The organism is Streptomyces sp. PsTaAH-137 (genome assembly GCF_003259365.1).
Lineage (GTDB): Bacteria > Actinomycetota > Actinomycetes > Streptomycetales > Streptomycetaceae > Streptomyces.
In genome coordinates this window covers 56,717-113,372 of the sequence record NZ_QLLY01000024.1, presented here as the reverse complement: position 1 = coordinate 113,372, position 56,656 = coordinate 56,717, and the positions used below count along the sequence as shown (strand labels likewise).

The 56,656-nt window shown below is 68.0% G+C and carries 56 protein-coding genes and 4 pseudogenes (2 of these 60 cut by a window edge); 23 read left to right on the top strand and 37 right to left on the bottom strand.

The window, feature by feature from the left end; genetic code table 11:
• On the top strand, positions 1-636 hold the 3' portion of the coding sequence (locus K377_RS36600; RefSeq protein ID WP_111667951.1) for an HAD family hydrolase. 30 nt of this gene lie to the left of the window's left edge; the window shows 636 of its 666 coding nt (coding positions 31-666); its start codon lies beyond the left edge, outside the window; its stop codon occupies positions 634-636.
• Between the two features lie 166 nt (positions 637-802).
• On the opposite strand, the gene K377_RS36595 is transcribed toward K377_RS36600, so the two are convergent.
• From K377_RS36595 to K377_RS36575, 5 genes and pseudogenes are all read right to left on the bottom strand, one after another.
• Positions 803-1,792, bottom strand: coding sequence for an SDR family oxidoreductase (locus tag K377_RS36595; RefSeq protein ID WP_111667950.1), 990 nt, complete (start codon positions 1,790-1,792; stop codon positions 803-805).
• 50 nt (positions 1,793-1,842) lie between these two features.
• The gene (locus K377_RS36590; RefSeq protein WP_111667949.1) at positions 1,843-2,646 is read right to left on the bottom strand and encodes a glycosyltransferase family 2 protein; all 804 of its coding nucleotides are present in this window, start codon (positions 2,644-2,646) and stop codon (positions 1,843-1,845) included.
• Entirely contained in the window at positions 2,646-3,260 is a 615-nt protein-coding gene (locus tag K377_RS36585; protein WP_111667948.1) for an SAM-dependent methyltransferase, read from the bottom strand. The genes K377_RS36590 and K377_RS36585 overlap by 1 nt, the downstream gene beginning before the upstream one ends.
• A gap of 309 nt (positions 3,261-3,569) precedes the next feature.
• Positions 3,570-3,839 (bottom strand): annotated as a pseudogene (locus K377_RS42555) (PIG-L family deacetylase); the annotation flags it as partial.
• A gap of 194 nt (positions 3,840-4,033) precedes the next feature.
• Positions 4,034-5,038: an acyl-CoA dehydrogenase gene (locus K377_RS36575; protein WP_111667947.1), complete on the bottom strand. Its 1,005-nt coding sequence runs from the start codon at positions 5,036-5,038 to the stop codon at positions 4,034-4,036.
• A gap of 462 nt (positions 5,039-5,500) precedes the next feature.
• On the opposite strand from K377_RS36575, the gene K377_RS36570 reads away from it, so the two are divergent.
• The 10 genes from K377_RS36570 to K377_RS36525 all read left to right on the top strand — a co-directional run bounded on the left by K377_RS36570 (position 5,501) and on the right by K377_RS36525 (position 11,956).
• Positions 5,501-5,809, top strand: coding sequence for a gas vesicle protein (locus K377_RS36570; RefSeq protein WP_111667946.1), 309 nt, complete (start codon positions 5,501-5,503; stop codon positions 5,807-5,809).
• 154 nt (positions 5,810-5,963) lie between these two features.
• Positions 5,964-6,413 (top strand): gas vesicle structural protein GvpA, encoded by a 450-nt coding sequence (locus tag K377_RS36565; RefSeq protein ID WP_111667945.1) that lies wholly within the window; start codon positions 5,964-5,966, stop codon positions 6,411-6,413.
• Between the two features lie 6 nt (positions 6,414-6,419).
• On the top strand, positions 6,420-7,133 hold the full coding sequence (locus tag K377_RS36560) for a GvpL/GvpF family gas vesicle protein (protein WP_111667944.1): 714 nt from the start codon (positions 6,420-6,422) through the stop codon (positions 7,131-7,133).
• A gap of 15 nt (positions 7,134-7,148) precedes the next feature.
• Positions 7,149-7,415 carry a gas vesicle protein GvpG gene (locus tag K377_RS36555; RefSeq protein WP_111667943.1) on the top strand — a complete coding sequence of 89 codons (267 nt, stop codon included), beginning with the start codon at positions 7,149-7,151 and terminating at the stop codon, positions 7,413-7,415.
• A 98-nt stretch (positions 7,416-7,513) separates the two neighbouring features.
• The gene (locus K377_RS36550) at positions 7,514-8,359 is read left to right on the top strand and encodes a hypothetical protein (protein WP_111667942.1); all 846 of its coding nucleotides are present in this window, start codon (positions 7,514-7,516) and stop codon (positions 8,357-8,359) included.
• Complete coding sequence (locus tag K377_RS36545) at positions 8,352-9,539, top strand: SRPBCC family protein (protein ID WP_111667941.1); 1,188 nt, start codon at positions 8,352-8,354, stop codon at positions 9,537-9,539. Before K377_RS36550 ends, K377_RS36545 begins: the two co-directional genes overlap by 8 nt.
• A gap of 23 nt (positions 9,540-9,562) precedes the next feature.
• Positions 9,563-10,306 (top strand): gas vesicle protein, encoded by a 744-nt coding sequence (gvpJ, locus tag K377_RS42925; protein WP_375605989.1) that lies wholly within the window; start codon positions 9,563-9,565, stop codon positions 10,304-10,306.
• Entirely contained in the window at positions 10,303-11,247 is a 945-nt protein-coding gene (locus K377_RS36535) for a GvpL/GvpF family gas vesicle protein (RefSeq protein ID WP_111667940.1), read from the top strand. Before gvpJ ends, K377_RS36535 begins: the two co-directional genes overlap by 4 nt.
• A complete protein-coding gene (locus K377_RS36530; protein WP_111667939.1) occupies positions 11,244-11,453 on the top strand; it encodes a gas vesicle protein in 210 nt (69 codons plus the stop codon). The genes K377_RS36535 and K377_RS36530 overlap by 4 nt, the downstream gene beginning before the upstream one ends.
• Before the next feature lie 35 nt (positions 11,454-11,488).
• Positions 11,489-11,956 (top strand): gas vesicle protein K, encoded by a 468-nt coding sequence (locus K377_RS36525; RefSeq protein ID WP_111667938.1) that lies wholly within the window; start codon positions 11,489-11,491, stop codon positions 11,954-11,956.
• A gap of 165 nt (positions 11,957-12,121) precedes the next feature.
• Here the strand turns inward: K377_RS36525 and K377_RS36520 are convergent, their stop codons facing one another.
• Complete coding sequence (locus K377_RS36520; RefSeq protein WP_111667937.1) at positions 12,122-12,985, bottom strand: alpha/beta fold hydrolase; 864 nt, start codon at positions 12,983-12,985, stop codon at positions 12,122-12,124.
• Between the two features lie 243 nt (positions 12,986-13,228).
• Between K377_RS36520 and K377_RS36515 the strand changes: the two genes are divergently transcribed.
• Positions 13,229-15,058 (top strand): SpoIIE family protein phosphatase, encoded by a 1,830-nt coding sequence (locus K377_RS36515; protein ID WP_343238084.1) that lies wholly within the window; start codon positions 13,229-13,231, stop codon positions 15,056-15,058.
• 28 nt (positions 15,059-15,086) lie between these two features.
• On the opposite strand, the gene K377_RS36510 is transcribed toward K377_RS36515, so the two are convergent.
• Genes K377_RS36510 through K377_RS36500 form a run of 3 tightly spaced genes read right to left on the bottom strand, consistent with a single transcriptional unit; the run spans position 15,087 to position 18,199 of the window.
• Entirely contained in the window at positions 15,087-15,452 is a 366-nt protein-coding gene (locus tag K377_RS36510; RefSeq protein WP_111667935.1) for an STAS domain-containing protein, read from the bottom strand.
• A gap of 21 nt (positions 15,453-15,473) precedes the next feature.
• The gene (locus K377_RS36505) at positions 15,474-16,583 is read right to left on the bottom strand and encodes a B12-binding domain-containing protein (RefSeq protein WP_111667934.1); all 1,110 of its coding nucleotides are present in this window, start codon (positions 16,581-16,583) and stop codon (positions 15,474-15,476) included.
• Positions 16,580-18,199, bottom strand: a complete 1,620-nt coding sequence (locus K377_RS36500) for a PP2C family protein-serine/threonine phosphatase (RefSeq protein ID WP_111667933.1) — start codon at positions 18,197-18,199, stop codon at positions 16,580-16,582. The genes K377_RS36505 and K377_RS36500 overlap by 4 nt, the downstream gene beginning before the upstream one ends.
• A gap of 344 nt (positions 18,200-18,543) precedes the next feature.
• Here K377_RS36500 and K377_RS36495 point away from each other — a divergent pair, with 344 nt between their 5' ends.
• Entirely contained in the window at positions 18,544-18,747 is a 204-nt protein-coding gene (locus tag K377_RS36495) for a cold-shock protein (protein WP_111667932.1), read from the top strand.
• A gap of 456 nt (positions 18,748-19,203) precedes the next feature.
• On the opposite strand, the gene K377_RS36490 is transcribed toward K377_RS36495, so the two are convergent.
• The 6 genes from K377_RS36490 to K377_RS42920 all read right to left on the bottom strand — a co-directional run bounded on the left by K377_RS36490 (position 19,204) and on the right by K377_RS42920 (position 24,065).
• Complete coding sequence (locus tag K377_RS36490; RefSeq protein ID WP_111667931.1) at positions 19,204-21,432, bottom strand: GAF domain-containing SpoIIE family protein phosphatase; 2,229 nt, start codon at positions 21,430-21,432, stop codon at positions 19,204-19,206.
• The gene (locus K377_RS36485; RefSeq protein ID WP_161194967.1) at positions 21,429-21,839 is read right to left on the bottom strand and encodes an STAS domain-containing protein; all 411 of its coding nucleotides are present in this window, start codon (positions 21,837-21,839) and stop codon (positions 21,429-21,431) included. Before K377_RS36485 ends, K377_RS36490 begins: the two co-directional genes overlap by 4 nt.
• A 171-nt stretch (positions 21,840-22,010) precedes the next feature.
• Positions 22,011-22,253: a DUF6411 family protein gene (locus tag K377_RS36480; protein WP_111667929.1), complete on the bottom strand. Its 243-nt coding sequence runs from the start codon at positions 22,251-22,253 to the stop codon at positions 22,011-22,013.
• Positions 22,254-22,584: 331 nt separating this feature from the next.
• A complete protein-coding gene (locus K377_RS36475; protein WP_111667928.1) occupies positions 22,585-22,950 on the bottom strand; it encodes an ATP-binding protein in 366 nt (121 codons plus the stop codon).
• Positions 22,951-23,003: 53 nt separating this feature from the next.
• Positions 23,004-23,390, bottom strand: a complete 387-nt coding sequence (locus K377_RS36470) for an STAS domain-containing protein (RefSeq protein ID WP_161194966.1) — start codon at positions 23,388-23,390, stop codon at positions 23,004-23,006.
• 348 nt (positions 23,391-23,738) lie between these two features.
• The gene (locus tag K377_RS42920; RefSeq protein WP_111667926.1) at positions 23,739-24,065 is read right to left on the bottom strand and encodes an HU family DNA-binding protein; all 327 of its coding nucleotides are present in this window, start codon (positions 24,063-24,065) and stop codon (positions 23,739-23,741) included.
• Between the two features lie 1,018 nt (positions 24,066-25,083).
• Between K377_RS42920 and K377_RS36460 the strand changes: the two genes are divergently transcribed.
• A complete protein-coding gene (locus tag K377_RS36460) occupies positions 25,084-25,665 on the top strand; it encodes a TetR/AcrR family transcriptional regulator (protein ID WP_181512738.1) in 582 nt (193 codons plus the stop codon).
• A 118-nt stretch (positions 25,666-25,783) separates the two neighbouring features.
• Here K377_RS36460 and K377_RS36455 read toward each other — a convergent pair whose 3' ends face one another.
• The 3 genes and pseudogenes from K377_RS36455 to K377_RS36445 all read right to left on the bottom strand — a co-directional run bounded on the left by K377_RS36455 (position 25,784) and on the right by K377_RS36445 (position 27,744).
• On the bottom strand, positions 25,784-26,584 hold the full coding sequence (locus K377_RS36455; protein ID WP_111667924.1) for an SDR family NAD(P)-dependent oxidoreductase: 801 nt from the start codon (positions 26,582-26,584) through the stop codon (positions 25,784-25,786).
• Between the two features lie 137 nt (positions 26,585-26,721).
• Positions 26,722-26,940, bottom strand: a pseudogene (locus tag K377_RS36450) (integrase core domain-containing protein); the annotation flags it as partial.
• Between the two features lie 135 nt (positions 26,941-27,075).
• Positions 27,076-27,744 carry a hypothetical protein gene (locus K377_RS36445; protein WP_237551279.1) on the bottom strand — a complete coding sequence of 223 codons (669 nt, stop codon included), beginning with the start codon at positions 27,742-27,744 and terminating at the stop codon, positions 27,076-27,078.
• Between the two features lie 373 nt (positions 27,745-28,117).
• Here K377_RS36445 and K377_RS36440 point away from each other — a divergent pair, with 373 nt between their 5' ends.
• Entirely contained in the window at positions 28,118-28,573 is a 456-nt protein-coding gene (locus K377_RS36440) for a GNAT family N-acetyltransferase (RefSeq protein ID WP_237551278.1), read from the top strand.
• A 535-nt stretch (positions 28,574-29,108) separates the two neighbouring features.
• Here the strand turns inward: K377_RS36440 and K377_RS36435 are convergent.
• The 3 genes from K377_RS36435 to K377_RS36425 form a co-directional block, all read right to left on the bottom strand.
• The gene (locus tag K377_RS36435) at positions 29,109-29,363 is read right to left on the bottom strand and encodes a hypothetical protein (protein ID WP_111667922.1); all 255 of its coding nucleotides are present in this window, start codon (positions 29,361-29,363) and stop codon (positions 29,109-29,111) included.
• 355 nt (positions 29,364-29,718) lie between these two features.
• On the bottom strand, positions 29,719-30,402 hold the full coding sequence (locus K377_RS36430; RefSeq protein WP_111667921.1) for a non-ribosomal peptide synthetase: 684 nt from the start codon (positions 30,400-30,402) through the stop codon (positions 29,719-29,721).
• Between the two features lie 362 nt (positions 30,403-30,764).
• A complete protein-coding gene (locus tag K377_RS36425) occupies positions 30,765-31,079 on the bottom strand; it encodes a hypothetical protein (RefSeq protein WP_111667920.1) in 315 nt (104 codons plus the stop codon).
• Between the two features lie 114 nt (positions 31,080-31,193).
• Here K377_RS36425 and K377_RS42545 point away from each other — a divergent pair.
• From K377_RS42545 to K377_RS36405, 3 genes and pseudogenes are all read left to right on the top strand, one after another.
• A pseudogene (locus tag K377_RS42545) lies at positions 31,194-31,627 on the top strand (glutamate synthase-related protein); the annotation flags it as partial.
• A 746-nt stretch (positions 31,628-32,373) separates the two neighbouring features.
• A complete protein-coding gene (locus K377_RS36415; protein ID WP_111667918.1) occupies positions 32,374-33,228 on the top strand; it encodes an aminoglycoside phosphotransferase in 855 nt (284 codons plus the stop codon).
• Between the two features lie 940 nt (positions 33,229-34,168).
• A complete protein-coding gene (locus tag K377_RS36405; RefSeq protein WP_237551277.1) occupies positions 34,169-34,660 on the top strand; it encodes a hypothetical protein in 492 nt (163 codons plus the stop codon).
• A 105-nt stretch (positions 34,661-34,765) separates the two neighbouring features.
• On the opposite strand, the gene K377_RS36400 is transcribed toward K377_RS36405, so the two are convergent.
• The 10 genes from K377_RS36400 to K377_RS36345 all read right to left on the bottom strand — a co-directional run bounded on the left by K377_RS36400 (position 34,766) and on the right by K377_RS36345 (position 44,825).
• Positions 34,766-35,467: a VCBS repeat-containing protein gene (locus tag K377_RS36400; protein WP_237551276.1), complete on the bottom strand. Its 702-nt coding sequence runs from the start codon at positions 35,465-35,467 to the stop codon at positions 34,766-34,768.
• Between the two features lie 225 nt (positions 35,468-35,692).
• Entirely contained in the window at positions 35,693-36,103 is a 411-nt protein-coding gene (locus K377_RS36395; RefSeq protein ID WP_111667915.1) for a hypothetical protein, read from the bottom strand.
• Between the two features lie 2 nt (positions 36,104-36,105).
• Positions 36,106-36,417 carry an antibiotic biosynthesis monooxygenase gene (locus tag K377_RS36390; RefSeq protein WP_111667914.1) on the bottom strand — a complete coding sequence of 104 codons (312 nt, stop codon included), beginning with the start codon at positions 36,415-36,417 and terminating at the stop codon, positions 36,106-36,108.
• A 33-nt stretch (positions 36,418-36,450) separates the two neighbouring features.
• Positions 36,451-37,812, bottom strand: a complete 1,362-nt coding sequence (locus K377_RS36385; RefSeq protein WP_111667913.1) for an FAD-binding oxidoreductase — start codon at positions 37,810-37,812, stop codon at positions 36,451-36,453.
• A 131-nt stretch (positions 37,813-37,943) separates the two neighbouring features.
• The gene (locus K377_RS36380) at positions 37,944-39,125 is read right to left on the bottom strand and encodes a cytochrome P450 (RefSeq protein WP_111667912.1); all 1,182 of its coding nucleotides are present in this window, start codon (positions 39,123-39,125) and stop codon (positions 37,944-37,946) included.
• 183 nt (positions 39,126-39,308) lie between these two features.
• A complete protein-coding gene (locus K377_RS36375) occupies positions 39,309-40,061 on the bottom strand; it encodes a hypothetical protein (RefSeq protein ID WP_111667911.1) in 753 nt (250 codons plus the stop codon).
• A 647-nt stretch (positions 40,062-40,708) separates the two neighbouring features.
• Entirely contained in the window at positions 40,709-41,878 is a 1,170-nt protein-coding gene (locus K377_RS36370; RefSeq protein ID WP_111667910.1) for a hypothetical protein, read from the bottom strand.
• Between the two features lie 85 nt (positions 41,879-41,963).
• Entirely contained in the window at positions 41,964-42,563 is a 600-nt protein-coding gene (locus tag K377_RS36365) for a hypothetical protein (protein ID WP_111667909.1), read from the bottom strand.
• 742 nt (positions 42,564-43,305) lie between these two features.
• Positions 43,306-43,875, bottom strand: a complete 570-nt coding sequence (locus K377_RS36355) for an SMI1/KNR4 family protein (protein ID WP_111667907.1) — start codon at positions 43,873-43,875, stop codon at positions 43,306-43,308.
• 476 nt (positions 43,876-44,351) lie between these two features.
• Positions 44,352-44,825, bottom strand: coding sequence for a carboxymuconolactone decarboxylase family protein (locus K377_RS36345; RefSeq protein ID WP_111667906.1), 474 nt, complete (start codon positions 44,823-44,825; stop codon positions 44,352-44,354).
• Positions 44,826-45,254: 429 nt separating this feature from the next.
• Here K377_RS36345 and K377_RS36340 point away from each other — a divergent pair, with 429 nt between their 5' ends.
• Positions 45,255-45,473: a hypothetical protein gene (locus K377_RS36340; protein WP_111667905.1), complete on the top strand. Its 219-nt coding sequence runs from the start codon at positions 45,255-45,257 to the stop codon at positions 45,471-45,473.
• 614 nt (positions 45,474-46,087) lie between these two features.
• On the top strand, positions 46,088-47,521 hold the full coding sequence (locus K377_RS36335; protein ID WP_111667904.1) for a lamin tail domain-containing protein: 1,434 nt from the start codon (positions 46,088-46,090) through the stop codon (positions 47,519-47,521).
• A gap of 398 nt (positions 47,522-47,919) precedes the next feature.
• Here the strand turns inward: K377_RS36335 and K377_RS42915 are convergent, their stop codons facing one another.
• The 3 genes from K377_RS42915 to K377_RS36320 all read right to left on the bottom strand — a co-directional run bounded on the left by K377_RS42915 (position 47,920) and on the right by K377_RS36320 (position 50,265).
• Entirely contained in the window at positions 47,920-48,087 is a 168-nt protein-coding gene (locus tag K377_RS42915) for an ANTAR domain-containing protein (RefSeq protein ID WP_375605990.1), read from the bottom strand.
• 434 nt (positions 48,088-48,521) lie between these two features.
• A complete protein-coding gene (locus tag K377_RS36325) occupies positions 48,522-49,178 on the bottom strand; it encodes an epimerase (protein ID WP_146614822.1) in 657 nt (218 codons plus the stop codon).
• A gap of 79 nt (positions 49,179-49,257) precedes the next feature.
• Positions 49,258-50,265: an NAD-dependent epimerase/dehydratase family protein gene (locus tag K377_RS36320; protein WP_111667901.1), complete on the bottom strand. Its 1,008-nt coding sequence runs from the start codon at positions 50,263-50,265 to the stop codon at positions 49,258-49,260.
• 108 nt (positions 50,266-50,373) lie between these two features.
• Here K377_RS36320 and K377_RS36315 point away from each other — a divergent pair, with 108 nt between their 5' ends.
• The gene (locus tag K377_RS36315; RefSeq protein WP_111667900.1) at positions 50,374-50,946 is read left to right on the top strand and encodes a TetR/AcrR family transcriptional regulator; all 573 of its coding nucleotides are present in this window, start codon (positions 50,374-50,376) and stop codon (positions 50,944-50,946) included.
• 311 nt (positions 50,947-51,257) lie between these two features.
• On the opposite strand, the pseudogene K377_RS42090 reads toward K377_RS36315, so the two are convergent.
• The 3 genes and pseudogenes from K377_RS42090 to K377_RS36305 all read right to left on the bottom strand — a co-directional run.
• Positions 51,258-51,415, bottom strand: a pseudogene (locus K377_RS42090) (DUF6411 family protein); the annotation flags it as partial.
• Positions 51,416-51,474: 59 nt separating this feature from the next.
• Positions 51,475-52,425: a polyphosphate kinase 2 gene (gene ppk2, locus K377_RS36310; RefSeq protein ID WP_111667899.1), complete on the bottom strand. Its 951-nt coding sequence runs from the start codon at positions 52,423-52,425 to the stop codon at positions 51,475-51,477.
• Positions 52,426-52,866: 441 nt separating this feature from the next.
• Positions 52,867-53,148: an HU family DNA-binding protein gene (locus tag K377_RS36305; RefSeq protein WP_111667898.1), complete on the bottom strand. Its 282-nt coding sequence runs from the start codon at positions 53,146-53,148 to the stop codon at positions 52,867-52,869.
• 665 nt (positions 53,149-53,813) lie between these two features.
• Between K377_RS36305 and K377_RS36300 the strand changes: the two genes are divergently transcribed.
• Both K377_RS36300 and K377_RS36295 read left to right on the top strand, forming a co-directional pair.
• Positions 53,814-54,767, top strand: coding sequence for a M28 family metallopeptidase (locus K377_RS36300; RefSeq protein ID WP_111667897.1), 954 nt, complete (start codon positions 53,814-53,816; stop codon positions 54,765-54,767).
• 717 nt (positions 54,768-55,484) lie between these two features.
• A protein-coding gene (locus K377_RS36295) for a discoidin domain-containing protein (protein WP_111667896.1) crosses the window boundary here: on the top strand, positions 55,485-56,656 show its 5' portion. Its footprint extends 802 nt past the window's final position; 1,172 of the gene's 1,974 nt are visible here — the first part of the coding sequence; its start codon is at positions 55,485-55,487; the stop codon falls past the right edge of the window.

Sequence of the window (56,656 nt, the reverse complement as noted above, 5' to 3'; positions counted from 1 at the left end):
GACGGCACCCTTGTCGATACCAACTATCTCCACACCACCTGCTGGTGGGAGTCCCTCCGTCAGGCCGGTCACTTCGTGCAGATGCCGGACGTCCACGCCGCGATCGGTCTCGGCTCCGCCGACTTGCTGGAGCACTTGCTCGGTGAGGGCCGGGACCGAGGCGAGGATGATGGCATCAGTGCTGGTCACAAGCTCCTCTACGCGTCCTGGCACGAGCGGCTTGCTCCGTTCGACTCGGCGGCCGCGCTGCTCAAGCGGCTGCACGCCGACGGCTGGCGGGTGGTCCTGGCAACGTCCGCCGGCGGGCCCGAACTGGCGGCGCTGCGCAAAGCCATCGATGCCGACGACGCCATCACGGCGACTGCGAGCGCGGACGACGTGGACGCGGGCAAACCGCATCCCGAGCCCGTCCTGCACGCCCTCGACCTCGTGGGAGCGCGGCCCGAGGACAGCGTGTTCGTCGGGGATTCGGTCTGGGACATGCGGGCGGGCCGGAGCGCCGGTGTCACCCCGGTGGCGGTGCTGAGCGGGGGAATCTCGCGCGCGGAGTTGGAGGCAGCGGGCGCCGCGGAGGTCTACGCGAACACGGCAGCGTTGCTGGATGACCTCGAGAGCAGCGCCTTCGGGCAGCGCTGATCCGGCGCTGCGAGGGCGGCGGCGCGCGTCCACCCGTCCGGCTGGCCTGCACTGTTGCCGCCTGCTGAGCGGTAGCACCCGCTGACGCGGGGCCGGTCCCGCGGAGACAGTGCGGCACTGTCTCCGCGGGTGATGATCCAGGTCGTGAGACCGCAGGGCCCGCCGGTCAGGATGCGGTGCGGGGTCCCGGCCGCTCCTGGTTCGCCTTCCGCACGGCGCGGTCGTTGAGGGCGCTGCCCCAGGCCCGGATCCGTCGCGCGAGCGGGTTGCCTGGCGGCTTCGCCTCGTGTCCCTGAACGAGCGGGGTCTTGCCGTGCCCCGTCGGCAGGAGTCTCGCGGTGGCGCCGGTCAGCCGCGTCGTGAGGGCGGGAGCGATGCCATGGGCGAGTTGCGCGGCCTTGGCCGGAGCGGTGAGCACGAGGCGGGTACGGCGCTGGATAACGGCGTCGACGATGCGGCGCGCGGCACGTTCGGCGTCCATGGACAGTACGGGTGTTCCCGCGGCGGCGCTGAACCAGCCGAATTCGGCCTCGGTGTCGCCGCCGAATTCCGCCTGGAGGTGCGAGCCGGTGCGCATCAGGCCGGGGTGCACGGCCGTGACGCTGACGCCGGCCGGTGCCGCTTCCGCGTGGAGACCCTCGGCCAGCGCGCCTACGGCCGCTTTGGCGCAGGAGTAGGGCAGGAGGTGAGGTACGCCGAGCAGACCGCCGACGGAGCCGATGAGCCCGAGGCGCCCCCGGGTCTCACGCAGGTGGGGCAGCGCCTCCAGCGCGGTGTGCAGGGTCCCGTTGAACATGGTGTCCATCGCCGCGGTGAACTCTTCCGCGCCGAGCGCTTCCACCGGAGCGACCTGGATGACACCGGCGTTGGCGATGACTACGTCGAGCCCGTCGCGCTCGTGGACGCTGCGCATGAGTTCACGCACGGTCGCGCGGTCGCGGACGTCACAGACGGCCACGTGGATCGTCGCGCCCGTCTCCTCGCGCAACTGGGCGGCGGCGCGTTCGAGTTCTTTCTCGTCGCGGGCGGCGATCGTGACGACGCAGCCCCTTTCGGCGAGGTAGCGGGCGATGAACAGGCCCAGGCCGCGGGAGCCGCCCGTGACGACGGCTCCTGGCCCGGTGGAGCGCAGTGTGAGGCGAGATCGGCGAGTCATGGGAGTCCCTTCTCTTCGTGACTGGGGTGGGGTGCCGTGGGTGCTGCGGCTCACCTGGTGGTCGGCTCGGCGCGCGTGTCAGGGGCGGCCGTCCGGTTCGTGTCGGGGCTGGGGCGCACGGTCCGACGGCCGATCGGTCTTTCGGCCTTGTGGTGGGCGGGCGCGTCGTGCAAGCCCGACAGGAGATCGGCCAGGCCACCGGGCGCCCGTCCACGCAGCCGCGCGGCGGTATGGACGGGGTGGCCGTCGGAGCGCGCGATGCGACGGCCCTGCGCGGTGAGTCGGGCCACCAGTTCATGGTCTTCACCCGTGGACAGCGGGGCGAACCCGCCCGCCCGCAGATAGGCCGTCGCCGAGATCCCCAGATTCGCCCCGTGGACGTGCGGATGCTCCCAGCGCGTGGGTCCGCCGAGCGGGCGCGTGAGGAAGTAGGCGTCGTCGTGCAGGGATGCCAGCCAGGAGGGAGCCCGCGCCAGCCGGATGGTGCCCAGCACCACGTCGTAGCCGTTCCGCGCCCAGGCCAGCTGATCCGTCAGCCAGGTGGCAGGCACCGTGGAGTCGGCGTCGGTCATCGCAAGCCAGACGTCCGGGGTGTGGGCGTGCAGCAGGTGCAGGGCGTACGCGGTTCCGACGGCACGGGCCGCCCCGACGCTTCGCCGGTCCAGTCGCACGACGTGCGCGCCCGCCCGGGCGGCGATTCCCGCCGTGTCGTCGGCGCACGCGTCCGCGGCCACCACCGTCACCACGGGGAGCGGTGCCGCCCGTGCCGCCGCCTCGCGCACGCTGCGCAGGCAGGCACCGATCCGGTGTGCCTCGTCGTGCGCGGGCACGACGACCGCCACCGCGGAGGGCATCACGCCAGGTCCTCCGCCTGCGCCGGGGAGAGGACCGGTCCGCCGTCTGGGCGGCGCTCGTGGACGGTGAGGGTGAAGTCCGGGTCGTCGTACCGGGCCAGCCGACCGAGACCGGGCAGTGCGTCGATCTCCGCGGCGATCTCGCGCCCCGAGACGGTGTGCTCGGCGACGGGGTGGTTCCAGTGCACGGTGACCAGGTGTCCGCCCGCGTCCAGGGAGTCGACGGCGCGCCCCAGGAGGCGCGCCCGGGTGCGCGCGTCGAAGTAGTACAGCAACTCGGAGAGGACGACGAGGTCGAGTGCTTCGTCGGGCCACTCGTCGGGAACGGCCATCTGCCGCACCTGTACGTGCTCCAGGGTGTCAGTGCGGCGCGCTGTGGTCGACACGGCGGAGTCGACGCGGTCCGCCGCGAGAAGTCGGTCGCAGCGAGTGGCCAGCAGGCTGGTGAGCACGCCGACCGAGCAGCCGGGTTCGAAGGCCCGGCGGTAGCGCTGACGGGGCAGCGCGGCGAGGGTCAGCTCGTATTTGCGGCGGTCGTACCAGCGCTCGGCCAACTTCCACGGATCGTCGGCGTGCGCGTACTGGTTCTCGAAGTACGTGTCGGGGGTGTTCAACGGATCACCGTCTCGAACGGGCGGATGTGATGGGCCGTTTCCTCGGGCGGGAGCACGGGGGTGCCGCCCGGTGTGCGGGCCTCCAGCTGGCTGACGAAGCGGGTGATGGCCTGCTTTTTTTCGATCCAGTGCCGTCTGCGGCACCGGCACGACGGCGGCGCGATTCCAGGGGACCCTTGGGTCGTCGGGGCGGGCCCAGTGCCACATCCACACGGGGAACGACCACAGGGCGGTGTTCGTGGCCTGGCACGCACGCTGAGCGGCCCGTCCGGCTGCCTCGTGGTCACTGTGCAGGTCGCCGGTCCACGGCGCTACGCACAGTTTCGCCCCGACTGCTGTCAGCGCGTCGCTGATGGTGGCTGCGGCGGTGTCCTCGTGGCGGTCGAGGGCCGTGTCCGGCAGGCCGGCGTGTACGGGCTTGTCGAGCGGCCCGAGTTCACTCAGGGCGGCCGCGAGCTCGTTCCGGCGGCGCGCGGCCAGCGCGCGGCGTGCGGCCGGGTCCGTGAGGGCGTGGGAGGACTCGCCGTCGGTGAGGCAGACGGTGTGGACAGCGGTACCTGCGGCGGTGAGGGCGGCCATGGTGCCCCCGAAGCCGAGGACCTCGTCGTCCGGGTGGGCCGCCACGACCACCACGGGCCCGGTCGGCAGGTCGAGCTGGGGGAGCCGGTGGTCCAGCCCAGCGGTGTGCCACTCGGATTCGTCGGTTCCCCGCGCGTCGATCGCCGCAGCCGCGGCGGCTCGGTCGGTACCGGCAAGGACTCGCCCGGGCCGCGTCATCGCGCCGCCTCCTGGCCGGCTTCGGCGATGGTGTGTCCCAGTTCGGCGAGATTGGCCTCCGCGTGGTGCTGGCGGATGTAGACCGTAAGGTCCGCCACAGCGCGGGCGTGCTGCTCGTCGTGGCACAGAGGCCCGGCTCCCGTTGCCCGCCCCACGTGCCCCAGGACCTCGGTGCAGGTCTTCTCGACCAGCGCTCTCGTGCGCAGTCCGCGCACACGCGCCCGCCGTTGCGAGTCGCCGGGGTCCGCGTCGATGTCCTCGGCCGCTCGACGCATGACCGTGTCGGCGGCGTCGAGCAGGACGTCGGCCGCTCCCAGGTGGGCGGCCGCGTGATCGTTCAGGTGTCCTGCCGCCGCGCGTTCGTACAGCGGTGCGGCCACCGCGTGTGCCCCGCCGAGCCAGCACGCGGCCACTCCGACTCCGCCGTGCAGGAATCCGGGCCGGTCCAGATAGGCCCCCGGCTCCCCCACCGCTCGGGCCGGCACGTCGGTGAAGGAGACGTCCAGACTGTCACTGTCGGCCATGCCGACGGCCGGCCACGTCCCGAGCACCGGTACGACACCCGGGCTGTCCAGCGCCACGGAGAACAGCCGGTAGCCGTCATCGGACTCCGCGCTCACCAGGGCATGTGTGCAGGCGCGGGCGCCGGAGCAGTACGGCTTGACGCCGTTCAGCTTCCAGTCGTCCCCTGCACGGGCGGCGTGCACGACCGGCTGGGGCGGACGGGCGGCCCACACTCCCCAGCGCTCCCCCGCCCGGGGCCGCAGGCCGGCGATCTCGTGGAGAACGGCCGCTGCGTCCAGGTGGCCCTCGGCCAGACGAGCCAGCGACAGGTCGCGGCGTCCCAGCGACGTCAGGACGGCGAACCTTCGTGCGGTCGACCGCCCGGGAAACGGCACATCGGCCGCCTCACCGTCGACGAACGCAGCGAACAGTCCGGCGACGCTCGACTCAGCTGCGAAGGACGTATCCGAACCGAGGACATGAGCGGGTGTTGTCACCTCTGGCTCCTTCGGTGGCGACAGATCCAAATATGCGCCTGGGTGTCCCGAAGTCGGGCTGATCAAACCCTCTCGGTTGTCACCGGTCTTCGCATCCTGACCTGCTGAGCGCCATGGTTCAGCATCGATTCGGCGACCTGTCGCGGGTTCGTGCGGCTCGCCCGGCCGGCGGGGAGGTTCAGCCGGCGCGTGTCCGACTGTGCTCGCCTGTTGTGCCATAGGTCACCGATGCTGCCGAACGCGGCTGCCGCCGGAGAACCACTGCTTGCCGCCCGGGCGCCGCACGGGTCGTTGACCAGAAGAACACTCTGTGTCATTGCATCGTCGCCTCCACACCCAGCCTGAATCTCAGAAACTTTGCGAGTGCACTGCATAGGGGTTTCGACTCAGGGCAACCAGGCTGGAGCGTCACCACAACGGTCGGCGCCCCAAGCAGAAGTACAACGGATTGCAGTCTTATCTATGGCGTCATCACGCTCCGGGGAATTCGATGAACGAGCCCCCGATTCCACGAAAATCGATCCACGGTCCGCCCTGCGGGCCGCAGCGATTCAACTGTCCGAACTGACCGGCCGCGAGCCTCACTCCGTGTCCTCACTCCAGCCCGCGGGAGATGGATGGACGGCGCACGTGGAGGTGACGGAGATCGAACGGATCCCCGACACGGCAAGCGTCATGACGACCTACCGGGTCGACCTCGACGGCGACGGTCAACTGCTGGGCTACGAACAGACTCAGCGCTACTCCAAGGGACAGATCGACCGTCGCTGAGGTGCTCGACGACGTCTGGCGCGACGCACGAGAAGACGTCGCTGAACAGTTGCTTTACCTACCGACAACTGCGGAGCAGACCAAGCCTGGGTGGCACACGCCGGTGCCGCCGGTCCGCATGCATGTCTCCCTGCGATCGAGGAGCTGACCAGTTTTGAGCGTTGTACAGCAGAGCAGTGCGCCGGCTACGGCCCAAGGGGGCGGAGGAGGTGGAACCCTCTATGACGTTCTCGAACTCATCCTGGACAAGGGCCTCGTCATCGACGCGTTCGTCCGCGTGTCCCTGGTGGGAATCGAGATCCTCAAGGTCGATGTCCGGATCGTGGTGGCGAGTGTGGACACGTATCTGCGATTCGCCGAGGCGTGCAATCGCCTGGACCTCGAATCCGGCCGGAAAGCCCCGAGCCAACTGACCGATCTGGTGGGCGACATGACAGAAAAGGGCGCCAAAGGAAAGTCGAAAGGAGCACTGACGGGCGCGGTCGAGGCGTTCGCCGATTCGTTTGCTAAGGGCAACGAACCCGACGCGGAGGAGGAGCCCGCCCCACGCCCCCGCAAGACTTCCGCCAGCCGTCGTCCCGCTCCGCGCCGACAGGAGGACTGACCAGCCATGCCGACATACGTCTACGCCATCACCCCTGACGACCATCCACTCCCGCTCGACGACTTGCACGGTGTCGGGTCCGAAGGCAGCGCCCTGCGCGTGATCCGCGCCGCAGGTCTCGCAGCCGTGGTCAGCACCGCCCCCGAGGAACTGCGGGCCAAACGCCGCGACCTGGCCGCGCACGACGTCGTCCTGCAACGGCTCATGCCCGACGGGGCGGTGTTGCCCCTGCAGTTCGGTCTGGTGGGACCCGACGACGACGCCGTCGCGGCGGCCCTGGCCGAGAACCAGGACAGCTACCGATCGCGTCTCGCCGCCCTCGACGGCCGCCTCGAGTACAACCTCAAGGTCGCACGCGATGAGGACGACCTGCTGCGCGAGATCCTCACGGGCAACGCCGAGGCGCACCGCCTGAACGAGGATTCCCGCAGCAGCGCCGATGCCCAGGGCGCGAAGGTCCGGCTCGGCGAGTTGGTCGCGCAGGAGATCCAGGAAAGCCAGCGCCGCACCGCCGCCCAGATCGTGGGCGCGCTCGCGCCGACGGCGGTGGACAGCGCATCGGCTCAGGCACCCGAACCGCACTTCCTCAATGTGTCGTTCCTGGTGGAACGAGACGACGCCGCCTCCTTCTCGCAGGCCGTCCACGAGGACGCCGAGAGCCGCGGCGACGCCTACACCTACCACCTGCACGGACCACTGCCCGCATACAGCTTCGTCTGAGAAGGGGTGCCCGCCATGGGCCTGTTCGGACAACTGGTGACGCTGCCGCTGGCGCCGGTGCGCGGTGCGCTCTGGGTCACCCAGCAACTGGCTGACACCGCCGAGCGACAGTTCTTCGACCCGGCACCGGTCAAGCGCGAGCTGATCGCCCTGGAACAGGAGCTGGTCGAGGGACGCATCGACGACGAGGAATTCGACCGCCGCGAGGACGAACTCCTCGATCGCCTCGAAGAACTCGAGGCGCAGCAACAGCGCACGACCGCGAACGGCAGCACCCGCTGACCGGCTCGCCGTCCTTCCGCCCCCTTCAGGTTCCGGCACACCCCTACATCCGCGCATCGATACATCGTTTTGAACATGACCAGCGAGGTGCTCACCACATGATGTCCAACGCCAAGATCGGCACGGCCCTGGTCGGCGGCTATCTTCTCGGCCGCACCAAGAAGGCCAAACTCGCCATCGGGCTCGGCATGTTCCTGGCCGGCAAGAAGCTGAGCCTCGACCCACAACAGCTCCTGAAGATGGCCAACTCCAGCCCGCTGCTCTCGGGCCTCAACGAGCAGGTGCGATCCGAACTGGTAGGAGCGACCAAATCAGCCGCCACGTCGGCCCTCACCAAGCGCGTGTCGCGGCTGTCCGACTCGCTTCACGAGCGCACCCGCAGCCTGTCCGACCCCGACGCGGTCGCGGAGGAGACCGTGGATTCGGGCAAGCGTGCAGAGAAGGCCACGAAGGCGAAGGGGGCAGAGGCGCTGCGGAGCGTCACCGGTACCAAGGCCGGCCGCGATCGTGACGAGGCGTGGGACGAGGACGACGCCGACATCGAGTTCGACGAGGCATCGCCGTACGAGGACGAGGACGCCTACGGCGAGGACGAGAGCGACGACCTTGACGAGGCCGAAGTTGAGGACGGCCAGGTCGAACCGGAAGAGCAGGACGATCAGGAGGGTGTCGAGGAAGAGCGCCCGGCGCCCACATCCCGTGGACGCTCCCGATCCGCCGGAACGGCGAAGGCGGCGCCCGCGAAGTCCACGGCATCCCGCCGCCCGGCCACCGGCTCATCCTCCCGGCCCACGTCCCCCGGCTCGCGCAACCAGACGTCGGGCTCCACCTCCTCGGCCACCGCGGGCACGCGGAAGAAGACCCCGACCCAGCGCAGCACGAAGTCCGCCGGCACCCCCCGTACGGGCACCGGCCGACAGCAGAAGGGGGACGACCGTGGCTGACTCGACCTTCACGCAGATCAAGAAGAGCGTGGCGGACAATCCCGCCACCGACCAGCTCAAGAAGGAGCTCGTCGACTACGTCGAGGCCCAGGCCCAGCACACCGTCAGCTCTCTCGGCCACAAACTCGGCGAGACAGCCGCACGACTGGGAGAAGGCAGCGGCTCCGGCGGCCTCATGAAATCCCTCGCCAAGGGCGGACAGGCGCTGAGCAAGGGAAAGTCGCCCGCGCAGGCCGCGCTTGCCGCAGGGACCTCGCACGCCAAGGACGCGGTCACGGACAAGGTCAAGAGCCTGTTCGGCAAGGGACGCAAGTCCGGCGGCGGCAAGTCGAAGTCGGTCCTCATCAGCGAGGACATCGACGTCGGTGTCCCGGTCCGCGAAGCGTACGACCAGTGGACCCAGTTCCAGGAGTTCAGCACGTTCGCCAAGGGCGTCGTGAACGTGGAGAAGGCCGACGACACCACCAGCAACTGGACGGTCAAGGTCGCCAAGTCCACCCGGAGCTGGAAGGCGAACGTCACCGAGCAGATCCCCGACGAACGCATTTCCTGGACCACCGAGGGAGCCAAGGGCACCGTCAAGGGCGTCGTCACCTTCCATCGCATCAACGACAGGCTGACGCGGGTGCTGCTCGTCCTCGAGTACTTCCCCAAGGGGCTCTTCGAGAAGACGGGCAACATCTGGCGGGCCCAGGGCCGTCGCGCCCGCCTGGACCTCAAGCTCTACCGCAAGTTCATCATGATGCGCGGTGAGGCCACCGATGGCTGGCGCGGTGAGATCCGTGACGGCGAGGTCGTCGTCGACCACGAGCAGGCACTCGCCGACGAGGAAAGCGACGAGCCTGACAGCGCGGACGACACCTACGAGGACGATGCACACGACGACGAGGAGTACGACGAAGACTACGAATACGACGACACAGCCGACGACGCATACGACGAAGCCGACAACGGCGAGTACGACGACACGCATGCGGAGACGCTCGAAGACCTCGCCGACGGCGAGGAGGACATGGACTCCCACGACTACGCGGACGACGAGTCCAGCTCAGCGGCCCGCAGGCCCGTGAGCGGCGGCGAGCGAGCCGACCGCTCCGGCACGCGTGCGACCGCCCACGGCGACCAGGACCGTGACGACGCGCCCACTCGGCGCAGGCGCGCCGCAGCGGCACGCCGCTGACCGACCGACAGGAGGCGTAACCCTTGTCCGAACCATTCGCCGCTCGCACGGGCGGCTCCGCCGCAGCAGCGTTGTCCAACCCACAGGGATCGTCGGCCAACCTGGCCGACATCCTCGAACGTGTTCTGGACAAGGGCATCGTCATCGCCGGTGACATCCAGATCAACCTGCTCGACATCGAGCTGCTCACCATCAAACTCAGGCTGCTGGTCGCCTCCGTCGACAAGGCGAAGGAGATGGGCATCGACTGGTGGGAACACGACCCGTCACTCTCGTCGCGCGCGCGACCAGCACCCCGAGAGGCGACCGCGGACGGGGAACGGCAGGCCATGGAGATCGAGCGCTTGCGGGCCGAAGTGGCCCAGCTGCGCGCGGCCCAGGCCCTGCCGTCCCCCGCCCCCGACCGGGCGCAGGTCCCGCCGGAACCGCTCGCGGCCGATCCGCGAGCACCCGAGGACACAGAGACGCCTGCGACGGACCTGGCGCAGCCCCGCGAACCGGCACCGGAACGCAGGAGGAACGACGACAGGCACGCCACGGAACCCGACGCGAAGCGGCGCCGCAGCCCGGCGCGCAGGCCCGCCCGAACACCCACGACGCGCCCGCCCCAGGACCGGACGCCGGCGGAGAGCGACGAGACACAGGACGCGCCAGCCAGGTCCCAGCGCAGTCGTCCGGTCCGCAAGAAGGCCCCCGCGAGCGAAGGACGAACCGAGGCCGGCCCCGTCCGGCGACGTCCTCGCAAGGAAGGAGATCCGGAGCAGTGACCCATCACAGCACCGACCGAACACCTGGGCCTGTCGGCTCCGCCCACTCCCCCGCGCCCCCCACTCTGGTGTACGTCTTCGCCGTGGCCCAGGACGACGCGACCCTGCAACAGCGTGTCCTCGAACTCGACACCTTCTTCGGGGCACCACGTCTGATACGCAACGAGGAAGGGCTGACCGCCCTGGTAGCCGATGTGCCGCGCGATGACTTCGAGCCGGGCGTCGTGGAAGCACAGCTCGAAGACCTGGACCGCTTGGAGGAGTTGGCCCGCGCGCACCACGAATGCGTCGAGACCGCGGCAGCGTTCACCACCCTGCTCCCGCTGCGCATGATGACGGTGTACATGGATGACACCGGGGTGCTCGTCATGCTGGCCGACCGTGCCGACGCGTTCTGCCGGGCGCTCCGTCTGCTCGCGGAACACGTCGAGATGGGCGTCAAGATATACGCGGATCCCGACGCAGCCCAGGAGCCTCTCGCCACGCCTGAAGCCCCTCGCCCGCACAGCCCCGGCCGGGACTACCTCAAACGACGACGCGCTCAACGCGACCGGCATGCCTCGACCTACCGCGCCGCGGGTGAGGCTGCCCGCCACGCACGCACCCGCGCCAGCGCATTCGCCCGTGCCCACGTGTCCCACCGCCTTCAGGGCACCCAACTCACCGCGCGCCGCGCCGAGAACCTGGTCAACGACGCGTACTTGGTGGCGCGAGCCGACCTCGCGGACTTCGCCGCCGCGGTCACCTCGTCGAACGCAGCAGTCACTGGCGTGAGCGTCGAGGTCACAGGCCCTTGGGTGCCCTACTCGTTCACGGACTGGGCGCAAGCCGATCACACCGTCCAAGACGCGCGCGCCGCGGGAAGCGACTTCGACGGCGGCCCTCCCCCTCCCCGGGAGACGACCACAGCCGCACCCGGGCCCGACCGTGATCCACTGTGACCGAAGACCTCACCGCCACCGGTTTCGAGGACAGTCTCCCGGCAGGGCGAGAAATCGCTCTGATCGATCTCCTCGACCGCCTCCTGACCGGCGGAGCCGTGCTCACCGGTGACCTTGTCCTCTCCATCGCAGACGTCGATCTCGTACGCGTCAACCTGCGCGCGGTCATCCACTCGATCACTCCGGACAGCCCCGCGCCGTGGTGAACGACAACCAGCACGCCACGCATAGGAGGACGGCTATGCCCGCCTGCCCCACACCCAACGGCACCACTCCCGCGCATCCTGCGGGCAGTGCCGACGGCGCTCAGCCCGAGACCTTCGCAGCGTCGGCCGACGAACGGCTGGCAGAGGTCGCACAGTCGGCGGCCGACGCCTTCGGACTGCTTCCCATACCCCCGGACGCAGACAGCCGAGTGGCGGACGGACCGGCACGGCGCCTGGAAACCGATCCCGACACCGTCGAACGCGACCTCATCAAACTGGTTCTGACCATCGTGGAACTCCTGCGCCAGCTCATGGAGCGCACCGCGGTCCACCGCGTCGACCAAGGAGACCTCTCGGAGGACCAGGAAGAGCGAGTCGGCATGACCCTCATGATCCTCGAGGACCGCATGACCGAACTGTGCGAGCGCTACGGCCTGACGATGGGCGACCTCAACCTGGACCTCGGCCCTCTGGGATCGCTACTGCCCCCAGGCCAATCCTGAATCGCACCCGGACACCGTCTCCGAGGCCCCCGGGCGCACGGCAGTATCCTCGCGTTCGATCCGAGCACGCTGGCCTTCTGCGGCGATTCCGCCGAGCGATTCAGCCGCACCATGCACGCTGCCGCCGGGGAGGTGCCTCACCCGGGGAACCTCAGGCAGGCCGTGTCACAGGTCGATGAACCGGAGCAGGGCGTCGGCTACCTGTTCAGGTGCCTCCTCGGCCTGGTGGTGCCCCGAGTCGATGACACGGTGCTTGACGGGCCTGGCGAGCCAGGGCTGCCAGATCGCAGCCGGGTCGCCGTGGATGTCAAGGTCATCGCGGGCCGATTCCAGGAGCATGGCCGGGCATTGGACCTGGCGTCCCTCGGCCCGGTCCGCTTCCTCATCCTCCCGGTCGGCGTGCAGTCCCGCCCGGTAGTCCTCGCACATGCCGTGCACCACGTCCGGATCGCGCAGGGCCGCCCACAGATCGTCGTGGTTGCCCTCTCCCATGACCTGTGGCGGTGGCGTGCGATACCAGGACTGCGGGTCGGCACAGATCACCCGCTCGGCAGGCTTGTCGGTCTGGCCCAGAAACCACCAGTGCCACCACGCCTGCGCGAAGTCGGCATCGATGCGTTCGAGGTGCTCGACGACCGGAAGACCGTCCATGACCACCAGGTGGGACACCTGCCCAGGGTGGTCCATCGCGGTGCGAAAAGCGACGAGAGAACCGCGATCGTGGCCCACGACAGCGAACCGGTGGTGACCGAGGCGCTCCATGAGCTGGACGACATCCTGGGCCATCGCGCGCTTGCTGGACTGACGGTGACGTGCCTCGTCCGGCGGCAGCGAGGACCCGCCGTAGCCTCGCAGGTCGGGCACCACCGTGGTGCACCGCCCCACCAGGCGTCGGGCGACCCGGTGCCAGGTGGTGTGGGTCCGTGGATGGCCGTGCAGCAGCACCACCGGCCACCCGGATCCCCCATGCCGCACCCGCAGCGTGACATCTCCCAGATCAACGTGCTCAAGCCGAAAACCCTCGAACATCCCCACACCACCCCACTTGCGCCGACCGTCACCGCGCAGGTACCCAGCAACCCGGCAGTCCGAGCGGCGCCGATGCAGAAATGCGCTCTGCTGACCGCGGTCAGCACACGGTTCCGTCGCCATCAGGGAACGCGGCCGGGCGCAGTTCTGGGGAGGCGACCGGTTCGGCAGTTTGGGGCCCGGGTGCCGTGCCGGCTGACGACGCACCCACGGTGAGGCTCGGGCCCAGTCTGCTTTGGCTGCGTGTGGTCCGGTAGGGTCCGCCAGTTGAGAGGACGCCGGAGAGCGGTCGTCGAGCGGACGGTGAGAGGACTTGTGGAGCACTTTGCGCGACTGATTGCTGACGTTCTGGGGGCGTCCGGTTCGGTCATTGCCTCCGTCGCCTCTCCTGGCGGATACGGAGTGCGGATAGAGGTCGTGGAGAGCCTCCCGTCGGGGTTGGGCCGTCGGCACCCTGGTCTGCTGACTCTGCTGGAGGAAGTGGCTCGTCGTAACGAACTGCTCGTCCTGGACGGCGGAGCCATCTCGGACCAAGCGGGGACCGGCACCGAGTTGAAGGCGTTTGCCGGGATCCCCTTGTACGGAGATCGTGGAGAACTGCTGGGCGTTCTGGCTGCCGTCGATTCCACGGAACGTTCCTGGAGCGGCCGAAATCTGCAGAATCTGCGGGACCTGGCCACAGCGTGCGCGGCGGAAGTGTCGCTGCGGACCAGTGAGGCAGGCGCCCATGACGCGCGACGCGGAGCGGAACAGGCGCAGCACGAGGCTGAGGAGGCGACGGGGCGGGCGCGTGCAGGACAGGCTGAACTGCAGGGTCGGCTGGGCAGGTTCGAGTTGCTGCTGCGGGCAGCCGAGATGCTCGCGGACACCTCCGGCTTGGAGGAGGTGCGGCACACGGTCGGCGAGCTGGTCAGCGGCGACCTCAAGCCTGCATTCGTGGGGCTGACGCTACGCGAGGACCAGGGGGCTTTGTACCGGGCTGTCGACACTGCGGTGGGGCCCGTGCCGCTGGAGGCGGCGGTCCCCTTCTACAACTTGCGGGATGCGTGGCCCTCGGCGCAGGCGGCACGGGAGAACCGTGTCGTCGACGTTCCCGACCGGCAGGCACTTGTCGACGGTTACGACCCGCAGACCGTCTCCGTGTTCGATGCCATGGGTCTGCGCTCGGCGGTGTGCGTGCCCTTGCCCGGCACGCAACAGCCCACCTTGGGCGCGCTGGTCGTCGCGTGGGACGAGCCGCACGAGGTGAATCTCCAGGAGCGCGCCGTACTGACAATGATCGCCGGGTATACGGCGATGGCGGTGGAGCGGGCTCTGCACCTCGATTCTCGTATCAGCGTTGCCCGCCAGCTTCAACGGGCCATGCTCACCGAACTGCCCACGGTGCCCGGTCTCGAACTGGCGGCGCTGTACCGGCCGGCTGCGCAAGGAGAGATGGTCGGTGGCGATTGGTACGACGCCTACCGACTTCCAGAGGCCGCGGGGAAACACGGTCGTTCACTGGCCTTCACGGTCGGAGACGTGACCGGCCACAGCATGCACGCGGCTACGCTGATGGGGCAGGCCCGCAGCATGCTCCGTCAGGCCGACATGGACCGTTCCGGCAGCCCCGCGTCGGCTGTCACGTCACTTGAGTACGCCAACATGCAACTGGACACGGGTATCAGCGGCACTCTGGTTCACGCTCACCTGATGCCGCAGGCGGACGGCCGCTGGCAGCTTCGGTGGACCAATGCCGGTCATCCCGCTCCGCTGCTGGCCCGCCCGAACCGGGATATCGAGTATCTGGCCGAGCACGACCGGCTGATGTTTCCCGGGCTGATGCCGCCCGATGGACGCACGGTCCATGAGCGCGTCCTGCTCCCCGGTGACGTACTGCTCCTTCACACCGATGGGCTCGTCGAGCATCGCAGCCGCGATGTTGAGCAGGGCACGGCACTCGCGGCACTTCACCTGAAGGCAATCGCCGATTGGGGCGGGGAAGTGGAGCCGTTGCTCCGCACGCTCGCCGACACCCTTGCCGGTGACGACCACTGTGACGATGTGGTGCTGTTCGCCCTGCGTGTCACCTGAGCGTGCGACGGCCCCGACCGGCCGGCTCTCAGTCGGTGGGTTCGGTCGGGTCGTGGCCGGTGAGGTGCGTGTAGGTGCCGGTGGTCCGCAGGATCTTTTCGAGTCTCGGCCCGACTCCGGTCACATGAACCGCGACGCCGACGGCAGCGGCGTCGCGGTGGATTTCCAGCAGGGCAGACAGTCCGACAGAGTCGATGAACGTGAGCTCCTGACAGTCGACGGCCATGTCTGTCGACTCTCCTCGGTGGTGCAGTGCTTCGGCGGCCTGGTCGAGCAGTTCGGGGCTGGAGGCGTAGTCGAGTTCCCCGCGCACGGTCAGGAGAAGGTCGTGCACGCTGCCCGTGGCCGGGGCGGTGCTGCTGCTGCTGCTGCGGGGATCAGAGGAGGTCGTCACTACCTGTCCAGCGTGTCGTCGTCAGTTGGCGGAGGCCAGGGTCATCTTCCCGGCATGGAGGATATGCAACGCGCGGGGGTAGTCGCGCAGCTGCTCGGCCAGTAGGTCCAGGGCGGGCAGCATAGAGCGTGCCGGCACATGGCGTACTTCCAGGATCTCGGCGGTCCATGCGAGGAAGCCGGTGAAGATGTCCGCCTCGTTCATGTAGAGGGCGGCGGTGAGGAAGTCGATGATCTGCCCCAGGTCCTCCTCGGTGCGCTCACGCTGGTCGTCGCTGTAGTCCTTCATGGCCGGGAAGCGTTCTTCCAGGCCGTCGAAGGTATGGGCCAGCAGCCGAACGCTGGAGCGGCTGACGTACGTGTATTCCTGGTCTTCCAGGTGCGGCAGATCGTTGACGGTCAGCCGTGGCACCTGCGGGCGTGTGGGGAGCGCGTGGGCGAGCTGGTCGGCCGCGGACCGGGCCTCGGAGGCCCAGGTGTCGGCGCCCAGGATGCGGGCATAGCGGCCGTCGTGGCCGAAGGCGGCGCCGCCGGCCATGACGGGCACGCCCGCGCCCTGGCAGGCGGTGATCGCCTGGTGAGCCATCGGCAGACGGGTCGGGATGGAGCTGGACAGGCAGACCAGGTCGGGGTTGCTGCGGGTGATGTGGGAGACCAGGTGGCCGGTGGGTACCTGGGCTCCGAGGTAGTCGACGCGCCAGCCGCGCAGTTTCAGTGTCTCGGCGAGCATCCGCGCGGGCAGCGCGTGCCATTCCTCATCCACGCACGCCACCGTGATGCGGCCCCGCTCGTCCGCGGGCCGAGGGGTGGGCAGGGCCGCGACGGCGCGTTCGTTGATGGCAGTGGCGGTGTGTTCGTCAGCCACGCTCATCCGGTTCGCGGCCCACTCGATGCCCACGTGATGCTGGGCCGCACCGATCACGTCCAACAGCACCGATTCGGCTTCCAGGCCGGCGTCCAGCGCTCCTCGTACGACGTCGAGGGCGTCGTACTCGTCCCAGGAGCGCACCGCGTTCCACAGCTTGTCCGCCCACGGCTGGGCGCGCTCGCTGCCGGTGGCTTCGCGGGCGCGGGCCCCGATGCGATGGGCCGGTTCCTGCTCGTGACGGCGAGCGGAAGGAGAGGTGGTCATGCGGTGTACCTGCCTGGGGTGGTTCCGTCGACTGCCGTCAGATGATGCGAGCGGGGTGCGGTGATCGCCATGACGGCGATGTCGTCGTGTTTTCCCTTTCCGATCCACTGCGCGACAGTCATCTGAATGCGTTCGACAACCGCTTCCGCGGGCATGCCCGCGCAGCCCTGAAGAAGCCGTTGGAGTCGCTCCTCGCCGAACATGGCGTCACCTCGGCGGCCACCGCGTGCCTCGGTGACGCCGTCGGTGTAGAGCACGCACGATTCGCCCGGAGACAGCCGGACTGTCGCGGTCGAGGACGTGATCCGCGGCAGCGCGCCGATCAGACTGCCGGACGTCGCCGCTTCCTCCACCCGGCCATCGCGTCGCACGATGAGCGGAACGGGATGGCCGCCGGAAGTCAGTCGCAGCACGACGTCCGATCCCTCACGTCGCGCCGAGGCCAGCACGAGCGTGGCGAACCGCATCGGTCCTCGGCGGCTGAGCAGGGTGTCGTTGAGCAGGCCGAGGACCTGCTGGTGGTCGTCCGACAGGGTGTGCAGAGCGTGCAGCGTGTTGCGGATCTTTCCCGTCAGGACGGCCGCCTCGAGGCCCTTTCCCGACACGTCTCCCAGCAGAGCGAACGTCTCTCCGTCTTCGTCCGCAGCCGGGTGGACGTCGTAGAAGTCACCACCGATCTGGTCGGCGTCCTGACTGGAGCGGTAACCGCCGGCAAACTCCACGCCCCGCACCTGGACCAGCTCGGGCGCCAGCAGCTCCCGCTTGAGGACCTGGGTGACGGCGTCCTGCTCTGCGTACAGGCGAGCCGCTGACATCGCCGCGCCCGCGCGGGCCGCGAACAGCCTGCCCAATTCTTCGTCGACCTCACTGAAGGCGGGCTTCTCGGCGTGACGCAGCAGGACCAAGGCGCCCGCAGCGACTCCGTGACCGGGAAGCGGCGCTATGGCCAAGGATCCCACCGGACCGAATCCCTCGGGAACGATCCACTCGGGCACCTCGGAAGGATCGATCCACCGTGCCGGCAGTGGCGGGAAGCCCTGCAGGGCCTCCGTCAGTCCTGGCATCGTGTCCGGAGTCTGTGCGACCTTGCTCCGGCTGACCTGACCGTACTGGTCACATGCGACCAGAGGGAGTCGCTGGCTTCGGCCGGGAGCCAGCACCACAGCCGCGTCCGCCAAGTGCTCGGCGGCCAGACGTGCGGTGGTCTCCATGCACCGTTCCAGGTTCAGCGACGCCAGCAGTGCGCTGGATGCGGAGATCAGGAATTCGGCGTTGCTGCGCTGGGCGTGCAGTTCACCGGCCGTGTGACGGTGGTCCGTCTCCTCCAGCAGCCACCAGGCGGTCGCGCCGGAATCGATCGCGGTCGGGTGGGCGGAGAAGAAGCGGTCACCGACCGGACCGGATGCTGGGCTCACGGCCCCGGGCATCGAGGCCGCCACGAGCCATCCGGGCAGGGCCGGCTGGCCATCGTGATAGCTGGCCAGCGCGTCGCGGGCTGCTGTGTTGGCATCGAGAACGTACCCGTCCGAGTCCACGAGCACGACTGGATAGGGCGCTGAGGACGCTGACACCACGCCCAAGGCGCCGGCACGGACATCCGCCGGGGTGAAAACCATATGAAGACCCACTTCGTGCGGGTCTGCACCTCTCAATACGACGATGGAAACTGTTGTCTGCCTGCAACCATCCTCTCTTTCTGCTTGCTTGTACAACGAGCGTGGATGCCTGTGGGCGCGCGTGCGGAGGCGGCGTTGCAGCAGCGGTCACGCTCAACGCCGTCCCGCGCCTCGGGCGACCTGCCCGGAAGCCCGTTCGTGAGTGCTCCAGTTTCGGTCTCGGCGTGATCGACGGCTATCTGCGTCGCTCGTGGGGCAGGATGGGATCCGAAGCACCCCGAACGGGGGTGCGTGTGGATTCCGGGCCTCTGTTGAGAGCCTCGGGTGATGTGAAGGATTGCAGTATGGCCAGCGGCACCGTGAAGTGGTTCAACAGCGAAAAGGGCTTCGGCTTCATCGAGCAGGACGGCGGCGGGGCCGACGTCTTCGCCCACTACTCCAACATCTCCGGCAACGGCTACCGCGAGCTCACCGAGGGCGAGAAGGTCACCTTCGACATCACCCAGGGCCAGAAGGGCCCCCAGGCCGAGAACATCGTGCGCGGCTGACACCCGAAAGCACAGCATGAGAGGGTGCCCGCCGCGACCGGCGGGCACCCTCTCCGCCCTCCCGGCGCACCGGCGCCCGGGCCGACCGGCACCAGAGTTGTCGGCCGGACGCTGCGGTCACGGCGTCAGAGATCGGCGTACCCGCCGTCTGAAGAGTCCGCGCGGGGGTACGAGTGCGGTCGCGTCGAGACCGTGGGCCGGCCGGAGTGGCCGTGCACCTAGTCGCCCGAGCGGCGGCGGTCTCAGTCCCCAGACCCCGGACGGGCGCACCACGCGGCCCCCATCGCCTTCGAGCGATGGGGGCCGCTCCGACAGCCATGAGCCGCGGGTTCGCGGGCGGGACCGGTGGCGCGGCCGCTGAGGGTGACAGCTGCGCTCCAAGACGGGCAGGCCCTTGGGCCGGGACTCTGGTCAGCGATGCAACGCGTACAAACAGGCGCCGAGCGGCGCACGAGCTCACCCAGCAGGGTGGGTGGCGGTCAGGACGAGGACGGCCTGGTCGTCGTCGATGCCGCGATCCCCTGTGAACGCGTGGACTGCCCCCGTGAGGGCGTCGAGCACCGCTTGTGCGTCGGCGTGCGGCGGGCAGTCGGTGAGGGCGTGCGCGAGGCGGTCTTCGCCGAACTGTTCACCGTCCGCGCGGCGTGCTTCGGTGATGCCGTCGGTGTGCAGGACCAAGCTCTCGTGGGGCCGCAGGTGGAGGTGGCGTGCGGTGAGGCGGGGGTGCGGGCCGATGCCGAGCAGAGAACCGGCCGCCTCGACGGGATGCACGCGTCCCCCGGCGTCGAGATGGAGGGGCAGTCCGTGTCCGGCGCGGACGAGTTCGAGATCAAGGCCGGCGTCGGTGGGGGTGAGCCGTCCGTAGATGAGGGTGACGAATCCGGTGCCGTGGCTGGAAGGCCGGTTGATCAGGGCCCGGTTGATGGCTTCGACCACCGCCGTGGGACCTGGAAGGAGCGGCGCGACGGCACGGACGGTGTGGCGGACCAGGGCAGTGGTGGTGGCGGCGATGGCGCCGCGGCCGCACACATCGCCGAGCATGAAGGCCCAGGAGCCGTCCTCCAGTGGAAAGACGTCGTAGAAGTCGCCGCCGATGTCGAGTCCCTCACCGGCGGGGTGGTAGTAGGTGGCCACCTCGGCGCCCGGTACGCGGGGCAGGTCGGGCAGCAGGAGACCGGCTTGCAGGTCGCGGGCGAGCGCGGCGCGATGGGTGTACTGGCGGGCGTTTCGCGCGGCCGAGGATGCGCGGCGCGCCAGTTCCTCGGCGAGGGCGACGGTGTGGCCGTCGAAGGTGTGCTCGCCGGTGGACAGCAGCGTCATGGTCCCGAATGCGCGGCCGCGGTCCAGCAGCGGGACGCACAGGTAGCCGGTGACCTTCAGCTCGTGCCAGGGCCCCGGCCCGGTCGGCGTGCGCCGGGCGATCTCAGTCGTACCCGAGGCCAGGACGCGAGCCACGGCGTCGTCGACAGCGTCGTAGACGGGGATGTGGGTGGCTAGGAGGTCCCGCTCCCGCTGAGTGGGGGCGGCGGTGGAGATACGGCGCACCCTTCCCTCTTCGACGACGTCGACGGCACACAGCGGCGCCAGACGCGGCATGCAGGTCTGGGCCAGACGCTGGAAGGTCTGCGCCGCATTCAGATCCGTCGACAGATGTGTGCTGGCGTCGAGGAGGAAGGCCAGGTCGTCTCGAGCGGCTTTCTCGCGGGCCTCGGCGGTCCGGCGTGCTTCTTCGGCGAGGTGGCGTTCGACGGCCAGGGCAGCGGTGCTGGCGAAGACTCGGGCGAGGGCCAGGTCCGCTTCCTGCGGCGAGCGCGGCACCCGGTGATACATCGCGAACGTGCCGAGCAGCGAGCCGTCGCGGGCCAGGATCGGTGTGGACCAGCATGCTGCCAGACCGGCCTTGACGGCGAGGTCCCGAAAGTCCTCCCAGAACGGGTTGGTACCGATGTCGGAAACGATCACCGGCTGGCGGCGGTGGGCGGCGGTGCCGCAGGAGCCGACTCCGTCTCCGGTGGCGATCCCGTCGATGGCCTCGTTGTAGAAGGCGGGCAGGCTCGGAGCCGCACCGTGCCGCAGGTGCAGACCGTCCGGATCGGCCAGCAACACCGACACGAGGACCTCTTCGGGCGCCAACTCCTCGATCACACGGGCCATGCCGTCCAGCACATCGGGCAGCGGTGCCTGGCGCGCGATCTGCTCCAACAACGCCCGATGCTCAGCCGCAAGACGCTGAGCCTGCTTGACCTGCGTGGTCTCCACACCGATCAAGCGGACGCCTGTGACATTGCTGCCGGAATCCAGTCGTGGCTCGTACGTGAAATCGAAGAAGGTCTCCCGCGCCTGCGAGCCTTCGCCCAGCACCACGCGCACCTCGCGACCGGTGTAGGCGACACCGGTGCGATAGACACGGTCCAGCAGCGCGATGAAGCCCTGCTCGACCAGCTCCGGCATCAGCTGCCCCAGCGGCACTCCGGTACGAGCACGCTCCGGTCCGCCGATGGTGGTGAAGAACGTCGCGTTCGCGTTCTCCAGCATGTGCGCGGGCCCTGCCATAGACGCGAACACGGCCGACGAGCGCCCGAACAGCATCCGCAGGTCGTGGTCTCCCTCGGCGGCCGCAGGAGCGAGACCAGCGTCCGCCGTCCCGGCAAACGGGGAGCCCCCCGAGCCCGGCTCGCTCGTCATGGTCCCTGCCTCTCATTTGGCTCGACCGAGCCGTTCAGTTCGCCGCGTCTGGTGTCCGGCCCGCCGGAACCAGCGCTCAGAGCGTGGCCCGTGTCGGCGTAGACGGCGAACACCTGATCAAGCCCTGTTACGGCGAACAGCCGCACTATGCTCCTGGGTACAGTCGCCAGCCGCAGCTCCCGGTCCTGCTCACCCAGCTGCTGGCGCAACCGCAGCAGAGCGCTGATCCCGGTGGAGTCACAGAACGACAAGGCATCGCAGTCGATCACGACAGGACCACCCGCCCGTCCGAGCGCCAGCTCCTGCTCGGCGGCCTCGTGCACCTGCACCGCACTGTCGTAGTCGAGTTCTCCGCGAAGAACCAGCACCCCGCCCTGCGGCCTACGCGTCACCTGTACCGAGAACACCCGCCGATTCCTCCGTATGAAGCTCCGCTTGAAATCCGTGCCCATCGTAGGTGGGGCTGATCGTCAAGGCCGTCCACTCCACGCTGGGCCGCCGGACGGGGCAACGGTCATTTGGCCGACAAGTCGTTTCCTGCGATCGTGCCGTTGGACCCTCGCTGGGGGCTGATCGATTCAGAAGGGCATGTGGCCTCGGGCCCGGCGGCCGGCGGAACCGCTGCGGCCCACGGCCTTGGAACTGCTGCGGAACGGCTTGCTGAAGATCCGTCCCAGAACGCCGGGGGCCTTGCTGCCTGCCCGCGATCCTGCCCCCAGGGTGCGCTGGGTACCGCGCTCGGGGTGACGCGACAGGCGCGGAACGAGAAAGGCGAGTACGGCCAGGACCAGGCAGACCGCGACGATACCGACAATGATCACGACAGACTCCTTCGATTGAGGCGTCCATGCCGGATGCCCCCGAGCCGGCAGCCCATACCCACTACTGATCGGCAGACCACGACGTTCTGTCAGGCGAGGTATGCCTGGAGGGCTTGGTGACCCCACTGACCGCCCAAGTCAGGGGTGCTGACCGGGGCCTTGGTGAGTGAGGCCCGCGAGACGGCTCGGAGAGAGGTCGGTTCACCGCCGGGTGCCGGCAAGGAGGGCGTGCTGGACGTCGGACACGTCCCGAGAATTCCGGTCCGGTCCATCGCAGCGTGAGTGGATTGATCGCAATCCAAGCGAGGGATGAGCCGAGCGCTCCCTCTCCCTAGGCGATCTTCCAGAGGGCTGTGACAGTTTTGCCTGTTGCGGTGATGGTGGTTTCGGTGTTGTCGCAAAGCGACTCGATCAGAGGAAGGCCGAGTCCACCGCGGCCGTCCTCCAGGTCTCCGGCTCGCCGGTGGGGCGGTGTCATGTCGCTGTCGCAGACGTCGATGGTGAGTTGGTCGCCGTCGACGGTGACGTTGAGGGTCCAGGAGCCGTCCGGCGTGTGGCGGACGGCGTTGGTGACCAGCTCGCTCACCACCAGCTGCACTGCCTCCAGATCTGCTGGCACACCGGATGCCGTCAAATGTTCCGTCACCTGCCGACGCGCCTGCGTGATGGACGCCCGTGTCGAGTTGGTGGTGAACATAGTGGGCCCTTTGCGTCCGGTGTGTCCCGTTCGCGTGCCCTCTACACGCTCCCTCACACTCCGGTCACTGACTCGCCGCCATCACGCGGGCCTGCCGCCAGTCTGCGGGCGGCGTCCGCGTCCGAGACGACAGTGAAGGCGCCGCCGACTCCTGTCACCTCAAGCATGCGCTGCATGAAGGCGTTCTCCCCGGCCAGTACAACCGTGCGTCGGCGGGCCGTGATCAGGAGGAGATTCAGCAGGGCGGAGTCGCAGAATCGCAGGGCGCCGACGTCAACGGTGAACAGCAGGCCGGCGCTCTCACGCTCCGCCCGCGCGAATGCGGTCTCCATCTCGTCCGCAAACTCCGGATCGGCGTCTCCGGCGAGTACCAGGAGCCACGTCGGGCCGGAGGGCCCGTTCGATACGACTGGACTGGACGAGTAGTGCTGTTCAGACATGGGGTCATCCTCTCCCACGCGCACGTACCGATCGCGACGGAGTCGAAGGCCTGCCTGCATACCTCAAGGCGTAAGGGGCGCCCTGGAGGATGGGGCGCCCGACGGCTGCTTGAGGTGACTCCAGGATCGTCCCGAGAGACGAGCTCCTGAAACCTCACACCGTCGTGGATCAGTCAGCGACATCAGCCGGTACCGGGGCACTCGTCGTTCACCTGACGATGGGGCGTGACGCCCAGGGACACCTGGAGGGCCCGGTGTTCCTACCGACCGCTCGAAATGGTCAGAGGTGCTGCCCGGGGACTTGCTGCTGGGTGGGGCCGGCCAGGCGGCTCGGGGAGAGGTCCGTCGTCATCTCTCATGGTTCCAGCAGGGTGTCGGCGAGCCCGAGGCCGGAAGAACCACCCACACGGTGCTGAACCCCTCGGTCGTCCGACACGCTCGCCTCGTGCTGGCTCGTGTCGCCGGCACGTCGAGGTGGTCGCCATGCCATGGTGGGCCACGCCGCACGGTCAGCGCCCTCTCGAAGGTGAGTAAGCCTGGAACAGTGACCTTCTCGTCGCCCTTGGCCACCCCGCCGCCGACCGTGGCCGCCAAGGCGTTCAGCACAGCATCGACGTCCTTCTGCGTTACCTCGGCACGCTCGGCCAGCGCGGCCACCAGCTCACTACGGTTCACACCCAAACTACCTAAAGCATCGAAAACCCCATCACACGAGACGGGGTACAGATCAAGCGACCCATGCTGTCACCCACCACCGACAGCGCCTCGGACGCGCCGGCGCCGAAATGCCCCGAACTGCCGCAGCAACACAGCACCAGGGAAATGCGGCGCCCCCGGATGCAATCGACGAGCACGAACACGCAGATGTCTCACGCGTCCCGGAGAGAGGCCCCGGCGGTCATGTCGCTTCCGTGATCTCGCCCGGCTCGGATGCCTCGACTCTTCAGGCGTCCCTGAGTTCGCGTGACCAGGCCAGCTTGTCCTGCAGTGCGTGCAGGCTGGTCGGGAGCTGGAGGATTTCTCGCTGTGCGTCGATGAGGTCCGAGGGAAAATCGGGTGCGTCGGTCCTGGGTGTGATGTTAGTTCTGGGGTCCGACAGGACACTGTTACTTAGGCTGCTGTGCAGCTGGGGCCGCGTGATACCGCGGCGGTCGAATTCTTGGGTGAGTGAGGTAGCGCGTGCGGGAAATGGTTCAGCGTCAGCGCGTGGAGACGGTGTCGGGTCATCGGGTGGCGAGCGGGCCGAAGCCGCAGTGGCAGGACTTGTTCGTGGCTCCCGTCTATCCCGACGGGTACGTGGATGAGGCGCCGGAGGTAGTGGGTGTTCCTTCGTTCACCCCTCGGCGGCGCGGAGGCAGTCGGGCGGCGTAGACGGTTTCGTCCTCAGCTGCGGGGAGACGTCCCCGGGGGTGTCGCCCCTCACCACGATCCACCTCAGCGGCTGACCAACCTCACCCCTGCCTGGCGCACAGGACGCCGCTCGCGGTGCCCTCCTGCGGCCACCCAAAGCGCATTCCCTCCCTCCCGGCGCCGCGTGTTCCTGCGACGCCAGTGTGCTGCGTGCAGTTGTGCCGAAGGCCGGGGTGAGCAGACCGACGACGCTGGCGGCTGCCGCACGGTAGACCGGGACACGGACCGGCGCCTGAAGAACGTCAGACCCGGCCGAGGTCGGGCGTCCCGATATCCTTCGGCCATGAGTGCTGTACAGACCGGTCGCAAGCGTGATGGTGCCGCGACACGGGAAGCCATTCTCGCCGCGGCCGTGGTGGAGTTCACCCAGCACGGTTACGCGAGGGCGGGCGTCCGGCAGATCGCCGAGCGGGCCGGGGTGACGGCGATGATGATCAACCGCTACTTCGGCTCCAAGGATCGACTGTTCGCGGAAGCGGTGGACCGGGTTTTCGGACCCCCGACGGTGGTCGGTGAAGAGCGAGGTGCTCTGTCTCGGGCCATCGCGCAGACGCTTGCCAGCCGGACCGGAGTGGGGGCGCCGGAGTTGGACCCATTCCTGTTGATGCTGCGCTCGGTGCCGGATCCGGAGGCGACTGACGCCCTGCGCAACGGCATCGAGGCGCATGTGGGTGCCCGGCTGGCGGGGCTCCTGGAGGGGCCCCTGCCGGAGGTTCGGGCTCAGCTCGGGCTGGCCTTGGTAGCCGGAACCTGGCTCATGCGGTCGGTAGTGGGTACCAGCGCACTCGCTGCCGCCGATGACGGCGAGGTCGCCACCTTGCTGGCGAGGATGCTTGAACCTCTCGTCAATGACTCCGGCGCCTAGCGTGTCCTACACGTAGCGCCGTCACGCTGGATGCGGCCCGCGCCCAGGCGCACCCTCCCGACAGGGCGGTGCGCGTACCGAAAGGCACGCGCACCGCCCTGTCGCCGCTTTCCGGGTTTCAGAAGGCAGAGCGGATCAGTCCGCCATCGACGCGGATGGTGGCGCCGCTGATGTACTGCGCGTAGTCGCTGCACAGGTACGCCACTGCTCCGGCGATCTCGTCCGGCTCGCCGAAGCGCTCCTGGTCATTGGGGATCAGTGCGTTGACCGCGTTGGGGCGGATCTCGTCCCAGGTCTCGCCCCAACCGCGGGCAGGGCCGATGTTGGTGACGAGTTCTTTGGTGGCCTCGACGAGGATGGCGCCCGGCGACACCACATTCGAGGTGACACCGGTGCCCTTCAGTTCACGGGCCAGCGATGTGGCGAGGTTGTGCCGAGCGGCGAGGGTGGCGTTGTACTGCGGGTGGGTGTTCATCGGCTGGGAAGCGAGGCCACCGCCGATGGTGACGACTCGGCCCCAGCCACGTTCGCGCATGGCGGGCACGAGGTGCTGGATCATCCGCACCCCGGAAACCACGTTGACATTGTAGGTGTCACGCCACTCGTCAGGAATCGCCTCGGCCCACGACAGGTGCCGGTAGAAGCCGGCGTTGTTGACGAGGATGTCGACGGGGCCGTCTACCGTGGCCGCCCGGGCAACTTCGCCGGCAGCCGTGTCATCGGCCAGGTCGCCAAGGACCGTGGTGGCGGTGCCGCCCGCGTCACGAATCTCCTGCGCGACGCGCTCGGTCCGTTCCTTGTCCCGGCCGTGGATGACGAGTGAGGCGCCCTCGGCCGCCAGCAACTTCGCGGTGGCCTCTCCCAGCCCGCCACTCGATCCGGTGACGAGCGCGCGCTTGCCGGTCAGATTCAGGTTCATGGTGTGTCCTTGTCTCTGGCTCCCCCACACTGTGACAACTGGGGAAGTGTACCTCTGACAACAAGTATACAGCTGTAGACGTCTACCATGAGTCGGCGTCGTGTGCTGATTCGGGACGCAAACCGCCACCGCACGGCCTAGGTGTAGCGACCCGCAGGGTTGTTGACGCGGGTGATGGGTGGCTGGCCGCCGAGTGCGGTGTGGCAGCGGTGGTGGTTGTAGCTGTGGAGGAAGTCTGCCGGGGCTGCTGTCCGTTCGGTGTTGGAGGTGTAGGGCCGCAGGTAGGCCCATTCGTCGAGGAGGGCGTGGTTGAAGCGTTCGACCTTGCCATTGGTCTGCGGACGGCAGGCGCGGGTGAGGCGGCCGCTCGCGTCGAGGTCGGCCAAGGCGTCTTTCCAGGCGAGGCCAGGGCCTGCCCGGGCCTTTGGCCCGAATCGTGACGGTGAACATCACCGCGCGGCGGAGCAACCGGCGCCGGGCACCGGTCAGCTCTATGGCCTCTTGCCGCCCGCCTTCACGAGTTCGCGGGCGATGGCGTCTTCGTCCTGGCCACGCACCGTCTCTTCCAGACTGGGGTCATCCCGTGGCGAGAACTGCTCACCCTTGGCGAAGTCGTCCTCGTTCAGCACCCGGCCGCACCACTCCCCTCGCCCCACCACATGCTCGTCGAACGGCACGGCGGCACCCTCTCCGAGGACGATCCACTGGCCGGCGTCCCAGCGCAGGGCAAGGACGTATGCGTGACCTGTCTCCAGCCGAGGTGCGTCCGGAGCGGTGCGCTTGACCCGATTGCCGTTCCGGTACGTCGACCAGCCGGGGGCGGTCATGTCGAAGGCGCTCCCCATCCCGTGCCGGGGAGTGTCAGCGGACCACAGCACCTTCTCTTTCCGGAACGTCACCGACCGGTCGACCGTGTACCGCACGGGCCCCTTGTCGAAGTCCTTCCGGTTGATTTCTCGCTCGGAGACCGGCAGGGCCACCACCACGTGGTCCGCACCCGCCTTCCAGTCCTCCGCGGTCTGAGACGCGTACGGGTCATTGGCCAGGCCGCAGCCCACCACGGTGCGCAGCCCTTCCCGGCCGATCAGCACGCTTGCGGTGACCCCGGCGAGCGCCAGTATCGCCACCGCGAGTCTGCCGGCCCGCGGTGGACGGACCATGAACATGAACTCAATGCCCCCGTTCTCGAACAGCGTTGCGCTATTCACTTCGTATATGCATGATCACTTTTCTCGTCGATTGGTTCCGTGACGGGTTCTGCCGTGAGCGACATGCGGGGACGTGGCCGTGCGGTGCAGCAGGGCTCCGCGCCGGTTCCGGACCACACGGCGCTCGCAATCGGGTGCTGTCCGTCCGCTTGCCAACACGGTCGGGACATGGGGGACGGGCGGCTGGACCGTCACGGCGAACGCCTCCACCGGTCAAACAACCCTGGGGCTGCTTCGTAGAGGTGGCCGACAATCCCGCCGAGGTGGGACGTCACGTGCTCCCTGAGACCGAGGAACGGTTGTCCGTATCGCAGCCGTCTCGGTGATGACCCAGCGGACCTGGATGAAGATGCCCGATGAGCCCGGGGGAATTGAACCCAGGCTGTCGCCGGGATGGGTGACGGCCCAGGAAAGAACCGGTCATCTCTCGGCCGCCGACCTGATCGCAACGACACCGCGCACGCCCAAGGGATACCGCGTGGACGCCGGGTCCCTCCACGACGTCGTTCATGTCCGTATGCGGGACGAGGCGGGCACGCCAGCCGAACAGGGACGGGCGACGATCCTCGGCGACGCCTCGGGAGTGGACCGAGTGGTGACCGCGGAGACTCACCAGCGGCGCGGCCTGGACAGCTTCGCGATGCGCACACCCGCCGACCAGCCCCTGGCCCGGGGTACGGACACGGGTGTTCTCGGCGCGACGCACGCGGGCCGTGCGCCGTACGAGACATTGGGCTGGAACAAGCACTCAACGATCGCGGAGTGCAACTACCGCCCCTGACAACGGCGTTGTCGCACAGGAGGAGCGGTCGGCGCACCGCCCCTCGCCGCTGCGCACGCTCTGCCGCGTCACGGGCCACTCGGCCCCACAGAAGACTCCGGGGGCTAGCCATTGCCTTGCGTCATCTGCCCGATCGGCTTTGCGCGCTCGGATCACCAAGCGCCCGACTCTGGCCTCCCTCCAAAGGAGCCACGCTCATCGGAGGATGGGCAGCGGAACGGAGTTACACCACCCCCGCCACGTAGACGCCGAGCGCGAGGAGATCGTGCTTCGCGGGTTTCGAAAGGCTCATTGCCCTCAACTGCCCCTCACACAGGCCCACATGGGCACATCAGATTCCCACAGAGTCTCGATACCAGTGACGGTCAGCATCGCCGCCGCGTCCTCCGCGCCAGTGTCGGCGTATCCGGGAAACTACCCAGCCACGTATGAGGAACGAGCCCACCTGGTGATGTGCTGGGCCGGTGGATCATCCGCTCCACACTCGCGCCCACGACAAAGGCCTCGACCAATGATAGGGCCCTCGCGTGCCCGACTACACCTCGTTGAAGCCACGCGACGCGTCGTAGATGTCGGCCTCGATGACGACCACGAAGAATCTCGTCACGACATAGTGGACCATCACGCGGTCGTCCCAGGCCTCGCGTGTCACAGCGTCGCTCGTGTAGGCAAGGTAGCTGTCGGCACCTTCGGGCTCGACTGCGATCCTGGCAACGAGACGCAGGAACTTCTCCCGGTCCGCGACCGGCATGTAGTCACGGAACCGCACAACCTGCTCGGTGAATTGCACGCGTCTCTTCATTGAAGCAGGATTCTATGGACACGCTGAGTCCCCTGCCGGAAATATCGGCCGGGGGCTACTCGCCTACAGGTAGCCCAGAGGGCGGTTTTCTCCCGCAGGTCGGAGACGAGACCAAGATTTTCGACCTCCAGGATGGTGCGGCAATGGGCGCATGTGTCGTCGATGCCGCCGTTGCCGAGCTTCACGGCGTCCGTGTGTCATCGCAGCTGACGGGGACGTCGTCAGCGACCTTCAACTGAGCACGTTTGTCTGGACCTCGTTGAGCACTTCCTCAAGCACGTCGCCAGCGGGCCGTCCGGCGCACAGCGGATCGGTTGTCGTGCGACGGGTTGCTGCTGGGCGTCTACTGCATCAGCTCGGTGTGGGGGTGCTCGGGTGAGGCTGGGCAGACGTAGAGCTGCTGTTTGTAACCGCGGCCGATCTGGATGGCTGTCGGCTGATTCGGACGAGACTCGCCTGCCCGGGTGGGCGCTACGGATCGTTGCATCTCATAGGGGATCCAGCTGTGGTTACTGCTGTCCCATTCGTTAGTGGCGATGGTCAGCAGAGGGTTCATCGCGGTGTCGCATGCAGGGCAGGACTGAGGGATCGGGTCGGTCAGGCCCCAGGAGGCCCAGCCGCCAGCCTTCCAGCCGGGCGCGACGGAGAGGTTGGTCGAGTAGAACTCGCTCGGATACGACGCGTTACAGCTGTCCACGATGTCACTGGCGGCTTCCCATCTGCTCCAGTCCCCGACCAGGCTCCGCAATTCTTTGCTCAGTTCCAAGGGGTTGGGGTATTCGGTGACCTGCTCCGGCAGAAGCAGGCATGGCTCGGGCAGGTAGTCTGCGCGCTGCACCGCGGGCGGCTCCGGGGGCGCGGCCAGCACGTTGGCGACCTTGGCTGCGGACCGCCAGAACAACACGGTCCTGGGCATGTAGCTTTTCGGCGGGTGGTCAAAAGGACACCACAGTACCTGGAGCAGATCCGTGCCGGCGGGCGTGTGCAGGTCGGGGATGTCCCGTGTGTAGAGCTGCGCCAGCGGCAACAGTGCTATCGGCCCGTCGCAGAGCCGACGTGCTCTTCGAGATGCTCCGCGACGGCAGCTTCAACGAACGCCGGGCACCCCACGCGACGGCTGGATGATCAGCCCACAGGCCACTCGACTCACATCAGCACCTCGTGCCGTCCACCCACGTCGAGACCTCCGCGGCACCCCGCCGGACAGCTTCTTCCGGGTCCCGGACGAGCTGCCCGCAGATCGCTGCAACGTCCAGCACACCGTCCGGCTCCACGAGCGCGTCCCGCTCGACTCGCGCTACCCCAGTGACCCGATGGTCGCCACCGCGGACGGATCTCCGTCATGACTGCCTCAGCCCTTCTCGGATGTGCGGTGCGTTCATCGAGGACTCAGTCGATGATCGGGTCGGCCGCCGACCAGCGTTGACCGGGGGGCCTTTGATGTCCGGAGGCCAGTCGGGTACCGCTCGCGTCGACGACGGCACAGTCGAGAACGACCTTGTTCGGGTCGCCGTCCTCGTACAGCCACACGGTGACGCAGCCCTTTGCAACAGAAGTGCCGAACCAGACGTCCGCCCCGTCCGCCGCGGGACGGACCGTGAACTCCTCCCCCGGTTCCATCCAGTAGTCCTCGCACTGCGGCTCGATGAAGAGACAGAGCTTGCCGCTGCCCCGGTTCTCTATCGGCATGGTGCTACGCCCCATCGGTCCCCCTCCGTCGCCGGTGCCTGGAGACGATAACCGTCCGCACGCCGCACTGCTGCGGGGGGGGATCGTCCCGAGCCGTGCGCTCTGCTGGACGGTGTGACGCCGAACAGGCGGGGGCTGAGCGGCGATGTCACGTGCATCGGCTCGGGAAGCTGGGAGTTCCCGAAGACGTCATGGTCTCCTCCGCGGCGCCGACATGATCAGTCGGGCGTGAGGCGATGCTTTCCATCAGCCTCCGTCCAGGGGCAGAAGTGCCACACCGACAAGTGCCCGACGGGCATCGCTTTCCATGACCCGTGGCTCTCTCGCGGGATCGACGCACCGTCGAGGGCTGACCACCACGCCGCGACCCATCTGCGCACGTCCGAGACGAGTTGCAGACGGGGTCGGCGGCGGTCTACAGCGCCCACCCGTCGCTCATCACGCCCACGGACATCGAGATCGTAAACGGTGGCTATGAGATCCGGACGCTGGCGAGCGTCTACGGCTATGAAGACGGCTGGGGCAGGCTTGCGCTTGCCGACGAGATCACCGCTCTGCGCACTCGTGAAGGGCCCGGGGTGCTCCCCCACTCGCTGAAGCATCCTGCGTCGACGAGACTTCGGCAGCTGGAGTCCGCCCACTTGCCTGGCGTGCCTTCCCGGGCCCGTGCCCATCGGCCTGCTGCGAGACTCAGGGAGTCCGACGGTGGGGCGTCAGAGGACCACGGCTTCCAGGACGTGGACGAGCGACGCGGACCGCCTGTCCTGGCACACTTGAGTCCTGCCTGATGGAACAGCGACTCGGACTCGGCGAGCGTGCGCTCGCGGCAGCCGCTGGACAGCGACAGCCTTTAGGGGTGCACCAGCAGGAGATCAAGAATGCTTCGGGGCGATTCAAGGTACGCGAACTTCCAGCGAACCGGTTCCAGTTCGAGGGACACCGGCGTCGTCGACGGCGGGCGGCCCTCATTAGTTGCAGCGGCCCCGTAAGTGCCCGGCGCTCCCCCTCTCAATCACCAACTGGGACCGCCAGCGGACCACGTGTCCGGACCGGTCACGACGCAGAGCCGGTAAACGGCCGCTCTTCGAGCTGGTCGCCGCTGGCCGTGCAGAACAGCCACCCCGTGGTGTACGAACTCCTCGGCCCCGACAGGCTTAGGCCGGGCCACTCGAAGTCCGGCTTGGGCTAAGGCTGTTGCGGGCCGAGGCGGCACTGGGTGCCTGAGTGTGACGTGGCGCCCGCCCGCTGCTCGTGGTGGCGCGGGGAAACCGAGGTGCGCCGAGCCGGGGACGTCGGCAGGATGAGGGGCGTGAGCGAGCTGCCGAGTGACGCCGTCCCGCCTCCCGCCGTGCTCGACGCCTTCGGCGTCACGGGCTCGGCCGTCCCGCTCGCCGGTGGGCAGGGACGCAGCGTTCTCGTCGGCGGGTACGTGTTCAAGCCCGCGGAGGGCGCAAACGACGAGGTCGAGTGGGCGACCGCGCTGTTCGAGAGTCTGGCGCGGGACGGCGGGTTCCGCGTTCCGCCGCCGCTGCGGGCCGCCGACGGCCGCTGCGTCGTGGACGGCTGGATGGCCAGTGGGTTCGTGCTGGGCAGGGCCGGGCCGCAGGGCCGCTGGGGCGATGTACTCGACGCGGGCCGCGCCTTCCACGCCGCGCTGCGCGGGATGCCCAGGCCGGACTTCCTCGACCGGCGGTCGCATCCCTGGGCGGTGGCCGACCGGGTGGCGTGGGGCGAGCTGGAGGCCGAAGTGGTCGACGACCTCGCAGCACCGTTGTCGACCCTGCTGGACCTGAGGCACCCGGTAAACCAGGCGGCAGCCCAGCTCGTCCACGGGGACCTCACCGGCAACGTCCTGCTCGCGCCGGGCCGGGCGCCCGCGGTCATCGACTTCTCCCCGTACTGGCGACCCCCGCTGTTCGCCGAGGCCGTCGTGATCGCGGACGGCCTGCTGTGGTTCGGCCTGCCATACGGCCTCCTGGCCGCCCACGAGCACCCCGACTGGCCGCAGATGCTGGTGCGCGCGCTCATCTTCCGCCTCGTCGCGCACAGCGAGAGCGTGCGGCCGCGGGCGCAGGCCGCGCCGGGTGAGGCGGAACGCTTCGTGCGGGCCGCTGACGCGGTGGCACGAGTCGTCCTCCGGCGTCACGGGGCAGGAGGGAGCTGAGCGAGCGGGTCCTGAGCACATCAGCTGTGGGCTCAAGGCCGCGCCGCAGTGGTGGCAGGGCGCGCGGCCAGCTCAGCCGGCAGAGCCGAAGAGGCCCGCCCCGGCACTCTGAACGAGGCGGGACCAGCCATGACCGCCCCTCATGAACGGCCAGGTGTCACGGTCTTTGCTGAAGCGCACGGCTACGCTTCCCTCCCCCAGGAGCACCCCCTCCACACACGCCCCGTTGCCTTTGGGCTCCTGGACCGTGAACCAGTTGAGACCTTGCCGGTGCTCAGGGCACTCACTCATCCCAAGTCCTCAGCGGCACGCAGGAAAACACAGGCAAGCTCAAGCGGATCGGGGCGGTGTCCTCCCTGCCGCCGCATGCGCGTGCAATGCGACGCGTGATGGTTCAGGCCACCGATGCGCACGTAGGACTTGCAGGCCTCAAAAGATCGGGCATGGGTCAGCGCCGCATTTCGGGGAACGAGGACACAATCGCCGCGTGCGGTGACGGCTCGCTTCGCTCTTCTCGTACCCCAGTGACAACGAGGCCGGCCCGCACCATAGTCACCCCTAACACCATTGCGGCTAGCGAGGGTTGAGGACGCGCTCCATCTGCGTACGGGGCGGGATACCGGCATGGCGGGCCCGGTGGGAGGAGTGGGAGTGTGACCGACTCGCTGCTGCATCCCGGAGCGCACGCTGGCGCACTGTGCCCCGCGGCGACCGCGACGGCATTCGGGCGGAAGAGGCATCCATCAGGAGCTTCGCCTTTCTGCAGGTCCATCCAAATCGCACTCACTGAACAGAGGTTGGAAATCGGACAGCATCACCACGGCACATCTCAGGAGGACTCGTGCACGCACGCGCTACCACCGGCCTCCTCGCCGTTGGACTTCTGCTCCACACCGTCACCGGATGCAGTACCAGCACGCCCACACCCACTGCAACGCACATGAACAGCAGGAAGCCCGCAGCCTCGACAACAGCCACGGATCAGCTCACCGGCACCCGCAAACTCGGCACGGGAAGCCACTGGAGCGACACCGACATCGACGGCAGCCCCATCGGCGGCACCTTCACCGCGCTCTCGTACACCCAGCCCGCCAGACTCGACCTTCCCAATGAGGCCACCGACTTCAAGAACCCCACGTGGGCAATCCTCGAAGTACGGGTCTGCGCCGACGTCAGCAGCACACCGATCCTCGCTGCCCAGACCCCGTGGGCACTTGAATTCCCCGACGGCTCACGCCTCAACGCCCCGCTACTGTCCGGCAGCGGCGTACCCCAGCCTGAGTTCCCCACTGGTGACGGCATTCCAGTCACGGCCGGCACCTGTCTGGCAGGCAAGATCACCTTCTCCTTGGAGCACGGCACGCGCCCCAGCACGGTCGTGTACACACACGCAGGTCATGATCCCATCGAGTGGGCAGTGCCCAAGGTTTAAGGAGGTTGCGCCCATGGGCGTGACGCACCTCGCGGGCTTCTGTCGAAAGCAGTTCCGCGCGCCACGCCTGCCGGCCGTCCGGCAAGGTGCCGTCTCTGCGGGGAGTCAGTTCCTGCAGGTTCCGACGTCTGCCCAGCCCGGCTTGAACTTCTTGGGCCAGTGCGCCAAGTCGTACAGGTTTCCGTCGGCCTTGACCGCCTTGACAGTGCGGCCCTGGAACACGGCCGGATAGCGGTTCACCGTGCCGTCGCCCCCGTTCTGGAACACAGAGAGTTCGGCGCGTCCGTCGTGATCGCCGTCGGAGGAGCGCAGCCCGTGGACGAACTGGCCTGAGGCCAATGTGATCTGGCTGGTGGCCTTCCCGTCAAGGTGTTTGCCAAGCGGTCCCCAGATGACCTGGTGCACCCTTCCGGCGTCCGGGGCCGGGTCATCGACCGTGTCCGGTGTGCCCGCCGCGATGGCCATGTCGAGATGTCCGTCCCCGTCGAAGTCGCCGAACGTCGAGACGGCCTCAAGCCCGGAGCCTTTCGGCGCGGCTCTGGCGCCCGGTGTGATGCCCGTTCCGTCGGCGAACGTGACGCTGGTCCTGTCGCTACGACGGTTGGGATCACTGACGGTGTCGGCCATGCCGTCCCCATCGACATCGGTGTGCAAGAGGGTGCCGTGCAGGGTCGCGCATGGATGCTCAACGGCTGTCGCGTAATCGTGCCCATCAGCGCGTTCCTCGCCGCCGCACCCGCTCAGGGCTCCGGCCGCAGCGATCCCCAGTGCGCCTGCTGCGAATGTCCGGCGTATGCGCGCTGCCATGCCGACCGCACCGTCCTTTCGTGATGTTGCTTCCGCTACCGCGCCTGCCCGGCCCCGCCGGGTTCCACTCGCTCCACAACGAGCCTCCCCCGACAGGCACCGACGGGCGCCGCCCACGCGTTGCACACCGATGATCCGCACACGGGCAACAGATGTACGGGTCCGACGAGGCGGGGGCGCACCGAGGTCATCCGACGGCTCGGTCCAGCGCGACCGGCCAGACCTTCAGGACGCACTGGCCGCAACGCGCCGGTCCTCTCTCCTCACCCACACCACGTAGCAGGCGACCCCGGCGACCAATCCTGCGCCCCCGTACCCGACCACCATGCGGGACCGGGGCGGCGGCACACGATGCGCGTCCCCGGCCCGTGCAACCCACACCCGGTCACCGGTGATATCGCTGGTCCCGACGCCTTCCTCGTCCCACACCCCGTCCGCCGGCTCGCCCTCGATCGGGCCCCGCCTCGTGCGGCCTGCGGGGCTCTTCCAGGCAAAGTCGCCCTCTTCCTTGCCGTCGGTGACCGTTGCCCAATAGCCCTGCACGTACTCGCGGTTGGCGACCAGCGCAAGCCGCAGCGGCACTACAAAGGCTGCTGCGGCACACGACACCAGAACGACCCAGAAGATGCGTCTCACGGTCAAGCAGATCGGAATCCGTCAATGATGGCATCGGCATGGAATGCCTCCGGAGGCTCCGCGAAGAAGGGCGCCATGGCGCTGGAGAACTTCACGAACGCCTCGGTCTGGGCGAAGACCTCGGTGTGGTACTCCACCGACTCCCACTGCACGCACAGCAGAATGACTCCCTCCTTGTCGATGGCCCGGAACAGCTTGGCGTCGAGGCAGCCCTTCTCCTCGTCGAGGAGTGGCAGGTGCGATCGGACAACCGCCTCAAACTCTTCCTGCCTACCCTCGGGCACCACGATCCGAACGATCTCCCAGACAGCCATACGTTCTCCTTCCGACTCGATCTCTGCTCGCGTTCAGATGTTCAGCGCGTCACGGCCGGGAAGCGGCGTTGCCGTGAAGATGTGCGCGGGGTCGTAGAACTCCTTGGCCTTGGCGAGGCGTTCGGAATGGGCACCGTAGGCGTGTGCGATCTGTTCCTTCTGGTCCGACAGCAGGAAGTTGGGGTAGCCCCCTGGCAGAGAGACGGCTGCGAGGGCGTTGCTGACATCGTCGGCCCAGCCTGTGTACGCGGCTGACTCCTCATCGGGCAAGCGGCCCGCCGAGATCTCGACGGCTACATGGCTGGCGCGCAGGCCGAAGGCGCTGTCGTCAGCGCCCGCACGCGTGGCGGCGCCGTGGAATTGTCGTAGTCCGATCCCCGCACCTGGTCCGGGGCGGGTGTCCGCCCAGCCTGTCAGGAGGTCGATCACCCCGGTGGAGAGTTCGGCGACGTTGCGGGTTCGCAGATCCCAGTGCATGCCCTGGGGCACACTCTGGTCGAACTGTCCCCACAGGTCTTTCTGGGTGGTCGCCCCGACGCTGGTGGTGATCGGCGTACCGAGGCTCATGACTTTTGCGATGGCGGCATCGGCCTGGCGTGGGTCACCGGACCAGACCGGCACGACGACCAGGCACGGCCCGATTCCGGGGGCGACGGTCATCTCCAGCAGGAGAGTGAGTCCGTCGGGCGCGTCAGCGATGAGTTCCGCGAAACGGGACAGCACCGTCGACGCCTCCTTCCAGGCAAACACTGCCATGCCGCCGACAAGCCCGCGATCGGGATGGAGACGAACCCGCATGGAGGTGACCACGCCGAAGTTTCCGCCGCCGCCACGAAGGGCCCAGAGCAGTTCGGGGTCGTCCTCCGTCGACACGAGCCGGCCGTCGGCGAGTACGACGTCCGCTCCGAGAAGGTTGTCGGCGGCCAGCCCGGCCGTACCGAGCAAGGGACCGTAGCCTCCGCCCAGGGAGAGTCCGGCCATTCCCACGGCCCCGGCGGTTCCCACAGCGACATTCATGGCGTGCGGAGCTGCCGCCGCTATGACGTCACCGGCACGCCCTCCTCCCCCGACGACAGCCATGTCTCCCTCCACCCGCACGTCACGCATACCGGCCAGATCGATCACCAATCCGCCGCGCAGCGCACGGCCGGCCCAGTCGTGTCCTCCTCCGCGTACGGACACGCCTACGCCTGACTCCCTCGCGGAAGTCACAGCGGCCGCGACCTCCGCACCGGTGTGGGGCCGCACGACCAGGGCCGGTCGGGAAGTCACCGCACCGTTCCACAGTGTGGTCGTCTCGGCATAGGACGGATCACCGGGACGGAAAAGGCGGTCGGCCTTCAACCGCTCGCCCAGACGGCGGGCGAGTTCATCGATCGGTTGCGCGGACGTCATAGTCCTCCTTCGACATTGCCCGGTGGTCCAACTGACCACGTTGTTAATTGCGACTCAAGGCCAGGAAGGCCGGGGAACCGGGATTCGATGTTCGGGGCAGCACCGGCCGGGATCTTCGCCGGATGCCGGTCCTAAGCGGCCGCCGGTTCGAACGCCACATCCAGGTAGTCGAACCCACGCAGGCCGTTGTTGATCACGGGCCTGGACTCAAGGATCTCGAAGCGGCCGACCCGGTCGGCGAGCCGCTCCAGGAGCGAGCTCATCTCCAGCCTGGCGAGGTGCATCCCGACACACACATGCTCGCCCCGCCCGAACGCGAGATGGTCCGAGGGACGACGAGTGATGTCGAAGCGCGTCGGATCCGGATAGTGGCGGTCGTCGCGATTGGCGGAGGCGTAGAGCAGCGCGACGCGGGAGCCGGCGGACAGTTCGACACCCCCGATCTCATGGTCCTCGGTGAGCAACCGGCTGAACTGGGGCACCGGTGATTCAAAGCGCAGCGACTCGTTGATCGCGTGCGGAATCAGCGATCGGTCCTCGCGCAGCAGGTCCCACTGATCGGGGTTCCGGGCGAACAGGGCGACTGTGTTGGCGATGGCGAGAATCGTCGTGTCCAGACTCGGAGTGACGTAATCGAGCATCATCATCGGACACTTGTCGGGCGCGATCTCGCCGCGGTCGGCGGCCTCGTAGAGCTGCGCGGCCCAGCCTTCGGGGTGGATCTTCCCGGGCACGGCGTCGTTCATGGCAAACGACAGGAACTCGCCGACAGCAGGCCCCGCCGCGGCGGCACGCTCGTCGGCGGGGCCCTGGGTGTTCCAGATCGCGGCGGCCCACTCAAGCATCCTCTCCCGCCCCTGTTCCGGAAGACCGACCAGATCCGACACCACGGTCATGGGGAGGTACTCCGCCAGCTCGGTGACGACCTCGCACCGGCCCCGGCCGACCACACGCTCGACGACCTTGCCTGCCTCGGTCTCGATGCGCGGAGTCACCTCACGCATCCGGTCTGCCCGCAGCGGACGCCCCAACACCGTGCGCATTTCCGTGTGTTCGGGCGGATCACTGCACAGCGTGATCCCTTCCAGCTGTGCGTTCACCTCCCGGTCCACGAACACACCGTGTGCTGACGAGAACGTCTGCCAGTCCATCAGCGCGGCGCGCACCTCGTCATAGCGGGGCAGCGCGTACATGTCGTAGCGGGACAGGTGCACCACGGGTCCAAGTGCCCGCAGCTCGTCATAGATTGCGTAGGGGTCGATGCGCGCGGACTCGGTGTAGAGATCGACGTCGCTGACAGGTATGCCGGGCAACAATCCTCCAGAGGACGGTGCAACGGGGTACCGCTCGGACACAGTCACTGGTGCCCAAAAGCGCCAAGAGCGAACGAACCTCGCCACGACTGATCCACCGGCCGTGCCCGAGAGTGACGGCGCAAGCAGTCGCCAGGTCCGTCGGAGGCTCGATCTCCCACCACAGTGGCCTTCGACGATGGCTCAGTTGTGGTTCTCGTCGATGGTGACGGCGACGCCGCGTTCGACCTTGACGACGACGTCGACGCTCTTCTCGGCGGCGGCCTCGAGCTCGTCCTCGGTGCACCGTTTGATCTGTTCACGGTCGCCGCAGATCAGGCCCGCCCCGTTGATGACGGTGGCGGTGGAGGTGACGAACGCCCGCTCGCCCTCGTCGTTCACGACGGAGTACTTCCCCGGAGCCAGATACGCGAGCTTGCCGCTCCACAGGCCCGATGTCTTGTCATTGTTGCCGGAGTGATCCTCTATGACACTGACAGCGATGCCGTTCTTGAGCTTGACCGTGGCGGAGACTCCGTCCTTGGCGGCGGCCTCAAGGTCGTCCTCGCTGCAGGGCGTGGCCGCCTGGCCGGACGCGTCCCCGCAGATCTTCCCGGCCCCCTGGATGTTGGTGTCGGTGGAGGTGAAGAACTGCTGCTCGGTGTCCTTCAGATCGGAGACGGTGAACTTGCCGGGGGCGAGATAGGAAACCGTGCCGAACCAGGTACCGGTCACCTTCTTGCCGTCGGACATGTTCCCGGTGGCGCTGTCGGTCTGTTCTTCATCACCGCCGGAAGCCTTGTCGTCGCTGCCGGAGATTTCCCTCGTTGCCGAGGCCGAGGAGCTGGGGGTGTTCGCCTTCTCACCCTCGGCGTCTCCGTCCTGACAGGCGGTGAGAACGGCCGTTGTCGCAATAAGGGCGGCGGCCAGGACGGTCTTGCGATGGGTGCGAAGCATGTGGGGGCTCCCCGTGGGTGTCACTGATGTAGGTCGGCCGACTCATTTCGCGACTCGGCCGGACACTCGGTCGATCACCACCCTGCCCGCCTACGGTGATCGTGAAGAAGGGCAGTTACAAGGTGATGACACCCCTGCCGAGCGCGCGGGACACACGGGCACAAGAAGGTCACAACCTTCGGCGTCCGGGCACATCTTCTGTCGGAACTCCCGGTGCCGGGGCGAAGGCAGGACCGCACATCTCGTCAGTTTCCGGCCTTCGCGTCTCGGGGTGGACCGCGCCTGCGCGAAAGAACGCGACGGTGTCCGCGGGCGAGGCAGGAGGCGTGACGTTCTGCGCGCGTGCGCCCGGCTCACTGCTCGCCTTCACGGCAGGCGCGTCGATGTCGTACGGACGCGAACGTATCTCGCCTCGTCGGCGCCCTGACCACCGGAGAGCCGATGCAGTGAGCCGCACACGACCGCACTCGACCCCACGCCAGACACTCCCCCGCCACCGTCGACAGGCTGCACCCCACTTCACCATCACCGGCGCGAACGCATCCCCTCGCCGCGTCCCTGGTACACCGACTGGCTGGAGGAGGCCGAGCGCACAGCCGCATCGGTACCAGGAACGTCATGAGTGCAGGGCGCGGGGGCGGACCGCATCACAACAGTGCAGCGATGCCTTCCCCGTTCTCCGGCAGCCCTGCTGCGCGGAACCACGACCAGTTGCCGCGAATGCTGCCCGTCGCATCGTCGGTGTCCACGAACGCCTGCAGGAGGGCCCGTTGGTCGGAGGTGAGCGAGTGGGCAGGGTCGTAGCCACCGGGAAAGGCTGCGAACAGGATCGGCCCGCGCTCATTGTCGACGACGGAACTGTGGCCGGCTGCCACGATGGCGATCGCCACCGGTGCCACCTCTTGGAACGATGCAGCCAGGTCGAGTGCAGAACGCAGAACCGTGAACCGGAACCACCCGTCGACCCCGCACAGTGGCTCGGGGAACCAGCCGTCCGTCGCGCGTGAGTCCCGCAGCGCATCGAGGAGCACAGCGAGAGCGCGCGGCCGATCGACCCGGACGGGACCGAGCGCGGCGCAGACCCGCACGGCCGGGTCGGTGTCGACGAGCAAGTCGGAGGTGTCCATTCCCCAAAGACTCAGCGCCCGCGCTCCGGCGGCTCGCTCCCGCCGGCCGGTCATGGTGCTCAATCGGGCCCGCAGCAACGCGGCTGCGCGTGGTGCCCGGTGGGCGAGCTCCGGAGCGAATAGGAGCGGTACTGCGGCGCCGAGCGCGGTCTCCCAGATGTGGGGGTCCGTGGAGGAGAGGAACGGTTCGACGGCGTCGTACAGGACGGGCCGGATACCCCGGCACGCTTGCACTGCAGCGAGCCCTTCGGGGTCGCGCTCGCCTCGCCACTCCTCGTGCCAGGGCTGCCATTCCCAGTTGGCTCGGTCACGCGACGGGTCCTCCCCATGGGCGGCCGACTCGGCCACTTGCCCCAGCCAGCTGAGCAGGGCGGCCAGCAGGCTGCGTGGTGGACCGTCGTCCCAGGGGAAGTGCCCCTCGTGCTCGGCGAGACCCATGGGATGGTCGAGGATCGCCGCGACGAACAGCGCCGCGGGTGCAGTGACCGTGTACAGCGAGCCCTGATGCAGCACGCCTGTGTCCAATGCGGCCAGCGCCGCGGACCGGGCCTCGGGATCTTCGTCCACGAGGGAGCACAGGGAGGCTGGTATGTCCTCGCCGGAGCCGTAAGCGTGCCGGTGAGAAGCCCAGTCCGTCTCCACCAACAGTTTCCGAGCCGGTGTTGGCAGCCCGCTCAGGACGCGTGTCATGCGGGCACTCTCGCTATCTGTCATGCACGCACCCTGCCAGCACCCACGGACAATGCCTCGGCTGCCGGCCACAGGCGCCGCCTCTTCAGACCTTCGGGACGGCCCACTCGATCGGGTCTCGGCCCATGGGCGCGTAGATGACTGTGGCCGGCCGGGTTCCGTGTTCCAGCGAGAAAGTGATCTTTCCGCGCAGGCAGGTACCGGCCCTGACCAGGGCGCCGTTGCCGGTGGGATACTCGGGCTTGGGAACGCCGCTGCCGGAGAGGCTCGGGGCATCCAACCGGGTGTCGTCGGCGAAGCCGAGGGCCCACGGGTCCTGGGCGACCAGCACGGACGTGCTGCTGTCGTCAGCGCACACCTTGACTTCAAGTACGGCCCATGTGGGGTTCTTGAAGTCAGCCGCCTCGTTGGGGAGGTCCACCCCCGTGGCGGGCTGTATGTAGCTGAGGGCTGTCGTGGTGCCGCTGATGTGGCTGCCGTCGTTGTCGGTGTCGCTCCAGTGCGTGCCGGCGCGGAGCTTGAGCGGTGCGTCGCTCTTGGGCTTCGTCGCAGGAGACTTGGCGGCCGAGGGCGTGGTCTCTCGGTCGCCAGGCTTGTCCGACGCCTCGGGGACGTTGCTGTTGCAGCCGGTAAGGCCGAGGATCAGTCCGGCAGCGATCAAGCTGACGGTGGCGCGCGTACGCATGGTCGCCCTTCTGGGATGTGCTGTGCTGACGATGCATCATCCGGTACAGGTGAGGGCTGCGGAGACGATGTGACACTGCTGTGACGTGACGAGGGTGCGGGTGGGGCGCCGCCTCTCCTGCCAACGAAACCGACCACAGGTCCCGGAGAGTGCCGCCCTCACGGACGCGGACCGTGCTGGCGTAGCCCGAGTCCAGTTTGATCTCCTGTACCGCTGTACCGCTCGTTTCCATCCGAGCTTCTCGGGACCCACCTGCATCCTTGGGACATCCGTAAGAGAACCGGGGGCACGAGTGCCCAGAGAAGGACGAGACTGGCGTCGAGCACAACGAAGAGATCCTGGACAGCTTCGTCGGCGTCGATCCGGCCACTGTCGGCACGCTGTAAGTCGTGCCCGCACCGGTGGGCAAGCCCGGGACGGCGCTGCAGCCACGGCCGCTGTGCCTGTGCGGGACGGCGACAGCGCAGACTGGCTGCCCCGAAGTGAGATCCAGCAATTGCTCTCCTCCGGCGTCCGCGCCTCCGGCTTGCCCCCCCCCGAGGCGCTAACCGACCTCGTCCGTCAGGCCATGTCCGAAGCCAAGCCCGACACAAGACTGCCGGTCGGGCAGGGCTGCAGTCCCAACCGCAGGACCGCCCGCGTCGTGGCCGTCCTCATCGTGGAGCGTCAGCGTTGATGCATCTCATCGCTGTTCCAGGGCGAGGACGGATCGGCAGCGGCCGTCATCCGGCAACGAGCGATCTCACGACCATGCAAGTCGGCCTTCGGTGAACCGACAGACCGGCCAGCGTCCGTCGGCGATCCTCGTCAGCATCTCCTCCACGGAGTCGAAGTACCGGGCCATCGATTCGAACTGGCCCGTGACAGTGGGCTCCCCTACGAACCATCTGCCGACGCGCCCGTCCCGCACATCGACGAACTTTCCCGTCCAGCCGTCCTGGTCCGACAGGAACGGGATCCACTCATTACGCCAGAACGGGTATTCCGGCTGATCCGGAGGGTCGAATCCACCGGGCCTGGAGCGGTTCGCGTACAGCCTCTCCATCGCCCGGATGCCCAGAAAGAAGCTTCCCTCGTCGGGGAACCCGTCGAAGCCGCAGCACATCACGTCATCGTCGACGTCTTCCTCCGGCAGATCCAGATTGTTCTGCAACAGCCACGTCCGCAGGTCCCCGTGAAGGGAGATCCCCATCCGTTCCTCAGCTGCCGCGAGCGTCTGCTCCGTAGCCGGCCCCGGCAGATCGGCGTGATCGGCCGGCGCGTGCTCCCGTAGAAGACTCATCACACGCGACCAGCTCTCAGCCACACTCATCGCCCTCTGCCTCTCTACAGGGGTTTCTCCGTCCGGCCACGCCACTGCGGAGGTGGGGAAGCAGCCGCCGGACAGCCTCGCAGGGATGATACTTCGAGCGTACGTTCCCCTCCGCTCCGAGATCCTCTTCCGCCCTGGAACGCAAGGCCGCCCGCGAGCTGCGGCAAGCCCGCCCGGTCGTGCTCGCGCGACAACGGTTCATCTTCGGCCGCGTCCTGGAAGAGCAGTCGCCCCGCCCCGGTCGCGACGGCTTCGACGGCTTCGACGGCTTCGACGGCTTCGACGGCTTCGACGGCAAAGCCTTCGCCGCACAACACCCCACCATCCGTGGGAATCGCCGACTACTTTCAAGACGGCCGTACCGTCCACGACCTCTTCCGAGACAGCGCCGAAGTGATCTTCGCTCAACCCAACTATGCCTGCACGGAACCTGTTTAGCGTCCGAAGGGCCTCGAATGCGAGGCACAGCCTGGGCCTCAGGCAGGCTGGTAGGCGCCGCCGCGCTGGCCGATCAGGACGGCCATCCGGTTGGTTGCGTTCATCAGGGAGATCAACATCACCAGATCGGCCAACTGGTCCTCGTCGAAGTGGGCGGCTGCCTCGGCCCAGGCCTCGTCGGTGACACCGCCGGAGGAGTCGGCGATGCGGCTGCCCTGCTCGGCCAGCTCCAGCGCGGCACGTTCGGCCGGATTGAACACCGTGGACTCGCGCCAAGCGGCCACCAGGTAGATGCGGGTCGCCTCCTCCCCGGCGGTTGCCGCGTTCTTGCTCCATACGTCGGTGGCGTACCCGTCGGCGTTGATCTGGCTGACGCGCAACAACACCAGCCGCTGTGTGCCGGCCGGCAGTGTCGATTCCTTGAGGATGGTCTGGCTTGCGGCGCCGAAATGCCGGGCGGCCCGGGCTGCGGTCGTTGCCGGGTTGCCGAGCAGGTTCAGTCGTGCGGTCATGGCGGGCTCCTTCATACGGTGGTGGCCGGTCGGTCGTGCATAAGACACCGGCCAACGCTGCAATGTGACAGCTGAGTTGACGGGCATCGCCCCGCGCACCTACGAGTTGTGGCCTCACCCATAGAGCCGCCGTCGGCCCCAGAAGGTTGACCGCCCGAGTACAGCACGGCGTGGATCATGAGCTCGTAACACGATCATGCGATCTTCGGCCTCGAGGAGATCCCTGCGGCCGGCACGGACGAGGACGGAGCACCTCATCGTGTGGCTCCCGCATACGGCGCCACTGTCATCAGCCCACCCGAAGGCACGTCCCAGGTGCTGTGCTGAGCGGCGGAGGAGTTCGTTGCCCAATGCGGGCCGGACTGGGCGGCGCCGGAGGTTCTCCTGCAGTGGCTCAGGATCGAGGCCGACGATGAGACTTGGCTGGGGGTGGAGAGCTGCAGCCTGGAACGCATCTCCGACGATCGGATTCGCCTGAAGGCCCATTACAACCAGTGGGACGAGCTGCTCGTGCCCAAGGCGGATGTTCGGCGCATGCAGATCGACATGATGTATTTCCTCACCAGGGAGGCCCGTCATCCCCTGCCGAACTGGCGGATCCGGCGGCTCGGGGAACGGGACTGGACGCAGAAGCGCACCTCGAAGTAGCTGGATGATGGCTTTCGGCCTTGTACTGGTGTTGGTGTACTCCGTGGCTACGCAGTTGCCCCCATAGAAGGCCTTGCCAAGCAGGGTTGCAGGGCCGACCGCGCCCGGTCCGAAGCGGCGGTTGGCGCCGACGAGTGCCTGCTCCGCGCGCAGTCTCGCCTCGCGGACCGGGTCGAGGGTGCTCTGCTGTGGAGCGGCGGCGGTCGGCACCAGGTCCTCGCCGCGCACGCTCGTGCCGGCCAGCCGCCGGGACTTCTCCCAGGTCGTCCCGCCCGCGAAGGCCAGATGCAAGCACACGGCTCGCGCTGCTTGACCACGCTCGCACAGCACCGCGCCGTGATGCCCCACCGACGCCCCAGGGGCGATGAGTTGCCCGCCTGGAAGCAGGCCGACGACAGCTCTGGGCTGTTGGGTGAACGGCCGTACCTGTTGACACGTTGGCGGAGTGTCAGTGGGCACGTGACGCGTCCGGGCCCATTCCGTCCTGGGCCCGGTCCGTTGGATTTCGCCAACCGTTCGCAGGCTGTCCCCCTGGGTGGAGGAGTTCCGTTCGGTGCGGGGCGGGACCGTCGGCCCTGCCCACCTTGCCCCCGACAACTTCAGGATGGACACCAGTGACCGCATCGCCCGTTCGCCGTCGGCGTCGTGCTCTTTCCCGTCTCCTCGTCGCAGCACCGCTCATCGCCGCGGGCGCGCTCACCGGTGTCCCCGCGGCCCACGCGGCCGCGGCGGACGACGTCCGGGTCAACGAGGTCGTCACCACCGGAGACGTCAACGACTCGATCGAGCTGTACAACAAGGGCGCCGCCACAGTGGACGTCTCGGGCTGGATCCTCAAGGACGACGACAAGAGCCACTCGTACAAGATCGCTTCGGGAACCACGCTGGCCCCGGGCGCGTTCCGGGCGTTCGACGTCAGCGGCAAATTCGGCCTCGGCTCGAAGGATGAGGCTCGTCTCTACCTCGCCGACGGCACGACGCTGGTCGACAGCTTCTCCTGGAGCGACCACTCCGACGCCTCGTGGTCGCGCTGCGCGGACGGCACCGGTGCCTTCAAGCAGGTGGCCACGCTGACCCTGGGCAGCGCCAACAGCTGCGGAACCGGTGGTGGTGGCGGTGGCTCGACGTCGCCCGTGGCGTGGCCCGGCGGCAGCAGTGTGACGACCGCGGACGGTTCCAAGGTCTTCGGCGAGGACCTCAGCGGCCTCTACCAGGAGGGCAACGTCCTGTGGGGCGCGCAGAACAGCGGGAAGCTGTGGCGTCTGGTCCGTGACGGCTCCGCCAACTGGAAGCCCGACACGGCAGGCAGCTGGTCCTCCGGCAAGACCCTGCGCTTCCCCGGCGGGTCGGGCAGCCCCGACAGTGAGGGCGTCACCCTGACCGGCGCCGGTTCGGCCGGCGGAGCATTCGTCGCCAGCGAGCGCAACGGCGACGCCTCCGGCACCAGCCGGCTGTCGGTCCTCAAGTACGACGTCAGCGGCTCCGGTTCGTCACTGACCGCCGCCAAGGAGTGGAACCTCACCTCCGATCTGCCCTCGACCGGCTCCAACCTCGGACTCGAGGGGATCACCTGGATCCCGGACACCGCGCTGACCAGCGGCGGGTTCAAGGACGCCTCGACCGGCGCGGCCTACGACCCGGCCCGCTACGCCGCGCACAACAGCGGCGTGTTCTTCGTCGGCGTCGAGGGCACCGGCATGATCTACGGCTACGTTCTGGCCGACTCCGGCACCTTCACCCGCGTGGCCTCGTTCAGCAGCGGCATGTCGGGGGTGATGGAACTGCAGTGGGAGCCCCAGGCTTCACGGCTGTGGGCAGTGTGTGACGACACCTGCGACGGCCAGCACCGCACCCTGAAGATCAACGCCAGCGGCGCCTTCACCACCACCGCCGTCTACAACCGCCCGACCGGTATGCCGAACTACAACAATGAGGGCTTCTCCGTCGCCGGCGCCGACGAGTGCGTGTCCGGATCCAAGCCGGTCTACTGGTCCGACGACTCCAACGACGGCGGCCACGCCCTGCGCCGGGGCACCATCACCTGCTGAACCGCTGATAAGACATGTGAGGTGACCAAGCCCCGGACCGGTGAACGGTCCGGGGCTTCGCCCTGTTGCCGCCCTCGGCGTCCACGGCGTCCACGGCTCGCTGGGCCGCGGTCGAGGCGACAGCAGAAGGGCGGCTGACCGCGAGTCCCGCAGGTGCCATCACGAGCAGGAACAGGACCTGGAACGGCACGCCACAAGCCACGTTCGCGAGACGCCGAGTTTGGGGAGCTGGGAGGCCACCATGGTCAGGAGGCCCGCGGCCAGCAGCGGGACCATGGTGGCCTCATCGCGTCGGCGACCTTGCGCCCGGCACGGTGGCGGGCGGGCCACGCCTGAGCGAGCCGGGCCAGGCCAGGCCGGGCCAGGGCGAGCACGCACCAAGCGCGCGGGCATGGGCATCAGGGCCTCGGCCCACCGAGGCTCACGTTCTTGGTCTCCACAACATGATGAGCGACGACACCGAGAGTCTGCCCCTGCCTGTGACTCATCTCCTGGAGGTGCGCGAGGGCCTCGGGGATTGCACAGCCCAGTTTCGCGGAAACGACGCCGGTTGCCTGATCAACCATGGCGTTCAACTCGGCATCGGGACGCGTCCCCCGACCGGAGGGACAGGAGACATCGGTCAGCTCAGAGCACCGCCGACACATGTCCTGCGCGATGAGCCTCATCTCCACAGCCAGAGACCGCATTTCGCGATCCCTGACCCGCAGATCCGCTACCCAGGTTCGCATCTCGATGATTCGCGCTCTGACGGGTTCCGAGTCCTGCTGGGCCCGCTCGCTTGAGAGAGGCTGAGTCGGATCAACGGCATCATCCACGCTCTTCCTCCCACAACCAGCAGACGGACGAGTCCACAAACCAGTGTTCCCTGGCGCGAGCGGAAGTTCCACAGGGCTGCACACATCAGGAGGCACCCGCGCCCCTCCCGTGCCCGATAGCGCGGGAACTCCACAGGTTCCAGATGCTGGCGATACCCCTACGGCGTGCCGGATGCATGAGGTCACATGCCGGCAAGCCGGTTGATGTCACGGCTGGTCAGGATGGCGGGTTCCGTGTTCTCGGGATGGTCGAGGGCGATCGCCGCGCGCCCGATGGCCTCGGTCGACGTGGCCCAGTCGGGAAATACCCGGCGCAGCACCGGGAAGAGTGGACTGGTCAGCGTGTAGAACGCCTGTGCCGAAGCAGAGGAGGCGCGGGCGCCGTTGAGGGGACGGATGTAGCCGGGCCGGAGGATGTGGGTGCGCATCGGAAGGGCCAGGAGTGCGTTTTCGGCCGCGCCCTTGACGCGCGCCCACATCACTGAGCTTTTCCCTGTGCTGTCGGCGCTGCGTCCGGAGACGTAGATGAAGGCCGGCCTGTTGCCCGCTTCCAGGAGGATGTGCGCTGCCGCGAGGGCGTAGTCGCGGGTCACACGTGTGTAGTCCGCTTCCGTGACACCTGCGGACGAGGTGCCGATCGCGTAGTGACAGGCGTCGACCTCCTGGAGTTCTTCACGGAGTGGGGTCAGGTCGGTGAAGTCCTGGTGGAGCAGTACACGGACCTTGGGGTGGGTCAGAGCAGGCTTGCGGCGGGCGACGACGGTGACGGCGTCGACGCTGTCGTCAGCGATGCAGGCATGGAGCATGCCGTGGCCGACCATGCCGGTGGCGCCGAGCATGAGTACGTGCACTGGGCGCTTCCCTCATCCATGGGTGGGTACGACGGTGGGGCCAGGCCGGGCCGGCACTCTGCGCCTTCTATGCGGCGCCGTGGGCGAGCAGGCTGCGGGCGCAGTCGACCACGCTCTCGCGGGCCGGGCGCGGTGTCCAGTCGAGGACGGTGCGCGCTTTGGCCGTGCTGTGCCGGTTGCGGCGCCCGAGCGCGGGGGCGATCTCACCCATCGCGGGGTTGGCGCGGACGACGTCGTCGGGGATCTCCTGGTCGGAGACCCGTAGGCCGTCCTCTCCGAGCTCCTCCTTGAGGGCGCGGGCCATGTCCCGCATCCAGGTGAACTCGCCCGTGGCGAGGAAGCGTTCGCCCGCGGCCCGGGGTGAGGTCAGGGCGCGGATGTGGATGTCGGCGAGGTCGCGGACGTCCACGATCTCCAGGCCGATGCGGGGTACGCCGCTCATGGTGCCGGTGAGCATCTGCTGGACGAGTCCGACGGAGCCGATGGTGCTGGTGGCCAGGATCGGGCCGAAGACGGCGCCGGGCAGGATGGTGGCGAGTTCGGTGGGGCCGTCGTAGGTGGCCATGTAGTCCCAGGCGGCGCGCTCGGCGAGCGTCTTGGAGCGGCGGTAGGGGATCAGGGTCGGGTCGTCGGGGTCGGTCCACAGGGTCTCGTCGGTGACACCTTCCTCGGCGTAGGAGGAGGGGCTGGCGGTGTTCGCGGCGGAGGTCATCACCACGCGGCGTACCCCGGCCTCGGCGGCGGCGCGCAGGACGCGCAGGGCTCCGTCCCGGGCGGGGGCGATGAGGGACTCGGGATCGCCGGTGCTCGCGCCGCCCATGGGAGACGCGACGTGCAGGACGTAGTGCACGTCCTTTACGGCCGTGTCCCAGCCGTCGTCGGCGGTCAGGTCGGCGATAGCGAACTCCAGCCGGTCACCCGGATCCGTCTGCGTGGCCACTGCGTCGCGCACTGCCTGTTCCTTGCTGTGGCTCCGCACCGTGGTGCGTACGCGGTAGCCGCGCTGCAGCAGCTCGGCGATGCACCAGCCGCCGACGTAGCCGGTGCCTCCGGTGACCAGAACCGTTTCCGGCATGACTGTCCTCCACAGGGTGTGACAAAATTAAGCGGAAGCCCTTCCGGTACTTCTCCTCGAACGTAACGGAAGCCCTTCCGCTTTGCAACCGGACCGATGGGACCAGCCATGACCCCGCCTACCGCCCGCGCCAAGCGCACCGACGCGCTGAACAACCGGACGCGCATCCTCGCCGCCGCAGGCGAGGCCTTCGCCGCGTCGTCGGGCGCCTCCATGACGGCGATCGCCAAACAGGCGGGGGTGGGGGTGGGCACGCTCTACCGGCACTTCCCCACTCGCGAGGACCTGATCATCGAGCTCTACCACCACGAGATCCAGAAGGTCATCGACCTCGCACACACCCTCGTCACCGAACTCCCGCCCCTCGACGCCCTGCGCCGATGGTTCGAGGAAGTGGCCCACTACGGAAAACTCAAATACGGCGTCTCCGAGGTCATCCACGCGGCGACGAACGGCGGGCTCGACGACAAAAACTACGGCCCCTTCCTGCGCGCCATCTCGGTTCTCCTCGATGCCGGCGCCGCCTCGGGAGAACTGAAATCGGGCCTCGACGCGGAAGACGTACTGCTGCAGCTCAGCGTCCTGTGGCGCATCCCCCCGGGCGATGACGCAGCCCCCCGCGCCGCCCGCCTGCTGGACCTCATCCTCGACGGCCTGCGCATCCGGCCCACTACGTCCTGACCCCGCAAACTCCTCGGGGAGCCACGTCTTCGCAGCCACTTGACCCCACATCTGGACGCTCACGTAGGGATGGGCGGCTGGGCCGGGTAAGCCCTCAGGACCTGGCTGCGATGACATCCCGACCTGACCGGGTCTGCCCCATCACCGTGGGGCGGCGCCAGATGATGCCGCGGTCATCGCCCAGATCCCGAATCGACGCGGACGCCGACGCGTCGCGTAGAGGTGCGACCCGGACCGCGCTTGGGGTGGGAGACAGCGGTCATGTCACCGGGACTCCGCGTCCCCCGTGATGATTACCGCCAGACCCGCTGTCAGGTCTGGTCGGGCCATAAGGGCATGTGGCCTCGGGCGCGACGGCCGGCGGAACCGCTGCGGCCCAGGCCTCGGAACTGCTACGGAACGGCTTGCTGAAGATCCGTCCAGGGACGCCGGGGGGCTTACTGCCTGCCCGCGATCCTGCTCCCAGGGAGATGTTCTGTCAGGCGCAGGTATGTCTGGAGGGCTCGGTGGTCCCGCTGGCCGAACAGGTCAGGGGTGTTGCCCGGGGCCTTGGTGGGTGGGGCCGGCGAGGCGGCTCGGGGAGAGATCGGTCGTCTCCTCTCCTGGTTCCAGCAGGGTGTCGGCGGGCCCGATCAGCAGCGGATCCGGCTTGCCGACCGCTTCGGCGTCGCGGGCCTGATAGTCGATGCGGGTCAGCAGGTGCCGCATCGCTTCCAGTCGGCCACGCCGCTTGTCGTTGGTTTTCACCACAGTCCAGGGCGCGTAGTCGGTGTCGGTGGCGCGGAACATCTCGACCTTGGCCCGCGTGTAGGCGTCCCAGAGCTCCAGAGAGGCCAGATCCGTGGAGGAGAGCTTCCACTGACGTACCGGGTCGACCTGCCGTATCGCGAAGCGGGTGCGCTGTTCGGCACGCGAGACGGAAAACCAGAACTTCACCAACACGATCCCGTCGCCGGTCAGCATGCGTTCGAACAACGGGGCCTGGTCCAGGAAGTGCCGGTGCTCCTCGGGCGTACAGAAACCCATCACCGGCTCCACACCGGCACGGTTGTACCAGGACCGGTCGAAGAACACGATCTCCCCGGCCGCCGGCAGCTGGCTGACGTAACGCTGGAAGTACCACTGCCCTGCCTCCCGATCGGTGGGCTTCTCCAGCGCCACCACACGAGCACCGCGGGGATTGAGCCGCTCGGTGAACCGCTTGATCGTGCCGCCCTTGCCTGCGGCATCACGTCCCTCGCACACCACCACCACGCGCAGCCCCTGGTCGCGCACGTGCTTCTGCAGTTTCAGCAGCTCGATCTGCAGCAGACGCTTGTGTCGCTCGTACTCCTGCCGCCTCAGCCTGGTCGCATACGGATAGTTCTCCCGCCACGTCCGCAACGGACGCCCGCGCTCATCCAGCAGCAGTGGCCGCTCCGGACGCGACTCGTCCACCAACAGACCGTCGAGCAGCTCCGTCCTCTTCTCGCCAGTCAACGAACACTCCTCTACCCGAAGCACCACGTCTTTGCATTCCCTTTACCCTAGCCGCACGCAGCCACGCACGCCGGTCCGCACACAGGCCGCGCTACTCGTGAATTTGGCCCGCTCGCCCAGTCAGACTTGCCCGCATCGGGCCTCAGTGACGAGATCAACCACCAAAGCAGGGCAGTGCATGGCCAGCCGATGGCCGGCGCGGACCCCAACCGGCGTTCAGCATCTCCATCGCGACCGCCCGCCGAACGCCCGATAGGAACGGTTTACGCACACGGCCCAAGCACCGAAACCAAGCCGCATCATCATCCAGCGCACGCTCCGCGTGCACTCCGCTTGAGGGGTGCTGGTCGGTGTGGTGCCGGGCTCAACGGTTGGACTTGTGACGCGCAGAGGGGACTGCCCGGCCTCGGGCAGTCCCCTCTGCACACGCTGCGTGCAGGCCTACTTGCCCTTGGCGGCGTCCTTCAGCTTGGAGCCCGCCGCCACCTTGACGCTGTAACCGGCAGGGATCTTCATCGCCTCGCCCGTCGCAGGGTTACGCCCCTCGCGCGCGGCGCGGTGGGTCCGCTCGAAGGTGAGGAAGCCTGGAACAGTGACTTTCTCGTCGCCCTTGGCCACCACGTCGCCGACCGTGGCCGCGAAGGCGTTCAGCACGGCATCGGCGTCCTTCTGCGTTACCTCGGCACGCTCGGCCAGCGCGGCCACCAGCTCACTACGGTTCATACCCAAACTCCTTGAAGCATCGAAAACCCCATCACACGGGACGGGGTACAGATCAAGCGGCCCATGCTGTCACCCACCACCGACAGCGCCTCGGACGCTCCAGCGCCGAATGCCCCGAACAGCCGCAGCAACACAGCACCGGACCAGCGGGCCGGCGATCGCTGCGGAGAGGCGCAGCGCCTGAAGCAGCCGCTGTTTCCGCATCCGGCGGCCTAACGGCGATGAGCGTCGTCAGCGGGAGACCGCTCATGGATCAACATCTCCCTTGGTCGGTTCGGCTCTGGAACGGGCGGCCGCGCGTATCCGCCCGGCGGGTTGAGGGGAAGAGCCGCAGACCCTTGTGCCGGTCCTCGCGTGAGGGTCTGCGATTCCGAGTCCAAAGGCTTTGCCTTCGTGGCTGGTCCGTCTCTCCCCGCAGATGGGTACTCAGGCGGCCTCAGCCATTAGGTCGGCGAACGGGAGACTCGGACTACAAGCTGACAGGTTCAGGACATAACTGGGTTGCGTGCGCCTCACGTAGTACGACCTCAGACACAGTCTCTCCGAACATCGAACATGTGTGACCGGAATGCGCTCTTGACCATTCAACTGATCCCCCGGGACCATCGGGCCGCTCGCTTCCCCGTGCCTCCAGCGGCACATCCGAGGAACCAGGAGCCCCCCACATGCGTTCTCTCTCTGCCCGCGCACAAATAACAGCCGCCACGCTGCTCGCCGCCGGACTCGTAGCTGCCTCCGACGCAGGAGCGAGCGCGACCGTGACCGCGCCCGCCGTCGTCGCAGCTCCCGACATCTCCGTGGCGAACGTCAAAGCGCACCTGACCCAGCTCCAATCCATTGCCACCGCCAACGGAGGCAACCGCGCGCACGGTCGTCCCGGCTACAAGGCATCCCTCGACTACGTGAAGGCCAAGCTCGATGCGGCCGGATTCACCACCTCCGTCGCCCAGTTCACCTCCGGAGGCCGCACCGGCTACAACCTGGTCGCCGACTGGCCCGGTGGAGACACCAACCGGACCGTCATGGCCGGGGCCCATCTCGACAGCGTCACCGCCGGACCGGGTATCAACGACAACGGGTCGGGCTCGGCCGCGATCCTGGAGACCGCGCTCGCCGTCTCCCGCGCCCAGCTCAAGCCCGTCAAGCACCTCCGATTCGCATGGTGGGGGGCCGAGGAGCTGGGAATGATCGGCTCCCGGAACTACGTCAACTCACTGACCACCAGCGACCGTGCACACATAGCCGGCTATCTGAACTTCGACATGATCGGCTCACCGAACCCGGGCTACTTCGTCTACGACGACGACCCGGTCATCGAAAAGACCTTCAAGGCCTACTACGCCGGCATCGGCGTCCCCACGGAGATCGAGACCGAAGGCGACGGCCGCTCTGACCACGCTCCGTTCAAGAGCGCGGGGATCCCGGTCGGCGGACTCTTCAGCGGCGCCGACTACATCAAGACCGCAGCACAGGCCCAGAAATGGGGCGGCACGGCAGGCCGGGCGTTCGACCCCTGCTATCACTCGTCGTGCGACCGCACCACGAACATCAACGACACGGCCCTGGACAGGGGCGGAGACGCAGTCGCTTACGCGGTGTGGGCGCTGGCAGCTCAGTAGGGGAACGGGGGACACGGCCTCCTTCGGTCCGCACCCACCAGAGCGCCGCTCGAGTGCAGCGGCATCACCAGAACCTCACCGAGGGGGGCGTCGACGGGCGTCGCGTCGTCGCCCCCGGCCGCACGGGCCGCTTTGGTGAAGCATGGCCAGCAGGCAGCGGAGGCCGTCCGGGTCCGTCGACCATGCTGACGCCGGTCGCGGTCACCTCCAGGCACTTCTGCATGCGATCAGTCGGCACACGCAGAGAGCCCACCAGACAGAAGGCCTCCTGCAGAGTGTCGGCCAGATCCAGAAACGCTCTCCAAACCCGCGCCACCCTGGGCGAAGAAACACAGGGAAAAGCGTGACATCAGCCCTCGGCGCTGAGAGCCACTCCCCTCTCGTCCCGCTGGGGTGGCGTGCGCGCCGAGCCGGCACCCTCGCTCTGGGCGGGGAGCAGGGCAGATCAGGTACCACCAGCAGAGCCGACGCGCGTCGTCCGCCTGCCACGTTCGAACACCGTAGCGGCAGTGACCGGGGTCGCCGCTTCCGGCTGCACCGAGAGCATTCAGGACACTTCTTGCGTCCTACTGAAGGCTCTTTTGCTATTTCCTGCATTCATCTTGCGTAGTCGTGTACGCATCAATACTCTGCCGTGCGAAACGCCACCCCTCACCGATGCCTTTGCCCGAGCTGTCCTGGCCGTGGAATCGGCGCCTCAGACACAGGGAGAATCAGATGGCCATCTCGCGTCGTACGGTCCTGCAAGCCGCTTCAGCAGCAGGAGTTGCTGGAGCCGTGGGGCTCGGTCCGGGCGCGCTCGCGAGCGCCGCCGCTGCGGCAAGCCCGCCCGGTGATGTGGTCGGGAAGGTCACCGTGGGCTACCAGGGCTGGTTCGCGTGCGCCGGCGACGGCGCCCCGATAGGCGGTTGGTGGCACTGGGCTCAGAACTGGGGCCAGACGCCGTCCTCTACCAACAAGGCCATCGTTGCCTGGCCTGACGTCCGCGACTACCAGACCTCCTACCGCACCGCGTTCGCCAACCTGGGAAACGGTCAGCCCGCCGCGCTGTTCTCCTCCTACGACCAGTCGACCGTCGACGTCCACTTCGCCTGGATGAAGCAGTACGGCATCGACACCGCCGCGCTCCAGCGTTTCAACCCCACAGGCGGCGAAGGCCCGACCCGAGATGCGATGGCGCTCAAGGTCCGTAGCGCGGCCGAGTCCAGCAACGTCAAGTTCTACGTCATGTACGACGTCTCCGACTGGGCGACGATGCAGGCGGACATCAAGTCCGACTGGACCAACAAGATGCGCACCCACACAGGTTCCTCCGCCTACGCACGCCAGAACGGTAAGCCCGTGGTGTGCATATGGGGCTTCGGATTCAACGACCCCCAACGCCCCTTCACCCCGGACACGTGCCTCGACGTTGTGAACTGGTTCAAGGCACAGGGCTGCTACGTGATCGGTGGGGTGCCCACCTGGTGGCGGACCGGCGACCGGGACTCCCGACCTGGTTTCTCCGCTGTCTACCACGCCTTCGACATGCTCTCGCCCTGGATGGTCGGCCGGATCAGTAACGCCGGCGATGCCGACAACTTCTACAACGTCGCCACCGTGCCCGACCTCGCCGAGTGCACCGCTTCCGGCATCGACTACCAGCCGTGCGTCCTGCCCGGCAGCGTGGGCGACCGGCAGCGCGCCCACGGCGATTTCATGTGGCGGCAGTTCTACAACATAGGCCGGGCCCGTGTGCCGAGCGTCTACATCTCGATGTTCGACGAATACAACGAGGGCAACCAGATCGCCAAGACCGCTGAATCTCAGGCCTGGGTACCGACCGGATCGGGCTTCCTCGCCCTCGACGAGGACGGCACCGCCTGCTCCTCTGACTACTACATGCGCCT

Excerpts from the sequence above, each read along its gene's own strand:
- K377_RS36320 (WP_111667901.1), bottom strand. The coding sequence starts at position 50,265 with ATGCCGGAAACGGTTCTGGTCACCGGAGGCACCGGCTACGTCGGCGGC.
- K377_RS36525 (WP_111667938.1), top strand. The coding sequence starts at position 11,489 with ATGCCCGCCTGCCCCACACCCAACGGCACCACTCCCGCGCATCCTGCG.
- K377_RS36345 (WP_111667906.1), bottom strand. The coding sequence starts at position 44,825 with ATGACCGCACGACTGAACCTGCTCGGCAACCCGGCAACGACCGCAGCC.
- K377_RS36550 (WP_111667942.1), top strand. The coding sequence starts at position 7,514 with ATGATGTCCAACGCCAAGATCGGCACGGCCCTGGTCGGCGGCTATCTT.
- K377_RS36325 (WP_146614822.1), bottom strand. The coding sequence starts at position 49,178 with ATGCTCGGCGCCACCGGCATGGTCGGCCACGGCATGCTCCATGCCTGC.
- K377_RS36355 (WP_111667907.1), bottom strand. The coding sequence starts at position 43,875 with ATGAGTGTGGCTGAGAGCTGGTCGCGTGTGATGAGTCTTCTACGGGAG.
- K377_RS36505 (WP_111667934.1), bottom strand. The coding sequence starts at position 16,583 with ATGACCACCTCTCCTTCCGCTCGCCGTCACGAGCAGGAACCGGCCCAT.
- K377_RS36520 (WP_111667937.1), bottom strand. The coding sequence starts at position 12,985 with ATGTTCGAGGGTTTTCGGCTTGAGCACGTTGATCTGGGAGATGTCACG.
- K377_RS36495 (WP_111667932.1), top strand. The coding sequence starts at position 18,544 with ATGGCCAGCGGCACCGTGAAGTGGTTCAACAGCGAAAAGGGCTTCGGC.
- K377_RS36305 (WP_111667898.1), bottom strand. The coding sequence starts at position 53,148 with ATGAACCGTAGTGAGCTGGTGGCCGCGCTGGCCGAGCGTGCCGAGGTA.
- K377_RS36300 (WP_111667897.1), top strand. The coding sequence starts at position 53,814 with ATGCGTTCTCTCTCTGCCCGCGCACAAATAACAGCCGCCACGCTGCTC.
- K377_RS36445 (WP_237551279.1), bottom strand. The coding sequence starts at position 27,744 with ATGGTCCGTCCACCGCGGGCCGGCAGACTCGCGGTGGCGATACTGGCG.
- K377_RS36570 (WP_111667946.1), top strand. The coding sequence starts at position 5,501 with ATGGCGTCATCACGCTCCGGGGAATTCGATGAACGAGCCCCCGATTCC.
- K377_RS36555 (WP_111667943.1), top strand. The coding sequence starts at position 7,149 with ATGGGCCTGTTCGGACAACTGGTGACGCTGCCGCTGGCGCCGGTGCGC.
- K377_RS36385 (WP_111667913.1), bottom strand. The coding sequence starts at position 37,812 with ATGACGTCCGCGCAACCGATCGATGAACTCGCCCGCCGTCTGGGCGAG.
- K377_RS36370 (WP_111667910.1), bottom strand. The coding sequence starts at position 41,878 with ATGACACGCGTCCTGAGCGGGCTGCCAACACCGGCTCGGAAACTGTTG.
- K377_RS36470 (WP_161194966.1), bottom strand. The coding sequence starts at position 23,390 with ATGTCTGAACAGCACTACTCGTCCAGTCCAGTCGTATCGAACGGGCCC.
- K377_RS36375 (WP_111667911.1), bottom strand. The coding sequence starts at position 40,061 with ATGCTTCGCACCCATCGCAAGACCGTCCTGGCCGCCGCCCTTATTGCG.
- K377_RS42915 (WP_375605990.1), bottom strand. The coding sequence starts at position 48,087 with ATGGTTGATCAGGCAACCGGCGTCGTTTCCGCGAAACTGGGCTGTGCA.
- K377_RS36400 (WP_237551276.1), bottom strand. The coding sequence starts at position 35,467 with ATGGCAGCGCGCATACGCCGGACATTCGCAGCAGGCGCACTGGGGATC.
- K377_RS36315 (WP_111667900.1), top strand. The coding sequence starts at position 50,374 with ATGACCCCGCCTACCGCCCGCGCCAAGCGCACCGACGCGCTGAACAAC.
- K377_RS36460 (WP_181512738.1), top strand. The coding sequence starts at position 25,084 with ATGAGTGCTGTACAGACCGGTCGCAAGCGTGATGGTGCCGCGACACGG.
- K377_RS36455 (WP_111667924.1), bottom strand. The coding sequence starts at position 26,584 with ATGAACCTGAATCTGACCGGCAAGCGCGCGCTCGTCACCGGATCGAGT.
- K377_RS36440 (WP_237551278.1), top strand. The coding sequence starts at position 28,118 with ATGACCCAGCGGACCTGGATGAAGATGCCCGATGAGCCCGGGGGAATT.
- K377_RS36560 (WP_111667944.1), top strand. The coding sequence starts at position 6,420 with ATGCCGACATACGTCTACGCCATCACCCCTGACGACCATCCACTCCCG.
- K377_RS36500 (WP_111667933.1), bottom strand. The coding sequence starts at position 18,199 with ATGGTTTTCACCCCGGCGGATGTCCGTGCCGGCGCCTTGGGCGTGGTG.
- K377_RS36490 (WP_111667931.1), bottom strand. The coding sequence starts at position 21,432 with ATGACGAGCGAGCCGGGCTCGGGGGGCTCCCCGTTTGCCGGGACGGCG.
- K377_RS36425 (WP_111667920.1), bottom strand. The coding sequence starts at position 31,079 with ATGGGGCGTAGCACCATGCCGATAGAGAACCGGGGCAGCGGCAAGCTC.
- K377_RS36390 (WP_111667914.1), bottom strand. The coding sequence starts at position 36,417 with ATGGCTGTCTGGGAGATCGTTCGGATCGTGGTGCCCGAGGGTAGGCAG.
- K377_RS36405 (WP_237551277.1), top strand. The coding sequence starts at position 34,169 with ATGAACAGCAGGAAGCCCGCAGCCTCGACAACAGCCACGGATCAGCTC.
- K377_RS36365 (WP_111667909.1), bottom strand. The coding sequence starts at position 42,563 with ATGCGTACGCGCGCCACCGTCAGCTTGATCGCTGCCGGACTGATCCTC.
- K377_RS36595 (WP_111667950.1), bottom strand. The coding sequence starts at position 1,792 with ATGACTCGCCGATCTCGCCTCACACTGCGCTCCACCGGGCCAGGAGCC.
- K377_RS36475 (WP_111667928.1), bottom strand. The coding sequence starts at position 22,950 with ATGTTCACCACCAACTCGACACGGGCGTCCATCACGCAGGCGCGTCGG.
- K377_RS36590 (WP_111667949.1), bottom strand. The coding sequence starts at position 2,646 with ATGCCCTCCGCGGTGGCGGTCGTCGTGCCCGCGCACGACGAGGCACAC.